Origin of the sequence: Brasilonema octagenarum UFV-OR1 (genome assembly GCF_963888615.1) — a bacterium.
GTDB lineage: Bacteria > Cyanobacteriota > Cyanobacteriia > Cyanobacteriales > Nostocaceae > Brasilonema > Brasilonema sennae.
Genome location: NZ_CAWPKW010000226.1, coordinates 1 through 57,107, shown reverse-complemented (window position 1 = coordinate 57,107; position 57,107 = coordinate 1). Strand labels below are relative to the sequence as shown.

Below are 57,107 nucleotides of genomic sequence, written 5' to 3'. Positions count from 1 at the left end.
CGCCAGATGCCTGCGGAGGGAGACCCTCCCGCAGCACTGGTCTCACCTCCTGCAGGACTGGCTCCGCAAGGCGCTGGCTCCCCTCCTGCAGGACTGGCTCCCCTACAGTACATGTGTATTTCACTCAATTGAGAAGCGCTATAGCAGCTACGCAGTACGAAAACGCGCCAACTCCTCACCTGTCTTGGCATCATGCGCGTGAACAGTACAAACTAAACAAGAATCAAACGATCGCGCCACATGACCGACTTCCACTGGATCGGTCGAGTCAAAAATCGGTGTCCCGACTAAAGCTTCCTCAATCGGTCCGCGTATTCCTTCTGCATCACGTGGTCCGATATTCCAAGTACTCGGTGCCATAATTTGGTAATTCTTAATCTTACCGCCCTCAATCTCCAACCAGTGACACAGGGAACCGCGCGATGCTTCTGTTGCACCCCAACCGCGCCCATCTTTTTCTTTGGGTTTGATATACCAGGTGTCATTCAGGCGGAACTCGCGCAAGCAGCGTTCTGCTTGTCTGTATAGCTTGACAATTTCGTGGACTCGTGCTAGCTGTCGTATATGAATACTGGCACCACCCAACTCTTTGAATGCATCTAGAATAAACCCATCGTAGTGCTGCCAAGACTCGCCATGTTTACCACCAGCCACTAACTGACGTGCGAGTGGTCCTGCTTCCAAGCGTCCTAAGTCTTTGTGACGTACTGCCGTTGACCAAGTGTATTGCCCATTGAAGTCTTTGACATTATTTTTGCTTGGTTTGGTTACGCGGTCAAAGGGGTGAATGTCTGATGTCAGTTCCTCATACCAGGAGTAAGTTGTATTTTCCCGGACAAAAGTCTGATCCATGAGAGTGTGGGTGTCGCTGAAACTGTCGTAGACTCCACTCTTCATAATCACGGCTGCATTTCGCCCTTGTATTGTTGGTTTCTGGTATTTTGCTTCATGAGGTAAATATCCCCAAGTAACATATCGACCTACACCAGCACCATATTTATCTAGACCTATATCTAAACCCATGCGCCAATAAAAACCTAAGTCAGAATTGGCATGACTTGGGCTTTCGTCTAGCCATTCCATGAAGTCTTCATAAGTCTGAATTTGTTCGTAGCGTTCTAAAGAACAACCTAACCACACAGGTTCTAACCAATTGGTGCGGAAGTATTCTAGAATTGACCACGCGCGAGTCACGTCTGTTAAGGTGGGGGCGCACATCACGCCACCAGGAACCATATAACTGCTGTGGGGCCATTGACCGCCAAATAGGGCGTAAATTTCGACAGGTTTAGCAGAAATTGTGATGCCAAGTTCGTAAGACTTGCCTGTGAAAGCGGCAAAGCGTCTGCAAGCTTCTAGATAATAAGGGCTGTATTGGTACTTTTTATTGGTTAAATCTATTGCAAATAGACCATAAAAGTAACGAGGTATGCTTTGGATTGTTTCGACAATTTGACCTAAGTTTCTTGCCAAAATTGCATTACGCGGGACTTCTGTTTCCCAAGCCGTGTCTAATCCCCAAGCTGCACTAGTCAGGTGAGAAGCGCCACAAATACCGCACACGCGAGGTGTGACAATTAATCCTGCTTGGGGGTCTTTTCCGCGTAGGATAACTTCAAATCCTCGAAAGAGTTCGGCATGTGTCCAAGCGTTGACGACTTGCCCGTCTTCTATTTCCACTCGGACATCTAAATCGCCTTCTACTCTCCCGACTGGGGAGATGTCTAATGTTTGATTTCCCATTTGTTTTTTGTCCTGTGTCATTTGTGCTTTGTGCTTTGAATGCTAATGACTAATGACCAAGCCTAAGCGCCCTGGGCGGCTGCGCCAACGGGGTGGGTGTAGGGGTGTAGGGGTGTAGGGGTGTACGGTGTAGGGGAAAAGATTAGAACTATTTTGCTAACAGATTGTTTAACTTTTCATCTCTTACCCCTTACACCCTCATACCCTTATACCCTTACACCCAGTGCGAAGCACTTTGACTAAACTGTAAAAAAGTCATCTTCTGCCCAGTGAGGCATTGTGTCTTTCGCCACAATGGAGAGTAGGGCATAATCTTTCTTATTCACTCCTGTGGGTAAGTCTTTGGGAACTCCCATGACGGTTTGTGTCTTAAATACGGTTCCTGGTTTGAGGTCGTAGAAGGGGAATTCGGGTTCGGTGCAACCTAAACAAGGCATCCCGGCGCGGGTTTTGGAGGAGACGCGGTTCCACAAGATGCGGTTGCAGGAAGAACGAGTCATTGGTCCGCGACAACCTAAGTCGTAGAACAAGCATCCTTTACGTTGACCAAAATCGGTGGTTGATGCTTTGTAGGCAAAGTGGATGTTGCGGGTGCAGCCTGTTTGGGTATAGGTGTTGAAGAAGGTTTGTGGACGATGCAACTCGTCAAGGACAATATCGCCAATTCTATTGGTGGCGATCGCCACTAATATTTGTGTGATCCAGTCGGGATGGGCGGGACATCCAGGAATGTTGATCACGGGTAATCCCGATTTTGTCCGGAATTCTTTTCCTAAAAAGCCCCCTTCTTTGCGTTTGAGAAATTGCAATCCTGTCGATTCACTAGGATTAGGTGCCATTGCGGGAATTCCTCCCCAAGTTGCACAGTCTCCCACTGCGACTATATAGTTAGCAACTTGGGATAGGTCGTTTAACCAGTCTTTCATGGGGCGATCGGCAAAACGGTTCCATTCTCCTGTACCATTAGGTGCGTTAATAACTGTGCCTTCAAAAACCAGGATATCCAAGGGAATCTTGCCCAAAAGACAGTCCCACAGCATTGTCTGCAAGTTTGTACCTAATTCCAGTCCTAAAGATGGATGCCAAAGGACGTTTATGCCAAAGTCAGTAACTAAATCACAAGCTGTGGGTTCTTCAGCGTTAAGAAATGACATGGTGTTGCCTGAACATGCACCACCTTGCAGCCATAGTAAGTTAGTCATCAGCTATCTTTTTTTTCTATTGTTTAGCCTGCATGATTCAGGTGACGTTATTTGTCGCGTCTCAACTGTTTTTCATCCTTTATTTTTTATATCATGTATTTTTTAATTCAATTGTTTATGTTTTACAGAAAGAGTTAGATATTTTGAAACGAAATCTCATCTATTTTTGAGAAAACAGTTAACCAATAACCTTTATTTGGAAAGATGATAGATAAAATAACCGTCAGATTATGTTAATATAAACTAAATCAGAGTATGGAAAAAATCATTTTTGAAAAAAAGTGTCATATAAATAATTTTTCGCTACAAAATGAAAATTTCCAGTATAAAGTAAAATTGAATATAAGTTAAGATATTTTTATCAAAATCCAACAAAAAAATATACTTTTTTCAATTGAAATGTTTTATCTTAAAAGAGCATAGATTTATTCAAACAGTGAACAGTGAGTCCAGTGCGCATGAGGAGCGTTTCCGCTCTCACGGCATCTGGCGTTCGCCTTCTGGCGTGCGCTCTGGGCACACCCGATAGCCGTAAGGCGTGGCGTTAGCCATAGGGTGAACAGTGAGTCCAGCACTGCAGGCGGGTCTCCCGCCGTAGGCGACGGGCGTTCCCGGAGGGTGAACAATTGATAACTGGTAACTGCTAACTCTTAACTGCAACGGGATTTACCAAGACATAACTCATTATCTGCGTAAATAAGCTTGGTTGGTACAACCCAAAAATGCAAGAAATATGCATCTTAAAGGTGTGCGAACTTGAAAGACTCAATTGTCCAACCTGCTATAGGAAGATGGTAATGACCCCCAGCATGACAGATTCTGCGGTGAAGGCGGCAATGGATATGATTGCTTCTTCCCCAGCAACGACACAAGAAAAAATCGAGATGCTGATTGAAATGGCGCAAGGCTTTCAAAAAAAGCCAAAAACTGCCCAAGATTTATGGAATGCAGTTTCGCTATGTCAGCAAGCGTATGATTTATGTGGTGAGGATAATTTACTTTGGCAAGCTAGGGCAAACGTAGGAATGGCACTTGCTTTGAAGGCTATTCCCGATGTTGGGGAACAACTGTTATTAGAAGCGAAACAACGATTAGATGAAGCCCTACCTGTTATACAACAGCTTGCAACACCGGTGGAAGTAGCAGAAACCCAAATGAATTTTGGGTTAGTGTTGCAGTCACTTGTGCCATTCAATTTAGCGCGGGTGACAGATAGCATCCAAGCTTATCAGAAAGCTTTGCAGGTGTTTACCTGGCAGAAATACCCGCAGGAATATGCGATTTTACACAACAACATTGCAATTGCTTACCTCTCGACGCCTTTGACAACACAAACAGAATACCTGCGTCAAGGGTTAGCAGTGCAGACATTTGAGGAGGCGCTGAAGCATATTGAGTTAATCAGCCATCCCAGGGAATATGCGATGTTGCAGAATAATCTGGGCAACGCTTTGCAATATCTACCGAGTTCTCATCCTTTGGAGAATGTTGTGCGGGCGATCGCCGCTTATGAGGAAGCGTTAAAAGTGCGTAACCCCAAAGACACACCCTTAGAATACGCCAACACAATTTCTAACAAAGCCAACGCTTTATTGAACTTACCAGACGACTCAGAAAAACCAGAAGCTGGGAATCTCAAAAATCTCTTGCAAGCGCGTGCCTATTATCAAGAAGCTTGGGAAATTTTTACTCAACATGGACAAATAGAACAAGCGCAAATTGTAGCACAGGTACTGCAAGAACTTGAGACAGAAATCGATAATGGTTAGTAGTTGGTAGTTTGAAAAAAAATAACAACTAACAATTTTCGTGCAGGAGATAAGAATGACAGACTTTTTGACAAATCCTGTTTTAAAAGATTTTTTCACAAGCTTAATGGCTGGCGACTTAAATCTGATGACTGGATTTGTGTGGTTTTTAGTAGCAACAGCCTTATCTATGATTGGCGGTGCAATTGGCGGAATCCTTTTAGCCAAAGAATATTTAGGCTATGAGTTAGCTGCACTACTTGGTGGATTCTTTGGTCCGGCTGGCGTCATTCCTGGAATAATCTTAGGGCTAATAGTCTTGAATGCGTTGAAAAATTTTTAGGAGGAATCATGTTAGAAATAGGATGGTTCAGCGCTAGGCTATTTTTTAAGGGAAAGCTACTGCGCGACCCCATGAACTTTGTCAAGCAAACTGCAATTGGTATTAGTATAAGTGCATCGTTGTTGTTTTTGCTTGCACAAACTCAAGTTAGCCTTTGGATACCAGTTACTGTCTCTAGCTTTTTGACTGGTATCTTAATGCCATTTCTACATAAAGAACTCAAGATGAAGTAAATGTCAGACAGAAAGCTAAAAAATTATAAAGTTTTCCGTCTCTTAAAATTAACTGAGGCTATTATGAGCCCGGAAGTTTAGTTCTAAACGGCTGAACACGCAAACACATTTCAACTCAGTAATTGCTTCTAGTCTCAAATTTTTTTGAGGCTTTTCAAACAGTAAACAGTAAACAACGGGACACGACACTGATAAACCCTAACTGTTAACTGATACCTGTTTGGAACCCAACGGAACACGACACTGGTAACTGATAACTGATAACTGGTAACTGATAAAACCAGCATTTCTTTATTCCAAAATCACCGATGAACACAGCAACTAAAATGACTCTTACACCTAAAGATGCAACAGAATCGGTAAAAGTTTCCCAACTTTCACCTTTTTTGTCTCAAGGTGCAGAAGTTATTTTAGGAACAACTCTTGATGTGGGTGAACTAGCAACACCTGTCTTACCCAGCAGTAGAGAAATGTTTGGTCCTCGTGGTGCTTGTTTGATATCTGAAACTGGACCATTGTGGGTATCAGACACAGGACATCATCGTTTATTAGGATGGCGGAATGTTCCCACTCAAGATAGTCAACCTGCTGATTGGGTGATTGGACAACCAGACTTTAACCATGAAGGACAAAATGCCAAAGGTAGTCCTGGAAGGACAACACTCAGTGTACCAACTGGAATTTGTGCTTGTGGTGAAGGTTTAGCAGTTGCAGATGCTTGGAATCATCGCGTTTTGATTTGGAAAAAATTGCCAGAAGATAGCAATGTTCCAGCAGATTTAGTATTAGGTCAAACTCATTTCACTGACAATGAACCAAACAGAGGAACTCAACAAGCAGCAGCTAATACTCTCAACTGGTGCTATGGAGTTTTCTATCATCAAGAAAAGCTATTTGTTGCTGACACAGGCAATCGCCGAGTTTTAATTTGGCATCAATTACCTGAAGAAAATGGTCAACCTGCTGATGTTGTTTTGGGACAAAAAGATATGATGTCCCGCGACGAAAATGGCGGTGATACTGCTTCAGCATCGAGTATGCGTTGGTGTCATGACATCACAGTTTGGGAAGAAAATTTAGTTGTCACTGATGCCGGTAATAACCGTGTGATGATTTGGCACGGAATTCCAACAGAAAACAATGCCCCTTGTGCAGTAGTGTTAGGACAAAAAACTTTTGATTTAGTTGAAATAAATCAAGGAGTTTATTTTCCTAGTGCTAATAGTTTGAGTATGCCTTATGGTGTCACTGCTGCTGGTGAGTGGTTACTTGTTACTGATACAGCTAATTCAAGGCTATTAGGCTGGAAAAAGCCAGAATCAATTTTGTCTTTGCACGGAAGCGAAAGTCATGCACTGGTTGGACAAAGAGATTTTAAAAGTAAAGGTGAAAATCGTGATTTTGGGTTAGCCAAACGAGATAGCTTGAATTGGTCTTATGGAATTAAAGTGTGTGGAAATACTGCGGTCATAGCAGATTCAGGAAATAACCGAGTTTTACTTTGGAAGATAACTACCAAATAATGGGCTGCGCCCTTGCACTCTACAGTAACTCCTGAAACACACAAGAAGCTTACGTTGTGTTAAGTCAAATACACAGTTTCCAAATAAATTGTACAAAGCCTTTATCTCAAGACAAGAAATCATTCTGTATTCTGAGTTCTGAGTTTTGAATTCTGTATTCTGAGTTCTGAATTCTGTCTTTAGCATCTACGAAATTAGTTCAAATATCATGTTTACTGAAGAAATCATCAGGGTTCGCGGTATCGTTCAAGGAGTGGGATTCCGCCCTACTGTATATAGACTTGCAAAAGCATACGGGTTGCAAGGCGAAGTTTGTAATGACGGTCAAGGTGTCCTCATTAGGGTATCTGGCTGTGAAGAATTTATAGAAGAATTTGTTCAAAATTTACAGAAACAGTGTCCGCCATTAGCGAGAATTGATGAAGTAACGCGCAAGCGTTATGAAGGCAAATCTACCTTTGGTGATTTTGTCATTTCTGACAGTCTCAGCAGTGCAGTGAAAACAGAAATTCCTGCGGATGCTGCGACTTGTCCAAAATGTAAAGCAGAAATTTTTGACCCCCTCAACCGCTGGTATCGTTATCCCTTCACGAACTGTACTCATTGCGGTCCTCGCCTAAGTATCACTCGCGCCATACCTTATGATCGCGACAACACAAGTATGGCTGCTTTTGCTATGTGTGCAGAGTGTGGTCGGGAATACAACGATGTTGAAAACCGTCGCTTTCACGCCCAACCCGTAGCGTGTCAAATTTGCGGTCCTAAAGCCTGGTTAGAACGTTCAGATAATCAACCAATTACATCTTATATGTTTTCTATGCTTGACGATGTTGACGCCGTTTGTACCTTATTACAAAAAGGCGAAATAGTTGCTATTAAAGGGTTAGGTGGATTTCATCTAGCTTGCGACGCCACTCAGGAAAGTGCTGTACAAAAACTACGCAGCCGTAAACAGCGCAATCAAAAGCCTTTTGCTTTAATGGCAAAAGACATATCAGTTATTGAAGAGTACTGCACCCCCAGCGCCAAGGAAAGAGAATTATTAGAAAGTCCCGCCGCGCCTGTTGTGTTGATTCAGGCAAATGCGGGAGACGACGATGAAGAAAGGGGAAGTGGGAGAATACAATTCAAAATTCGTCTTGAAAAGTTTGCTACGGAGGGAAACCAACGCCAGATACCTACGGAGGGAAACCCTCCTGCAGTACTGGCTCCTCCTGGCAACTTTTCGCAAAATTCAAAGTTCAAAATTCAAAACCCAAAATCCAAAATCCAAAATCCAAAATCCAAAATTCAAAATCAAATTGCGCCTTCAGTTGCACCAGGGCAAAACACTTTGGGTTTCATGCTACCTTACACCCCCTTACACCACCTCATTCTGAGGCGGATGAATCGCCCGATTGTTTTGACAAGTGGTAATCTTTCTGATGAACCGCAATGTATTGATAATGTTGAAGCGCGTGACAAGTTAGGAAAAATTGCAGATTATTTTCTTCTGCACAATCGGGAGATTGTAAACCGAGTCGATGATTCGGTGGTGAGGGTTGTTGGTGAAAAAGTGCTAACAATCCGTCGTGCTAGAGGATACGCACCAACATCTATTAATTTACCATCTGGATTTGAAAGCGTTCCTCACATTTTAGCAATGGGCAGCCAGCTAAAGAATACTTTTTGTTTATTGCGAGATGGGAAAGCTATTCTATCTCAACATATAGGAGATTTAGAAACTGCAGCGACTTTCAAATCTTATCAAGATACGCTCAATCTCTACTTGAATTTATTTGAGCATCAACCCGAAGCGATCGCTGTTGATTTACACCCTGAATATTTCTCAACCAAACTTGGAAAACAACTTGCACACAATCAGTACGGACACGGCACAGCCGTGCCCCTACTTCACATCCAACATCATCATGCTCATATTGCTGCTTGCATGGCAGAAAATGATATAAATATTAATTCACCACCTGTTTTAGGTATTGCATTAGATGGCTTGGGTTATGGTGAAGATGGAACACTCTGGGGCGGAGAATTTCTCTTAGCAGATTATCGCCATTTTAAGAGATTGGCGACATTTAAGCCAGTACCAATGATTGGCGGAACACAAGCAATGAGAGAACCTTGGCGTAATACCTATGCCCAGTTAATATCTGCCTTTGATTGGGAAGATTTAAAACAAAAATACAAATACTTAGATATTTTAGAATTTATTGAACAAAAGCCGCTGAAACTTCTCAATCAGCTTGTCCAAAAAGGAATTAACGCTCCTCTAACTTCATCCGTTGGGCGTTTATTTGATGCTGTCGCTGCTGCAATTGGTATTTGCCGAGAACAATGTAGCTATGAAGGACAAGCAGCAATTGAAATGGAAGCTTTGGCTGATACGCATTTATTAAATAAAAAAGAATATTTCAATTATAAATTTAAATTTTATTGGTCAGATAATATTTATTATATAGATTCATATCCAATGTGGCAAGCTTTGCTGAATGACTTACAGCAGGCAACTCCTCAAGCAGTTATCGCTGCCAAATTTCATACAAGCTTAGCTCATACCATTGTAAAAATGGTTAATAACCTGCGTCAAAAAAACGATATTTCTCAAGTTGTCCTCACAGGAGGAGTTTTTCAAAATTGCATTCTGTTAGAGCAAGTTACTCAAGGCTTACAAACATTAGGAATAAATGTACTTACTCATAGCTTAGTTCCAGCTAATGATGGTGGTTTATCACTAGGACAAGCTGTGATTGCAGCTGCTCAACTAATGAGTCAATAGTTACTGATTTTCGAGCGTAATTTGTTATCAAACACTACAAAATTTATTTCAAAAAAATGTGTTTAGGAATTCCAGGTAAAATTATAGAAATCACTGACGTGAAACAAAAACTAGCTGTTGTCAATGTTGGTGGTGTGAAGCGTCAAGTCAATATTGCTTGTATCGTTGATGAACAGCATTCAGTGGAATCATGTGTCGGCGATTGGGTGCTAGTTCATGTTGGCTTTGCGATGAATCGAATTAATGAAAAAGAAGCTATGGAAACACTGCAACTCTTGGAAGAATTAGCAGAAGCAGTAGCAATAGATTCATATAGGAATCCGGTTTGATTTCTGAATTTACTCGTGGAGGTAGGGAACGCTTAACAGGGAACAGAAAGTGTACTGAGTTTTTTAAAAAAATCACATATTATACTATATAGCAGTCCTAAATGATTCGTGAAAAAACAAGAACCACGACAACTTTTACGAAGTCGGGGGTCTGAACGCAATCAAATTTTTCTTCTAATTTTAATATGAAATACGTTGATGAATTTCGAGAACCTAAAAAAGCTGATGCTTTATTCCGCGCCATAGAAAAATTATCTCAACGGCTCAAAAAGCCTATCAAAATAATGGAAGTGTGTGGTGGCCACACTCATTCTATTTTCAAATATGGAATTGAAGAAATTTTACCTGAGACAATTGAATTAATTCATGGTCCAGGTTGTCCTGTATGTGTGATGCCAAGAGGAAGGCTAGATGATGCTATCTCTATCTCCCTAAAACCAAACGTTATCTTCACGACTTTTGGAGATGCCATGCGGGTTCCTGGTTCTAAAACAAACTTGTTGCAAGCGAAAGCACAAGGGGCGGACATTCGTATGGTTTACTCTCCCCTCGATAGTCTACAAATTGCTAAGGACAACCCTCATAAAGAAGTTGTCTTCTTCGCCTTGGGTTTTGAAACAACTGCCCCCAGCACTGCTTTGACTATCTTGCAAGCAGCATCTGAAAAAATTCAGAATTTCAGTATGTTTTCTAATCACGTCCTCGTGATTCCTGCCTTAAAAGCACTTTTAGATAATCCGGATTTACAGCTCGATGGATTTATTGGTCCGGGTCATGTCAGTATGGTGATTGGCAGTGACCCTTATCAATTTATTTCCCAACAATATCAAAAACCTATTGTGGTTTCTGGCTTTGAACCTTTAGATATTATTCAATCCATTTGGATGCTGTTGCAACAGATTGTCGAAAATCGTTGTGAAGTTGAAAATCAATATAACAGGTTGGTAGAGAAGACAGGAAATCAGGTGGCGATCACCACGATGAATAAAGTCTTTGAAAACCGAGAAAGTTTTGAGTGGCGCGGTTTAGGTGAGATTCCCAAGTCTGGATTAAAAATCCGTGCCCAATATGCTCAATTTGATGCAGAATTAAAATTTATCCTTCCCAACCTGCAAGTTGCTGACCATAAAGCGTGTCTTTGTGGAGAAATCCTCAAAGGAGTGTTGAAACCTTGGCAGTGTAAGGTCTTTGGAACAGCTTGCACTCCAGAAACACCGATTGGAACTTGCATGGTTTCTTCTGAAGGTGCTTGTGCAGCTTATTATAAGTATGGTAGCTTTTCTCACATGACTAAAAAAATGATGCTTGACAAAGAAAAACTAAGAGCATAGCAAAATCACAAGTCAAAAACCAAAGCTGAAAAAATCATTAGGGAATGCATATGCCATCTGTTACCGTCAAAATTGCTGAATGTGATTCTATTAGACTTAAGCGGAAACTGGCGCAAGCAGTTACTCACGCACTTGTTTCTACTTTGAACACTAAACCTGAATGGGTGACAGTTCACATAGAGAAATTTGAAAGCGAAAATTAGGCTGTTGAAGGTCTACTACATTCAGATAAGCATAGTGGTAGATACCATCACAAAACCACAAGATAATTCACGCATTCAAAAATGGGATTCTTGATTTTGAATTTTGAGAGAAGTTTGAGCGGAGAGCAGCGCCTTGCGGGGGTTCCCCCCGTTGTGGCGACTGCGGGAGGTTTCCTCCGTTCAAATCTATGCCCTAAGTCCTTACGGACACGCGCAAGGGACGCCCTTGGCGTGCGCTTGCGCTTACGGGTACGCGCTCGTCCCAAGGGGACACGCGCAAGGGACGCTATCGGTGATGAGCGAATTTTGAATTGGAGCGTTTGCGCAGCGCCAAAGTCTGCCGGGGGGATACTCCCCCCGGCGAGCTTTGCCCCTTAGGGGCTAGGGAGGGTCACTATCAGTGGTAGAGTCAAACCTGTAGACTTTAAGCAAGTGATAAAACTCTACAAAAGCATCTCCATGCAAGTCAAAGCGGACATCACACAACAAAACTCACAACCCCTCCGTGTGCTTATTGCAGGTGGTTCAATAAGTGGTTTATGTGCAGGCTTGGCGTTGCACTGTATTGGTTGTGATGTAGAAATTTTTGAGCGCGCCTCGTACCAAGGGGTAGCGCCTACATTTGGTGGTGTCCAAAGTCACGGTGCTGCTTTTGTTGTGCAGATGGAAATCAATCGGTTTCTGGCAGAACACGGTATTAGTACACCAGAAACGGTGGGTATGACTTCGTGCAAAAGACAATATATCAGCGGAGATGACAGCATCATTTGGGAAGAGTCAACACCCCAAGTCATGATTTCTTGGGATATGCTGTATCATCAACTGCGGAAAGTTTTCCCAGATGAACGTTACCATCAACGAAACAGTGTTATTGGTTTTCAACAGAGTGATAACTGCTTGGTGGTGCACTTTGAAGACGGACGCGAACAAAAGTGTGATTTACTCATTGGGGCTGACGGTATTGATTCAACCATACGTCAGCAACTGATATTGGATGCTATACCTCAGTATGCAGGCTATGTTGCATGGCGAGGGTTGGTAGACGAAAATGTATTTTCATTAGAGGTTGCAAAATTCTTTGCCGAGAAATTCACCTTCTTTCACGGACCTAGCATGCAGACACTGTGCTATCTGGTACCTGGACTAAACGGGGAGTTAGACGAAGGAAAACGCCGCCTCAATTGGCTTTGGTATTTTAATGTCCCAGACGGCGAACAGTTGAATGCAGTCATGACTAACCACCAAGGACGAGTACGAAAGTTTTTCATGCCTCAAGGAGAGGTTCGAGAAGAAGTTGTTCAACAGATGAGAGTAGTAGCAAAGAAATATTTACCAGAAATCTTTCAATATTTGTTTGAACTGACAGACAAACCCTTCATTCAACCCATCTACGACTTATCTGTACCACGTATGGTTTTTGGACGGGTGTGTTTAATTGGTGATGCTGCATTTGTCGTCCGTCCTCACACGGCTGCGGGAATTTCTAAAGCTGTGATGAATGCTATTGAACTCGCGCAAGGGTTACAGGAATCTGGCGGTGATGTGCTGGCGGCGTTAAAACAATGGGAACCAATCCAGTTAGCGATGGGGAATTACCTCAAAGTTTTGGGCGTAACTCTAGGAGATCGTTTTAGATTAGGTCATCCCTTTGGGGAATTCAAAATTATCAATTCCACGGATGAATCCGCTAAAATAACTAAGCAGAATTTGAGATGAACTTTTCCAATTCTCACTCAACACAGTATTCCTTATTTCAAAAAATCGAAAAAATCCGCCGTCAGAAAAATAAAGTGCCAGACACTCATATCACCCTCGCACATGGTAGTGGCGGTAAAGCAATGCGCGATTTAATAGATGATATTTTTATTCAGAATTTTGATAATCCAACTCTCTCTCAATTAGAAGACCAAGCCCGTTTTGACTTAGCAAGTTTTATAAAACAGGGAGACAGACTTGCTTTTACAACTGATTCTTATGTTGTAGACCCGTTATTTTTTCCAGGTGGTGATATTGGAACATTAGCCATCAATGGCACGGTTAATGATTTAGCAATGAGTGGTGCCAAACCATTATATCTTAGCTGTAGTGTCATTTTAGAAGAAGGTTTGCCTGTAGAAACTTTGCGGCGTGTTGCGCAAAGTATGCAAGCAGCAGCTCAAAAAGCTGGCGTACAAGTTGTGACAGGTGACACAAAAGTCGTCTCTCGTGGTGCAGCAGATAAATTATTTATCAACACTTCTGGTATTGGTATTATTCCAACAGGAGTAAATATTTCTGCCCACAATATTCAACCAGGAGATGCAATTATTATTAATGGTGAGTTGGGCAATCATGGCACAGCAATTTTAATTGCCCGTGGAGAATTAGCATTAGACACTGATATTGAAAGCGACTGTCAGCCGTTGAATAATTTAGTTGAAACTATTCTAAATGTTTGTCCTGAAGTTCATGCTATGCGGGATGCAACACGCGGTGGTTTAGCCACAGTGTTAAATGAATTTGCTTTCAGTTCTGGTGTGGGAATTCGCCTAGATGAACAGTCTATCCCAGTGCGTGAAGAAGTTAAAGGTGTTTGTGAACTTTTAGGTTTAGATCCATTGTATTTGGCAAATGAAGGTAAGTTCGTCGTCGTGGTAGGACGCGAAAATGCTGACACTGTTGTCTCAGCTATGAAATCTCACCCAGCCGGAAAAGATGCTTGTATTATTGGTGAAGTGATTCCCTCACCTTCTGGTGTTGTCTTTTTAAAAACTGCTTTTGGTGCTGAACGTATTGTTGATATGCTTGTTGGTGAGCAATTACCAAGAATTTGTTAATTCACCGGAATGCACCTCATCCATAGTATGCCTTGAACTCAAGTTCAAGGCTAACAGCTTAAGTCCGTTAAAACGGACTCTTGTTAGTCTTTGAGTCTGTTATAAATATACTAAAAAATATTTCCAGTTTGAGTCCATTTTAATGGACTTCGCCTATTAGCCTGGGACTTACAGTCCTAGGCGGACGAGAACCAAGTGAAATAAAATGTAATTATTTTGACATTTATGACCAGGTGCAAGTTTTAACGGACTTGAACTTTAAGCCAAGAAATTTATTTCTTGGCGGACTAACATTATGGTGCAAAATCCGAGTTAATTCAATAATTTGTTAATTATGGTACGTTACACTCCAAAAATTGCCTCTACCATTGAAGACTGATGAGGCATTCACTCAACACTTCAATGCATGAATTAGGAATTACTCAAAATGTTGTGGCTATTGTAGCTGAATATGCCAATGGCACAAAAATCAAAAGAGTATTACTAGAAATTGGTAAGCTTTCAGCTATTATGCCAGAAGCTGTACAATTTTGTTTTGATATTTGTACTCAAGGAACTGTTTTAGAAGGGGCAAAGTTAGATATTTTAGAAACCCCAGGATTAGCAAAGTGCCGTCAATGTGGTGCAGAAATTCCTTTAGAAAAGCCTTTTGGAAGTTGTCCGTGTGGGAGTGTGCATTTGGATTTAATAGCTGGAGAAGAACTGAAAATTAAGGAAATAGAAATAGAGGAACTATGTGTGTAACTTGTGGTTGTTCTGATGATGCTGAAGTGAAAATGACTAATCCCGAAACAGGCGAAGTCGCAACAATGGACTCTTCAAATAATACCGACCATCACCATCAGCATCACCATACTCATACTTTACCAGATGGTACTGTCATCACGCATTCCCACACTCATGATGATGTCACAGAATCATCTCATATTCATGCCAAAGTACATAACACAACTTTGGCTTTAGAGCATGATATTTTAGCAAAAAATAACCTGATAGCTGCCCAAAATCGAGGATGGTTTAAGGGTCGAAATATCCTTCCATTAAATCTGATGAGTTCACCTGGTTCAGGAAAAACGACTCTCTTAACTCGAACTATCAATGATTTAAAGCATCAGTTGCCTATCAACGTTATTGAAGGCGACCAAGAAACAACAAATGATGCCAAAAAAAATTCAAGAAACTGGCTGTAAAGTTGTCCAAATCAACACTGGAACAGGTTGTCATCTAGATGCAGCAATGGTGGATAGAGGGTTACAACAACTCAATCCACCTCTCGATTCAGTGGTGATGATAGAGAATGTTGGTAATCTTGTTTGTCCAGCTTTATTTGATTTAGGAGAACTTTTTAAAGTCGTCATTCTCTCAGTCACGGAAGGAGAAGATAAGCCGATAAAATATCCTCATATCTTCCGCGCAAGTCAGGTGATGATTCTCACGAAAATAGATTTGCTGCCTCATGTACAATTTGATGTTCAGCGTTGCATAGAATACGCCAAGCAAGTGAATCCTCAAATTCAAGTTTTTCAAGTTTCTGCAATGACAGGAACTGGATTAGAGAATTGGTATGAGTGGCTACTGGGTAGGGTTGTTTCTAGCTAGTACACGGGGCGCGGAAATAAAGTTACCTTGATGGGGTAAGTTTATGAATAATTTGAGCCATTCAATCCAGTAGTGCGTTGTAATATCACCGAGGGTGATAGTGATTTCGTTAATGCCGACATGAAGATAGGAAGTAATTTCAAAGCGATCAATAGTATAGTTATCGCTTCGGGGATCGTGGTTAGCAGCTACACACTTGTTATTAACCTCAATCTTTACGGGTGAATATCCTTTCTTACCACCTGTTCCGCAAGAGAGATGGCTTAGGTACAGTACTGCAAAAGTAGCTGGCTCTTGTAACTCAAAAATAGCTCGGATAAAACTGCGATTTGCGTACAGCAAACGGAGTTTACCATCGAAGGCTTCGGAGTCATCATTATTAAACGTTACAACTGATAAACCCTCTGTAGCGCTTCTCGTTCCTCCTGAAAACTCACAACTTAACTGACAATTAGTTGCATCTCGGTCAGCTTGTTCTTGTTGCTGCTCAAGCTGAGCGCGTTGGCGATCGCCTTCTGCTGCTTCATCCGCATCTTTTTGCTCCTGAATTAGTTTTTGCTCCATCTCTTGACGGTTGACTCGTACAAGAGCGTTGATATCTTGCTTTCGTACAATTGCAGACAGATCAAAAGCAGGTTTGCCAGCTATAAGTGACAAAGTGTTCACATAGCTGGAGGCTCTTCCACAAATACCTATTGCCACGTATTCATCAGGTACATACACTTCTACCCATTCAGGAGAACCAAATGTCTTAACATAAGATGGCAGTTGAGGTATCAATGGTTCGCTGATAAGTTCTTCATTAGTAACTTGCCCATTAAACCACCTGCGCCAAATCAGACTAAGGGCATTGATAGCTCCATGTCCGTAGTAATTCACAGTTTGAAAGCGTAAACCTACAAGCACATACCCAACTTGTAGGAAAATATCTCCACCGCCTCCATTGTCTCCCTGCTGGGTCCCAATATAAAGTTCGGATCTAATAGAGCGATCTGCCTCAAGAGGTTGGAAAATTGGCATGACTGCATTAATAATGTCGCCCTTGCGGATTTGCATTCCAGTCATGACACAAGTATGAGAAATTTGTTCAAAATAGTTTCCTGAAGCACCTTGGGGGTTTGGAATTTCCAAGGGTATTAAATTTTTATCAAGCGATTCGTAGTGCATTTTCAATCTTTAAAGATATAGCTTTTATTTAAAAGATAAATTATGCTTGATGTGAATTAGGAGTGACGGGGCGACAAAAGTAAGAAGATAAAAATTACCACTAATATCAAGTCCGCTTGATTACTTATTGTTGTCAAAACCCAAATCTCTTCCTCTGTCCTAATGATAAGTCTTTAGCCGGACACGATATAATTTTACTGCAACTTCCTCATAGTTATGAGCTAGCATTAGTGACCTAGTGCACGCAATCGCGCACTAGATCACCGCAACTCTTGTTTTAAACCGATAAGTTTGTTACCCAACGCTTGACTGCTTCCCGTCCTTGGGCAATTTGGAAATACTCGAAGTGATTGCAGTCTAATACTTGAATTGTCAGCTTAGGGTAGGCTTTGCCCCTGACACCGCGCATACTAGATAACCCGACAGCGATATCGTTTTGCTCCCCAAATAAGTTGTCAAGAGTTCGATCTAGCACCTTCTGGGCGAGTCGGTTGAGACGCTTGCTTTCTGCCTCGCTCAACTGATTCTCTCCTGCGAGCACCAAGTATGGAACATTTGACGGCTCTTTGAGGGCGTTGAGCTTATTCAGGATAGCAGAGTTAACTGTCAGGTCGATAGAGCCAACACCTTCCTGGTAAAGCTGCTCTGGCAACCAATTGAATGCCCCCAACGGTGGAATAACCGAAGCCCGATTGGCAAAAACTGTGAGCAGGTAGACTATTCCCCGACCAAGGGTGGCAAGTGTCGAGCCATTGTTGGGAGGACCTGCCATTACCAACTTATCAACAAATTCGTGACCGCCTGAAAGCTCGATCATGCAGCGAGAAACCAAACAGCCCATACTGTGGGCGTAGACGTGAACGGTAATCTGGTCATCAGGACTGAAGCCACATTGCTGCTGTAAGGCTAGAGCTAGCTTAGCACCATTCTCTTCGACGCTCGTACCAAACGTCTCGTAGTCCCAAGTTAGTAGATGCTTGTAAGGCAAAACCTCATCCTGTAGGAAAGGAGCAAAGGTTTCGACCATCTGTCTAGTGTCTGCGGTGAATCCGTGGACAAAAAGAGCTACCGTATCACCTGATTGGAACTGATTTCGCTGAATATCGTGGTACTGAACCTTGCCATCAACCAGTTCTGCACGCCGCAGACCTATCTGTGGGGTGTAACGACCCATCTTTTTATAAACAAAGAGCTGGATGGTGTGCCCGATGCCGCGCTTAGTGGGAGTAACAGAAGGTGGTAGTTTTTCTACGTTCACAGTATTTGCACTGACTGCATAGCCGACTGGCAGGTAGTCTTCACCATCAAAAGCTATGGCCAAAAGGTCTGCCGCTTCCTCGTTGGCAACGGTTGGCAATTTCAAGGGTAGCGGGTTGTTTAGCGTAATACTCTGGCGCGATGTCTCGTCCACATCAAAGGAGATGACAAACGCTGAAGAGCCAAAACTGCTATCAATACTACGTGTTCCCGAACGTCCAATAGGTTGAAAAAGGTCTGGGAATTGATCAAGACCTGGTGGTAACTTTAAACTGGGGTTCCCTTCGAGACTTCGAGTCGCTTGGCTCAATGTAGTTACAGTAACTTTACCCTGAAAACCTTCAGGCTTCATTAGCGTGAGTTCATTGTTTAAGCTAATAGTTTCGGCTGGGGTATTCAGCGTTGTGGTTTGGAAGCCACGCACGACATTAACAAAAAGAGAAGTTGTTGCCCAGTCTTCTAGATTTTCTGTTTCATCAGAGCCAGCGAAGCGCTTGCCAGAAAGAACACAATCTAAGAGTCGTTCTAAAGGTGAAGAAGAAGCAGCTCTGGTTTTTTGCGGAGGTTGAACGTTTAGCCCTTTCTGCTCCAACCACTTGAAATCAGTGGGGTTAGTTGTAACAATAACTTTTAAATAATCCCGGCAGGAATCCCATCCGACAGGCAAGCGGAACTTTAGCCGCTCGTTCTTATTGTCGAGACCTATGGTAAGCTTGCCACCCTTCGGGTTAATAGCATCTTTTTGACCCGACTGCGGATACTGAAGTTTGATACTGTAGTCAGGATTGAGAAGCAAAAGGTGAGCATAAATGGGTTTCGACGATTCGTTAATTACCTCTAGAACGTACCGATTGGAGTCTTTGTCTTCCGGATCTAAGGTAAGGGTGATTTCCCCACCTGTGCCAACAGTGCCCGCCGGAAGTTCTTGCATATGAGAATCATCAGCACCCGTTACATCATAACGAAGTAGGTGGAGTTTTACCTTGCCTACTAGCTCCGATTCCGACTCTTTATTATCAAGGCTCTGGAGAGTGCGGTAGCGAACAATACTCTCTAGGGAATGAAGTACGGCTATCTCATCACCGCCCCCATCTTTGATGTCTTCTGGAACAACTAGCTGTTCACCCGTGGTGTTGTAGATGTTCAACTTCCCATCAGCAGCCTTAACTCGGAAATCAGCTACTTCACTATTTTCTTGCACCTTCAAGTAAGGTGAACCGCTACCGGAATTTGTATCAAGGATTGCTCGCAAATCTGCGATCGCCTTCTGGTTTTCTTCACCAGAATCTGCTTCTAGAGCTACTGTTTGGCGCAGCCCAGCATAAACTTGTTTGGTGATTAGACCACGGGCGAAAATGGGAATAGAAACAATAGGCGCACCCTCCTTGATGCTTGCTTTGGCTGTAGTCGCTGACACTGAGGTCACTTCAACTGTTGTCAGAACTGCTGGTAAATCCTTCTTAGTTTGCACTTGGGGTGGATAAAGAGTTAGTTCAGTTCCTTCATGCAACCCATGTATCAAACCAGCTTCTAGAGTAACTTCATTCTCGTCTACCTTCTGCACGGTAATGAAGGGATCTCGCTCGATCCGCACTCCTCCAAATATCATTCGGTAGCGATCGCCCTCACACTGGGGCATCTGTGAAGGATATTTTGTATTTACCTTAACTGCTACCTGCTCGTAAAGTTCAGCATAGGTCGTCTTTGGGGTGATGTTGCGAAGGGCTTGTAAAGTAAAGTAGGTCAGCGCACCATGCCATACATTATTTTTATCATTATCACTGCTGAGATACTCGTTCGATAGTTCGTTGTCCCGACAACCTGCTAGGAGGACGTGGGTGATACCTTCGGTTTGCCAGCCACTCGCACCCGTTCCTCGACGGGGTGCGCCTTCTAGGATGCCAGTATCCAAGTCAGGTGGTGGGATGCGATTGTCGGGTTCAACATTGCGGGTTTGAGCCAGATTTGGATCGCGAGTCCCCGAACCGGAATGGCAACAGTCGAGAATTACAGTAATATTATTACCCTTGCGCTCTGCAAGTTTATCCAGCAAACCAGCAAGAGTCTTGTCAGGAATATCAAAAACCTCTGGACTTCTACTGTCATGGGGAACGAGAGTTTCGTTTTGTCCGTCAGGCTCTTTCGGATTTGGCATCTGAGAACCATGACCACTGTAATGAAAGAAAATTTGGCTTCCTGGTTGAATGTCTGAATTGTCGATGAAAAATTCCTGAAAGTTTTGAAGGATATTAGCGCGAGTCGCCTCTTGGTTGGTCAAGACACGGATCTGATTTTCGGGAACACCCAGTTGATTTCTGAGGTAAATCCGCATTGCCTCAACATCATTGACGCAGCCATTAAGGTTATTAATATGCAAGTATTCATCAATGCCAATTAGTAGCGCCCATAAGGAAGAATCATTGGTTAGATTCGGTTGTTGTGCAGTCATAATTTCTCTCCTGAAATTTGCAAGTATTTTCCGCTGATTTAAGTTCTTGAGTTTGACCGATTTATTTCTCAAAGGAAATGAATGAACGCATCTGCAATTTATACAGCTTCTTGAAAGATAGATTGCTTTGCTTCGCCAATTAATGTAAAAGCAGCCCACTGCAACGGAGAGGCATATTTTTGCTTAGTAGCCAGCATCGCGTTTCTTAATGCAGTCGCTTTGTCAAGCTTTTGTTGTAAATTTTGATAAAATTGGGTCATCAGGAACGCCGTGGAATCATCTGAAATCGCCCACAATGAGACAATCACACTCGGAACGCCTTTAGAAATAAAGGAGCGAGATAAGCCGATCACGCCATCCCCGGTTAATCGTCCCTGTCCAGTGTTACAGGCACTCAGAACAACTAACTCAGCTTTTGGCATGTTTAAATTCATGATTTCTGTAGCCGTAAGCCAACCATCATCTGTTCCTAACGGCGCTAAAGCGATCGCTCCTGGTATCTTTGATTCGTCAACGTCATTGAATAACCCGTGAGTTGCTAGATGAATAATCCCTGCTGTTGGCATCCGCTCGATAATAGCAACCTTAGTGGCTTTATCGCCTATAAATGCTTTGGTATTCAACAAGGGAGCGATTTGTTTGGCTTCTTGTTCTGCACCCGGAAGAGGACTCAACTGATGAGATTTAAAAAGCGGCATTGTAGGATTGCCTACCACCAATACATCCTGAAGCTCCATCTTTTGGACTTGTTGCTGGTGTTGGCGAGTTAGTTCTAGAACTTGGATGGAAGGAGCGGTAAGGATGGTGTGCTGCTCAATGAGATATTTACCAGAAGCATCTTGGAGGGCTGGGAAAGGAACAAGAAATAGACTGTTTTGGGGGATAAAAATGACCCGCTCATCTGGATCTTTTGGGAGAAGGTTAGCGATAGGTTCAATGAGAATTTTATAAAGTTGCTGTAATTGTTTGTTGTTTCCTTGAACATCCTTATCACTATCGTTTCCATCCGAGTCAACAAAGCGCGTTCCCCTAACACCAATGGATTCACGGGCGATCTCAACCAGCTTTTCTAGAGATGTATTAAATTCCTGTAATAGGGGTTGGAGGTCAACTTGGCGAAAAGCAATTTTATCTTCATCGGATGGTTTGACTACCCAAATCAATAAAGTACTTGACCACAAAATTGAGTATTCAACCAGTGTGGCATTGTGCTGATGGGCGATTTGTATAATCTGCTTAACAGAGGGGAGAGTGTCTATCTTTTGCTCAGCTGATTGTCCACTTAAACCCTTGTTCAATAATTCTACAAGCGCCCTAGCTCGACCCCGTTCGGCAATTTCCAAAGCAGCTAAGGGTTTCTTCTGGTCAATGAGGGCAGCTTGCAGTAGCTGGTAAGTTCTGGCTTGCTGCTCAAAGATTGATACTTTAAAGTCATCACGGTCTTCCAATTTCCCCCGTACAGACTCCCAGAGCTCAATTCCCTCGCTCAGCTTGCGTTCTGCTTCCTCAATTTGACCTAAGTAGAGGAGAGCAACTGCTATATCAGTTAGAGTACTCGCTTCCCCAGAATAGTTTTTGAGTTCCCTCATGATTTCCAAACTCTGGTTGAACTCATTGAGAGCTTCAGTATATCTGCCCTGTGCAAGATAAATGCTTCCCCGAAAGCCAATAGAATTCCCTGTACCAATCTGATCCTGAAGTTGCTGCTTGAGTGTCAAGCTTTGTTCGTTGAAATCCGACGCCTGATCTAATTTCCCTTGGTTATAGTAAATTCCTGCTAGGGGTTGTAGAGCATTAGCCTTTTTCTGCAGAGCCATGTTCCGAAGCGGCTCATTATTTTTGTTACTAGCAATGTCCAATATCTCCTCAGCAATATACAAACTCTCTTGGTAATATTTTTCCGCCTCGGCTAATTCCCTCTTCCTTGTGTAATAGCTTCCCAGACCTTGCAAACTGTTTACCTTGAGTTCGCCTCCAACCTCAATATCTAACTTACTAGTGATGTCCAAACTTTGCTGGTAGTGTTTTTTTGCATCTGCTAATTGGTTTAAGGCTTGGTAATCAGTAGCTAGACAAAACAGAGCGCTAGCCTGTAAAAGGTCATTCTTCAAGTCCTGAGCGATCGCCAAAAGCTCGTTGTTTGACTTTATTGCCTCACCATAATTGCTTGTGTAATAATAAGAATCCTGTAAATGATACAGAGCATCCACCTCTTTTTCGAGGTCGCCTGTTTCTTGGAAGATGTCTTTAGCTTGCTTGTAACACTTAATTGCCTCAGGGAAATTCCTCCACTGTCCCGGAGCCCAATAATGAGCTTTTCCTATACAGGTTAGAGCAACTGCTTCTCCGTGACGATCGCCTATCTGCTGAGCAATTCTTAAACTTTTTGTACAGGTCTCTATAGCTTTGCCTAAGTCCCAGCTATAGGGAGGATTATAAGAGTGTCCTAAAGTATTGAGAATATCTACTTGTAGTTTCTTACTTGCTTCGCTATTTATCTGTTCGGCAATCGCCAAACCCCGCTCGTAATTATTTCTTGCACTGTCTAAATCTCTCAAGCCTTGATAATCAATTCCTAAATGGAACAGAGTTTCAGCCTGTAAAAAGGAATTTTTAAAGCTTTGGGCGATTACCAAAAGCCGCTTGCTTAACTCTATCGCTTTGGCATAGTCATTTGTGTAACGGTAAAAGAAACGTATATAGTACAGAAGTATGATTTCTATTTGCTGATAGCTTTTTTGTTGGCAGATGGTCAAAAGCTGATCGTAGTACTTTATCGCCTTGGAAAACTCCTGATTTTCAAAGTTAGCATTTCTCAGAGTAACTAACAGATTAACGACAATCTTTATTAAGCGCTCAAAGGTCTGTATGTCGTTTCTTGTTGCCAAATTGGTTGCATAATCTAGCATGATTTGTACCAACCTAGCATCTATCAAATTTTGGTTGGCGCTGATTATTTTTGGTTCTTCACCAGTAAAACAATTTAGCACCGCTTCAATCAGATTGAGATAGGGTTGGCGGCTTTGTTCATTCATGTTAAGTATTAACGAGTTATTCATGATCCTTTGAATATGATTAGAACTTAGACATTGACAAAATATGGCTTGTATGAAAAAAGCCACATTAGATATAAATCACCTGAATTGACTAGGGATTTGAACTTAGAGGACATAAGTCCCTCCTTCTATTTCTTATATAGGTGTAAGTGAAATCAGGTTATACACTTAATTAGAAGGAGGACTTCTATTTCTTATATAGGTGTAAGTGAAATCAACTTATGCACTTAATTAGGATGAAACGTGGATTGTAAATAGCTAAAACATTTTACATACCAGTCCTTTTCAGCCCCAGATACAGACAATGCTTCCCTGACGAGCACGCACAATCATAATCCGGTCTTTTTGTACAGTGCGTAATTTATAGAGGCTTATTTATAATAGAAGTATTAATAAGTACAAAATGTACGCAGAGACAAATCTGCGTACATCTGGAGGACACTTACCTCAACGAGAGAGAACCCCTGAGGTGAGTGTCCATTGTTTATCAGTGGTTTCACATTTATCTAACCTGATAAGTGATCACTGTTGAGTGTTATAACCAGTCCCGATAAGCCGATATTTCATTCACGCTAATTTCAAACGGCGTTCCCTTACCAAATGGAGGATAAACGCGGATTCTAGCGCTACTGGCAAACCGTTCTAGCCTATTTCCAATGGGTGCAATATTGCTGACTATATGCCAGTAACTGACGATGTCAGGACAATCAATGACTAGCATGAGGTAGCCACCATCTGTCGTAATATACCACTGACAGTTAGACAATAATGCTCGTGTAATCTGATCACAAGCTTCAAAAAAGCATCTGCCAGTGGAATGTTCGAGTTGCGATCGCAATATTTTGTCAAGGTGCGTCGCTTCTGTTGAAGGTAAATCCTCTGGAGGAAGGAAGGATTTATTTTTCATAGGAACCCCTTCAGGTTGCAAGGTGGGTTTGGAGGAAGTTGGGTTTACGATTACTGCTATGTTGTCAGCCAATGCAAATCCAACCACAAACGTGGATGTATTCGCTTGACATTCGACATAGGATCGCGCAATAGTCGCGTTGCGTTGAGGAAAACTACCTGAACGAGTCCCATATTTTCTGCTAGTTCTCGCAAAATTTCTTTGTGAGTTTGCACATGGGGCATCATTTTTTCAGAGCAATAAATTCCTATGTATCGCAAGCGTTTAGGAGGTCGTCCCCAGTAAGAGGAGATAACTTTCACATAACAGCCGTCTAGTGATTCTCCGACTTTTGGGTAATAGTGAGTGACGACCCTCATGAATTCTTGTGCTAGGATGTCTTCACTAATCATGAAATACTATCATTATGTAAGGATTGTCACATTATTTAATATAACATAATTTGACTATATTTATGCGAATAAATATCCGAAAATATTATAAAATTAAGGGTTGATTTTTATAACAAAAGTTATGAATTATCCTTTAATATCATTAAAGAAAAACTAATAAAAAAAGCGTAGAGTATACATCATATACTCTACGCTTTTAATTATAAAACCAGATAAAATGAGTAGTTTTTTACCTCATAATAATCATGTATTGTTTCCATAGCTCTCTGTGTCTTAACACAACTTTAGATTGAAGAGCTTAGTTTGTAATCCTCATTGTTATCGAGCATTACGTTCCGAATACAATACCTCTTCTACCATAAATGGTAAATTATTCGTGTCAATCTCTCTGTGTGAACCATGAATTGGTGAAATAAAAGTGTAATTCGGGTCACACGCTCCAGTATCATAAACTTGGACATACCACCTATCAGGAAATCCTCCGATAGCAAGTTCTACAATGTACCAATTGTCACCAGTTAGGCGAGAGTTAACAATGACAAACCATTGTCTGTCTTCTTCTGAAATATTCCACTCGGCCATCAGGAATTCTAACGCTATGTGTCCCGCGTCCGTTGCAGTCAATAACATTATTTACTCCTTTTCTGAAGTATCAGGGTACAGTCCCAGTTCCTTAGATAACTCACGTGCAACATGGATAAGAAACTGAGCTCCATCTGGATTATTGTTGTGTGCAAATCCACTTGCAACTTGTAACATTGTCTGTATCAAACCAGCATCAAGCAATTCTGGCTTAGCTTCTAAAACTTCTGGTTCTTGACCATTCGGACAACGAAGTAGCTGGTCAATGAGGCTGAAATATAAGTTTTCTCTTTGTTCTGTCATAGTTGGTTTATTGTTCAATTCCTTGTTGCCAAAGTCTTTCTAACATTTCTACTTGTTGCTGAAAAACACCTGCACGATAAATGAGATATCTGTCATATAAAAAAACAAGTAGTCCAAGAATTATAGGAAATAATAAAAGGAACCATTGTAAGAATTTGACAGTTTTGTCTGTTTTTTTATGATTTAGAGATTGCTTGACAAAGTTTGTGACAGAAAATTCTACAGAAGAGCTATCTTGATAGGATTTTTTACCTTCTTGCAGAGCTAATCCAACTTGACTCGTACTATTATGATTCGCTTCACAGGTTGAATTATTTGTTTGTGCTAGCTCCATATGGCGCTCCCAAACCATACTAAATACTAATATCTCTGGAGAAAGCACCACTAAAGTGACTGTACAAACTGTGAGTAATTGAACGAGTCTAAATTTCATTCAGCTATCATGAGTAACTGTTAAGTACTAACTGTTTGAGGACTAAGCTACCGCGCATGTAAGAATGTACACTCTTTGAAGTTATAGACCAATTGCTAGCACCCAACTCCGAAAGCAGTTCCTAAGGCATGAGAAACTCTCATTCACCCTATACCTACAGCACGCGCGGAATGAGACATGGGCACGTTGCTTTGAACAACGCTGTCTGACTGCTTTTGTTGCGGATTCAATCAGCGAATGCGTGAATTGTTTAAGAAGCCCCCCCTCATTCCTAGACTCGCGTCTAGAAGTTTGGGGGGTAGAGGGGAATCTCTGCGTAAATCCTATATCTTTTATATCAGTTGTCTTTGCTCAAGAGAGTTTATCCACCCTGGATTAAGATTATTAAATTAATTAAGGTTGTACTCAAAGCCTGTCATTCTTATCTAATCAGTGTTCAAAAAAAATTTTGGGGTAGAGGTGCTAGACTTTTCATGTAGTGGTACTAGTATTTACAGAATGGGGTTCTAGCTTTCGTGTACTCAATATCAAAACTATATATAGAGCTTGCGATAGATAAGTTTTTTTCACTATTTTTAGTAAAATAAAACTTGTACTCAAAAATTGTATTGTTATGCTAAGAGAAAGTTGAGTATTATGAAAATAAATCAAAAATTTGCGATTTGTTGACTTTGTTCAAAGATAACAGAAGATTAAGAATTATCTTAAAATCATCTAAAATGAAGTAGAGTAACTTTTTTAATTTCAAGATAACTATTCATGCACTGATTGGCTACAGCTTAGTTTCTTGTGACCCACCACTAAAAGGTATCTATATTAGGAGTTTAGTATATGCGGATTGCTCGTGACATAACAGAACTGGTTGGAAGAACTCCTTTAGTTCAGCTAAACAAAATCCCTCAAGCTGAGGGGTGTATAGCCAGGATTGTTGTGAAGTTAGAAGGAATGAACCCAGCAGCTTCGGTAAAAGATCGCATTGCTGCAAGCATGATAAAGACGGCTGAGGACGAGGGACTCATTAAGCCAGGAAAAAGCATTCTGGTTGAGCCTACCTCTGGTAATACAGGAATTGGACTGGCGATGGTGGCGGCGGCGCGTGGCTACCGTTTGGTTTTGACAATGCCCGAAACAATGAGTTTGGAACGACGCGCCATGCTACGAGCATATGGTGCTTCTTTGGAATTGACACCCGGACTTGAAGGAATGCGAGGCGCTATTGCCAAAGCTGAACAAATCGTTGCTAGCACTCCCAATGCTTATATGTTGCAACAATTCCGCAACCCAGCTAACCCCAAAATACACAGAGAAACCACAGCAGAGGAGATTTGGGCAGATACCGATGGGGAAGTGGATATTGTGATTGCAGGTGTTGGTACTGGCGGAACAATAACTGGCGTTGCAGAAGTTCTCAAAGAGCGCAAACCCAGTTTTCAGGCGATCGCCGTAGAACCAGCTAACAGTCCCGTCCTTTCTGGAGGTAAACCAGGACCACATAAAATTCAAGGTATTGGTGCCGGATTTATCCCCGAAGTTCTCGACAAGAAGTTAGTCGATGAAGTGATAAGCGTTAGTGATGATCAGGCGATCGCCTATGGACGACGCTTAGCAACAGAAGAAGGTTTGTTATCTGGTATCTCCTCTGGTGCTGCTTTATATGCTGCAATCCAAGTCGCCAAACGCCCAGGAAACGCAGGTCGTTTAATTGTGATGATTCAGCCTTCCTTTGGCGAACGTTACCTCAGCACCCCAATGTTCCAAGATTTGGCGTTGCAGACTGTCCGATAAAGGGAGTTTCAAAAATACGGCAGATCCAATTAACAATTCAAAATTTTGAATTTTGCGGAAAGTGGGCGGTGTCGGTTTCCGTCCCGCCCAACTTTCCAAGACTAATTTTGCGGAAAGTTGCCAGGAGGAGCCAGTACTGCAGGAGGGTCTCCCTCCGTAGGTATCTGGTGAGACAGCGCTGCACACAGAAGTGCCTTGCGCGGGTTAAGCGCGTTGTGGCAACTAGCCCCGATAGGCGTAGCCGTGCCGTTAGGCATAGGGGGCGCTACGCAAACGGAGAGGGTCTCCCGACAGAGGCGACTGCGATCTATGCCTGCGGCACGCCATTCGGCTATCGCAGCGGAACCGGAGGTTCTCCCCGAAGGGCGTTGGTTTCCCGACAGAGCAAACTTTCCAAGACGAATTTTGAATTGTTAATGCTGATAGTTCTCAACAGCCTGGTTGACTAATTTCATAATATCAGGCGAAATTTCCGTCACTAAACGAATCGGAAACGATTTCGTAGAAATATGTTGGGCATACTCTGGTGTGAGAAAGATTTTATATTGGTTAGCTTCTGAAGTTGTTTGTGAAGCAAACGCCAAACTAATAGCTTTCATATATTTACGAATATCAGTAGCTTGCTTACCAACGACTTCAACATCACCAACACTAGAAGGCTGTTTTTTCTCCTCTCGTTGTGCGGTAGAAATAGGGTCTTTAATACTACTGTGGGTAGATCCTACAATACCAATAAGCCATTTCGGTGATGGTATTTTGTTAAAACCAATAACCTGTTCAGTTAAAGCTGGGGTGGTTTTATCTCCAGATGATGCTAGTATTAAAGTCGGAACTTGCACCTTTTCTAACCCAGTTTTAGCAAACATTAAAGAAGTTCTAGGGTTGAGAGCGATCGCCTGTTTAATGCGAGAGTCTCGCAGTTGATAGCGATTTTCCGGTAGACTTTGGGCAAAACACTGTAACCTCACATCTTGCACCTGGAAACATGGATGTCAGAACCGCAACTAAGTGCAAGAGGAATCAATCGCTCAATATGAAGTAAAAGAACAGACACAAGTATTTGCGGGAAGATAAATTCAAGTGCGATTTGTGAGCGATTCCCCCAGTCAGGTAAATCTGTAGTGTTGGTTGATAAATAAGCCCAGTGCGCCAAAATATAAGCAATGAGGGAAAGTAGCAACCAACGATACATACCAAGTAGAGTACCCTGACCCTTCGGGGAGAACCTCCGGTTCCGCTGCGATAGCCGAATGGCGTGCCGCAGGCATAGATCGCAGTCGCCTCTGTCGGGAGACCCTCTCCGTTTGCGTAGCGCCCCCTATGCCTAACGGCACGGCTACGCCTATCGGGGCTAGTTGCCACAACGCGCTTAACCCGCGCAAGGCACTTCTCTGTGCAGCGCTGACTCATCAAAGCGATGTAATCCAAACCGATGTTTTGCTGTTTTAAACCAACCCTCAATCTGCCCTTCGGGGAGAACCTCCGGTTCCGCTGCGCTAACGCCAGTCGCTTTATGCCGGGGAACCCCGAAATTGCCACAACGGGGGGAACCCCCGCAAGGCATTTCTCTCCGTCCACCGCGCTGGCGAACCACCTACGCTTTCCCCACCATTTAATATGGCTCGCGCTTTGAGGGGTCTAGTAGACAAAACGAAGCGTTTTTCGAGCTTGCCTTTATCCCGTTTAAGTTAGTACCAACAAACAGTAACGGTTAGCTTCAAACCAACTAAGCGTACTTGTTGTCCCTGTTTATGTAAAGTCTGCCGGGGGAAGCAACCCAAGCGGCGAGCTTTACGCAGATGCCTTAAAACCCTTCCATCAATTAACTTACGGTTAATGGCTACACCTGTAATTGCATGATATTTAAGCTTGCGTATACCGTGGAGGAATTCCACACTTCCAAAAGCTGTATCTGCTAAAATCATTACCTGAAAGTGTTCAGTTAAAGATTTGGGTAAACGCCTGACTAGCTTTAGCCCTAGCTGCGCGGGTGAGAGAGTACCCTTACCTCTCCAAACACGAAAACTCCAAGGTATGCGCCAGTTTGCAACAACTAAATAAACTACCACCAGATGTAGCCCGCGCTTACCGTTATAAACTGAGATTAAATCCTCAAAGTCTTTAAATTTACCACGTTTTTCCAGAGTCGTTAGGTCAATAATTACCTGTAAAAATGGTTTACGTCCTTTGCCACATTCAGAGAAAACCTTTAAAACCGTTTCCACTACGTGGTTACGAACTGTGCGAATCATGTCCCTTGTTGACCAAGGATTGATATTTAAAAACCGACTTAATGCACTCGGAGATTTAGTTTGACAGTGTTCGGGTTCATGTTGCCCTTGTGCTTCCAAAAATAATCCCAGCATTGCTTCTAGATTATCTTTTTGGTACGAAGTCGGCATCAACTCTTTGAGGGTGTAAACTAGCTTTTGGGCGTGGGCAAGCATTGTTCTTGCTTAAGAAAACGAAGTATATTTTAGGCCCTTTCTCTCATGTTTTGACCTACATTCGCAAACCTAACAATTTCCTAGTTGGCGTTAAGCTAGCTGCGCCTCCGGCAATCGCCCTCCGGGATGAAGCTTTCAGCTTCATCCCAGTATCTTGTTGTTTTTGAAGCTAACTATGTAGTAATGCGATTAATTTTTTTTCAATTAATCACTTTTATACACTTAATATTCACTATTCATCTACTGTGATATTTTGCGCTCTTTATTTGCCTTTTGCGGGTTTACCCGGTTAGGTGCAAGATGTGAGTAGAGCATCTTTATCCAGTTGCAGAACCTTAATTTGGAGGATTAGGCAATAAATAGCGAGGTTTGTGTATTTAAAGCTCTTGCTCTTATTCATAAGATGCATACATCAACCCAAAACACTCAAAGGATCGGGTAATGACTAATCACAGCCCAAAAATTGCACTAGTAAGTGGATCGAGCCGAGGACTGGGCAAAAGTACTGCCTTGAACCTTGCTAAAAAAGAGGTCGATGTTATTGTGACCTACCATAGCAATGCTGAAGAAGTTACAAAAGTCGTGGCCCAAATCGAATTAATCGGGGCAAAAGCCGTAGCATTGCAACTAGATACTGGAAATACCAAAACCTTCGATAAAGTGACCTTTGATGAAAAAAACATGTCGCCAAAGCTGTTAGGACAAGTCGGCGGTAGATGCGATCATTGCGCGTATATTGTATTTAAACCGCATTATTCCTCTCAAAACCCGCGATGCCCTTTGGGCGGGAACTGCGTGCCATCGCAAAGGGAGAGAAATCGAATAATTTCCCGAACAACTACAAGTTAGAGAATTTACACTGTACTATACGTTTTTTAAACAATAATCGGGCTTACAGGTATCCATCACAGAGCGAGCGCAGAACTTTTTGGTCTACTGTCATTACATCTGACATTTTTTTGTCATAAATGTCCAATAAACTATAAAAAAGGTTACCTAGTTTTAAATTTAGTTAAAAAATTCATAGTTAACGGTTTATTGTCCACTGTCAACCGTTAACAATTAACCCTCAACTTCTCAGTAGCTACCATCAACCATTATGGATATTTCTGGAGACCAAGCTTCAATCGTTGAAACCCAGTCAGACAGTTCTGCGCCCTCTGAAGCGCCTACTCGTTCTCGTAAACCCTGGTTCTGGAGTTTGCTGATCCTATTTCTGGCAACTGGTGGCATTATCCTTTGGCGAATACTCGCTCCTGGTGGCGCACCACGTCCCTCTGTTGCCCAACAGCAGAAAGCACCAACTCCAAAAGCGATTGAAACGATCGCCCTGGCAACTGGAAGTGCTACAAAAAGTGTACAGCTTTTAGGACAGGTGGAAGCCAGTCAGCAGTCAACACTCCGCGCTCAAACTAATGGGATTGTTGAGAAAATCTTGGTGCAATCGGGCGATCGCGTCAAGGCAGGAATGCCGATTGCTATCCTAGACGATTCCGATCAGCAATTAGCAATCTCCCAAGCACGGGCACAACTAGCTCAACAGCGTAGCAATTTGGCACGCTTAGAAGTAGGTACTCGTCCAGAAATTATTGCTCAACGTCAAGCAACAGTCACATCTGCCAAGGCGAGAGAATTGGAAGCACAAGATAACCTGAAGCGCACCAGCGATCTTGTTAAACAAGGTGCTCTGTCTCAAAGATTACTCGTGGAAGCTCAAACACAATTGGATAACATCCGGGGAGAACGGTTAGAAGCTGAAGCCCAGTTTGCTGAAGCCAAAGCTGGGCCGATTCGAGAAGAAATCGCCGCTCAACGGGCAAACGTAGAAGCAGCTAGAGCCACCCTAGCTCAAGCAGAACTGGCACAGCAGCGCACTCGCATTGTGGCATCCGAAGCGGGTGTGGTGCAGACTCGGCATATTAGTAACGGTGATTTGGTGCAAAGTTCTGGTCAAATTGTGACTTTAGTAGCAGGCGATCGCTTCGATATTTTTTTGGAGTTACCCGAAGAATTGAGCAGTCAAGTTAATCCCGGCATGACAATTGATCTCACGACTCGTGCCCTACCGCAATGGAAACAACGAGCCACCATCACCGCTGTCGTTCCCTCAGCAGATGCTGCTTCTCGTCGCCAGCGCGTCCGCGTCCAAATCAACAACCCGCCACCAGGTTTGTTACCGGGAATGGCGATCGCAGGTAATCTGAATATGCCCTCGAATCGGTCTAGCTTTGTTATATCACGCGATGCAGTAACAAGACGCCAAAATCAGTGGCTTGTCTTTACGGTTGCTGATGGCAAAGCTAGGCAAATTCAAGTAGAAATGGTTGCTGATATGGGTAAAAATGTTGCAATTTACCATCCCACCTTACGCGGCGGCCAACCCATTGTGCTGCGTGGCGGTGATGGGTTGCAAGATGGTGCGCCTGTGAAGACAGTTAGTGGTATTTGAGTGCTAGTCGCAGACTGGGAACGAGGTAATAGACTTCTTTGCAGAAGATGGGTCAAGGGGAAGGGTCAAAGGCAAAAATCTTCCTTTTTCCTTTCTCCTTTAACCGCTTCTAAAAATCTAGACAAAACTCCCCAAAAATGGATAAATCTGTACAAGACCCAACTCCACGGTATAAGTTCGCTCGATTAGAAGCGCTTTACAGCTTGGTTCCATTGCCCCGTGGCTTTGGTTCCTTGACCACTAATCCCCAGTTAGAGATACTGAAACGAATCTCAGTACGAGACTCAAAAAGTATTCAATTGTTGTTAGCGGCGCACAAGCCCCAGTACGAGCTTTTTAACCTTCACAGTTAATTAGGCGTATCTATCGGATGTGGATAAAGCCACTAATTAAATGATACCACAAACACTTGGACAATTCCGGGAGTAATTTCAGCGTTATTTCCAGATTTTCAGTTACAGTTTCTCACCCTTTCCTAACATTTTGCCAAAGACACTTTTAAGTCCTAACTCACAATTTTAATTATGAACTTTATTGAAACTGCTGTTCGTTGGCGACATGGCACCTTTGTGTTATTTTGCTTGGTAAGCATGTTTGGAGTGATCTCGTTACTGAGGTTGCCCTTGGAATTGCAACCAGGGGGCGATCGCCCGGAAATTACCATCACCACTCCTTATCCTGGAGCAGGACCTACGGAGGTAGAAGACCTGATTACACGCCCAATTGAAGAACAAATGGAAGAAGTGCTGGGCGTCCAGGAAATCAGCAGTACTTCTCGGACGGGACGCAGCAGTATCACGCTGGAATTTGCTCAGGATGCTAACGTCAGAGAGCGGATGGTGGATGTATTGAACCGCTTGCAGCAGGTGGAAAGCTTGCCCCCAGAAGCACAAGAGTCGAGTGTGGAACTCGTGGGTGGCAACAGTTCCCCAATGATGTGGATTCCGTTTGATACTAAGGAAGGATTTCAGCCGAATGCAGACCGCTATCGAGATTTAGCGGACGAAGTGGTGATTCCGCGCTTGCGGCGAATCGAGGGAGCTGGACAATTTCTCTTAGTGGGTGGACAAGAGCGGGAAGTGGAGGTAAAGGTCAATCCGCGAGCATTGTCCGATCGCAACCTTACCATTGGTGATGTGGTGCGGGTACTTCAGGAAAACAACCGCGATATCCGGGGTGGACCATTAATTTTAGGACGCCGAGAATATCGAGTCCGCACAGTCAGCCGATCGCAAGAACTATCGCAAATTGAAGGCTTTGTACTGCGGCGTGACCAATCGGGTACAGTTTACTTGCGAGATGTGGCACAGGTGCAAATGGGACGCAAACCGCAAGATAGTGCGTTGATGTTCAACGGCAAACCTGGGGTAGCAGTCGGTGTGATTCGTGAAATTGGGGCGAATGTGCCAGAGGTTGCTAAAGGCATCCGAGCGGAAATTGCCGCACTCCAAACTGAGTTCGATAGGCAAAACCAGGGGATTCTTTTTGTTTATAACTACGACGAAAGCCAGTACATCAATCAATCTGTAGCGTTTGTACAAGGCAACCTATTTAGTGGGGCGCTGTTAGCCACAATCGTCTTGATTTTGTTCCTCGGCTCCATGCGTACTGTGGCGGTGGTGGCAATTACAATCCCCACAACGCTGATTATGGTGTTCATTGTCATGTCTGCATTTGGACGAACATTGAATATCATCAGTTTGGCAGGACTGGCGTTTGCAGTGGGTATGGTCGTGGATAACGCGATCGTCGTGATTGAAAATGTCTTTACTCACATGCAGCAAGGCAAAAACCCGATCCGGGCAGCAATCGACGGTACACAGGAAGTCTGGGGCGCGATGCTCGGTTCTACCTTGACCAACGTAGTCGTGTTTGTGCCGCTGATAATGGTGACGGGTGAAGCAGGACAACTCTACGCTGATATGGCGATCGCTCTTTCTGCTTCTTCTCTGTTCTCGCTGTTTGCCGCATTGACCCTAGTACCAATGCTATCTGGACTGTTCCTCAAGCAATCAGAAGCAATGCAAATGATGGAGGGCGGTGAATATCGCGGCGGCAATTGGTTTGAGCGCTTAGTAGCAAAAACTTCGGCAATATTCCGTCATTTCCAAGGGAAACTCGAAAACTTTTTGGCATCTACCGTCAGCTGGTCACTCGGACGTAAGCGTGTTGGGCGCAGGTTAATCGTGCTGTCGATTCCCGTTGCTTTACTTGTTATCAGTATTTTTCTACTACCACCTGCGGATTATTTACCTGAAGGAAATCGCAACCAGGTCGTGTTGCGAGCGGAACCATTGCCGGGAACTAGTATACCAGAAGCGATTCGACAATCTGAACAGATTCAGAAATATTTGCGATCGCAACCAGAAGTTGATCGCATCATGTACGTTGATCGTCCTGGGGCATTGCGTGGCATTGCGACAATCCTCAAGTCAGAATTTGCCACCACTACCGGATTAGCTGAGATGGTGGATCGCTTGCGTGCCCAAAGCAGCAACTTTGCCGGATACCGCTTTATAGTACCAACGCGAGTTTCCATCTTCCGCGATCCAGGTAAGGAATTTGAAATAGATATTATAGGCGCAGATTTGAATCAAATCAGCGATTTGGAGCAGCAAATCACGGGCAAATTGCGGGGTATTCCTGAAGTGCAGAATGTGCGATCTAACTTTGTGATGGGAGCTGGCGAGTTACAAGTTATTCCCAACCGGGAACGCATCTCCGAAGTGGGTCTCTCGGAAGCAGAAGTTGGTTCAATGGTGGAAGCAGCATTAGGCGGTCGGGTTGCCTCCGATTACATTGATGGTAAAGAAGAACTAGATGTCTCAGTGGAACTGCAAAATACCGCTGTCGAAACGCCAGAACAATTGCGCCAATTGTCACTGTATGCGCGGGGACGACAAGTACAACTGGGTGATATTGCCGAAGTCAGTGAAACAACTGGAGCCGATACTATTAACCACGTCGATTTGGAGCGATCAATTAGCCTCACTGTTTCCCTTGCACCTACTGCCCCTCTGAGTACACTAGTAGAACGTACCGAAGAGGAAATTTTGGCTCCTCTGCGTGCCAATCTCCCAACAGGCTTTCGGCTGGAACTGTCGGGTTCAGCAGATCAGTTGGCAACAACCGTTGCTCAATTAGCTACTGCATTTACAATTTCGATTTTGATTACTTACTTGTTACTCGTAGCGTTGTATCGCTCATTCCTCTACCCAGTGGTGATTATGGCAACAGTGCCAATGGGTATGAGTGGCGCACTATTAAGTCTGGTAATTGCTAACCGAATTCCGGGAATGAATGTAGCACTAGATATGATTACAGCCTTAGGATTTGTGATTCTTACAGGTGTAGTCGTCAATAACGCCATTCTGCTGGTTGATCGCGCCTTGCAACTTCAAGAAGCAGGTGAAGATTATGATGCATCGTTATATAATGCGACAAGCGATCGCCTGCGTGCTATTTTCATGTCTGCTGGAACTAGTGTGTTGGGGATGTTACCGCTAGCAGTTTTACCAGGTCAAGGTTCAGAGTTATATCAAGGATTAGGCATTGTTCTGACTGGCGGTCTGGCATTTTCTACGATATTGACTCCCACTGTTGTCCCCGCACTTATGGGCTTGCTGCATGATCTGTCTGGACGTAAAAAACCGCGATCGTCAGTCCAAAAAGATAGGGACAAACTGGTTGACGTTAATACCTAAAAAACAAATGGCACGCTTGTAAAGCCGCCGCTCAGACTTTTCGCTGTATCCTAAGGTAGGTTAAAACCCCACCCGCAAGTGGTGTGGCTTGTTTCCCCTACACCCTACACCCCTTTATTTACCCCCTCTTCTGTCACTTTCCGGTTATTCTGAATAAAAGAATAAAAAAAGAAAACCCGCAAAGGTAAGTAGGGCAATGGATGTAGAATTACAAATCTTGAAACATTTGCCAATCTTATGCTCACCCAACAGTTGCCACCATAGATGAATATTGTGCAGAGCTTACTATTTTGGTTGATTTATCCCTGGATACATATTTTCCCTAATTCTAATTTATTGCTGGGATTCAATCAATTAATTAGTGCAATGAATCAATTTAAACCCTGTTATGCTTCTGGATAATTTCACGCACGTTACTACTTGCTAACTCCGGAAAGTGACAGAAGAGGGGTAAAAACCATAAGAAAGTGTTCTACAATGCCCAAAAGAAAATGATTGAATGAGGAAAATGACCAATTAATAAATAGCCAATACCCATTAGCCCAAAAACTAAAGACAGAAAAGTGATGAACTCTATTCGCTGCTTCATTTTGCCATAGATGACTGAGGCGATGGTGCAGAGCGCCCGCTTCGCGATCGCACTAAACAATGTACAAAAAGCGATCGCCATCCCACTTTAAGAAGGTACAAACTGCACCAAATTCTCTAGGAAAAAAGGCAGCTGAACTGGAATTAGATAAAAGGCAATTTGACTGAGTAATGAGCGAACCGGGAGTGATAATTTGAGAATTGTCAAGTTGCTTCTCTACGAGACGCGCAAGGGACGCTCCAATTCGTAATTACTAATGACGCTCCTCCGTCGTTAACGTAATTCGTCACATTGCTCAAGCGATGCGTAAACGTTCAATATCTGTGATCGGTGGCGCACCAAACAGACGGGAATATTCACGGCTGAACTGTGAGGCACTTTCATACCCCACCCGATAAGCAGCACTGGACGCATCGGAATCTTCAGTAAGCATCAGGCGACGCGCTTCTAATAGTCTTAACTGCTTTTGATATTGCAACGGACTCATTGAGGTCACTGCTTTGAAGTGGTAATGGAAAGAGGAAGCAGACATACTGGCGTGCCGAGCGAGATCCTCAACCCGCATCAGTTTTGTAAAATTAGCGTTAATGAGTTTGATGGCTTTAGCGATGCGCTGCATCGTACTGCCCGATGTGGCAATCTGTCGAACTGCTTCGCCTTGTTCACCCATGAGAAGGCGGTAATAGATTTCGCGGATAATCATCGGTGACAGGATCGGGATATCCTGTGGCGTATCCAAGAGCCGGGTTAGTCTGAGCGCGCAATCGAGCAACGGTGCATCAGCATTGCTGACGAATAAGCCTTTGACAGAGTTTTCTTTGTTACTAGCTATCGCCTTAGTCTCTGCGAGAATATCACACAGTTGGCGTAAGTCTAATTTCAGTTTGAAGGCTAAATAGGGCTTTTCTGGAGTCGCCTCGACAACAAACGCGCTCAGTGGCAGATCGACTGAGATCACCAGATATTGAGCCACACCATAAGGATAGGTTTCTTCCCCTAACAATACTGTTTTTTCGCCTTGAACGATAATGACCAAGAGAGGTTCGCAGACTTGATGTAGTGGTGTGGAGACAAAAGATTCTCGTCTAAGTGGTGTGGAGACAAAAGATTCTCGTCTAAATTCCAGCTTGTCGATCGCGGTTGGATGAGAACCATTCCCCTGACCATTGGTGTGCCGAGTGATTAATGCTGCTAATTTTTCACACTCATTGTCTAGTGCGCGGTGGTTAACGATCTCAATCGCCATGCTAGTTCTTCAACTCATTTGAGGATTGTCTCAATCAGCATAGCGCAACTTCATCAATTCATAAAATCTTGTTTGGAGGATTAGGCAATTCAAGGCGAGGTTTAGGCATTGAAAACCCTATGTATGGCTCATAGTATGAGCATAACTAGCTACAAAAGTTAAAGCTAATGGGGTAATGACTAACGGCTTGCCGCAAGGTAATACAATGCACAATAATAATTCTCGTCCAGCAATTAAGCGAATTGTTTCCCGTCGGTCTGCACTTGGGTTGTTAGGATTTGGTGCTGCTGCTGCCTTGACACCTACTCTTTCCAAGATGGCACAGGCACAGAATCAAACCCAAAATCAACCATCGTCACCTGCTCAAAACCAACCATCGCAGATCATCACCAAAGAGATCCCGCGCACAAAGGAGAAATTGCCTGCGATCGGTCTAGGAACATTTATGACCTTTGATGCTTTGTCTAATCAGCCCCGCGCGAGTCTTGGGCAAGTGATGCGCCGCTTTTGGGATGCAGGCGGACGGGTGGTTGATACCTCACCACTCTACGGCATGTCGGAGGTGAACGTGAGTGAATTTGCCAGAACCCTCGGCTTGACCAATGATCTGTTTGTTACTAACAAAACCTGGGCAACTGGCGAGTATCTGGGCGATCCCAGTCAGGCACAGCGCCAGTTTGAACAATCACTGAAGCGATTGTCGCGCGATCGCATTGATGTTATGCAGGTTCATAGTTTGGTGAATGTAGATGCGATTTTGCCCCTGCTAAAGGCATGGAAAAAAGAAGGTAAAATTCGCTTCGTGGGCGTTACCCACCACGATCCGTTGTATTTTGCTGCGCTTGAAAAGTGGATCGAGAACGGCGATCTGGACTTTGTTCAACTTCGCTACTCAATTCGTCAGCGTGAAGTCGAAGAAAGAATTCTCCCGGCGGCGGCGGCGCGAGGAACAGCAGTCTTAGCCAATATGCCCTTTGAGAAAGCCCGTCTTTTTGAATTGGTGAAGGGGCAATCACTACCCGATTTTGCCAGCGAGATTGGCTGTCAGAACTGGGCGCAGTTTTTTCTCAAGTATGTGATTTCTCACCCTGCTCTTACCTGTGCGATTCCCGCGACTACGAACCCAAATCATGTTGTTGAGAATATGGGGGCATTAAGAGGATCGCTACCAGATAAGTCAATGCGTACCCGGATGGTGAAACATATGGAAAGCCTTCCTGGTTTTGAGAAACTTCTCCAAACGCCCTGGTATCCTGGCAAGACGTTCAACGGGTTGGTTCGCCTGCCAAATCCACGTCCAATCGGTTGAGTCTGGTGCATTCAACTTAGCTTAAAAATATTCGAGTAATGGAGTCTGTATTATGCCATTTAGATATCTGCTTTCCCTGTCGATCCCGATCTTTGCGGTCATTACGCTATGGTCGCCCGTACTAAGTCAAGCGCAAAGCCAGCTACCGTATTGGACCGAAGCTGCACCGCCAACAATAGCTCGGCAAGAGCTTTATCCAGAAGTTTTGAACGGAAAAATTTACGTAGTCGGCGGTTTACTCAGCCCAAACACTGAGTTTTCAGATCATTTCGAGTCTTATGATCCTGTCAATGATGCGTGGACAGTATTGAGACCGCTACCTGAAGCACGCCATCACATTACGCTGTCGGCAGTCAATGGTTTGCTCTACGGTGTTGGCGGTTTCACAGGAGGATTTCCGGACTGGCGCGCACAGCCTACGATGTTTATATACAATCCTTCCTCTAATACTTGGACCAAAGGCACTGACCTGCCAGCGGCTCGCGCAGAGGGCGTATCCGCAGTAGTTGACGATAAAATATACCTGATTGGCGGACGCGTTCGAGCCACTGAGGACGCTCGGCTTTTCAATGACCACATCGACAGCGTGCGAAACGAAGTATTTGATCCGACGACGAGGCGTTGGTCAACCCGCGCCAATGCACCGACACCGCGAAATAGTGCAGCGTCAGCTGTAATTGATGAAAAAATCTACGTAGTTGGTGGTCGCAAGTTTATCAAGAATGCGGATGGCACTACGCGGTTTGTCAATGTGCCAAATCTTGAGGTTTACGATCCGAAGCTTGATCGTTGGGAGACGCTTGAGCCTATGCCTCAAGCTCAAGGTGGTCTTGCTGCAACCTCGCTGAACGGCAAGCTTTACGTTTTTGGCGGTGAACAGTGGGTTCCAGAGCAGAAAGTTTTCGCCGAAAGTTGGGTATACGACCCCAAAACCGATGTCTGGAAAGCATTGCCGCCCTTGCCCACCCCACGACATGGATTGGGAGCATCGGCTGTTGGTGATCGAATTTTTGTTTTTGGCGGGGGAACCCAAACAGGCGGAAATGCAGCTACTGCGATCCACGAAGTGCTAGTATTGCCCACCGAAAGTATAACTATAACGAAGAAACACAAGCCCAAGCGGCAACTAAAGAGTTTCAATCCCGACCGTATTTACACTTAACGCTAAACGGCGATCGCAGAAAGTCAAACCAAGGCACACAACCCCTAGTGGATGATATGCAGCAAGCACAGTTATGGCAGGTGTTACAAGAAAAAGCACCGGATAGAGGATTATGGAACGGAAGGAAGGTGGCAGATTGGTTAAGTGAGGTGACGGGTACTAATTACTGTACGTTCGCTCCTGCATTGAAGGGTGAGAGGAATTAATGCCTTGAAGGGAAAGGAATAAGGCGATCGCTGATGGTGCACCAAATTCCTCTAATCTGTAAGACATGTTGTGGAGAGGGGTGTGCGTATGGTGGTAAGCGAATAGGTAAAAATTAATTCTCTTACGAATCGATGTCCAAGGAAACAACCTGATTGTGCATGTACCGTGTAATACTTGGCGAAAACTTTTAAATTAACGGTGTATTGCACGCTACAAGGGAAAAAAGGTTTTTCCGTGTGTTACATGCAAGGAAATTGAATTCACTCAGAGGCGGTTACATGATCTCAGGCTCAGCCGTGTCATACATGGTAAAAAAGCGATATTCAGGTTAAACCTACGGTGTAATACACGGAAATGATGTTGAAACGGGACATTCAATCAGATGATTATGGTCAAAGAGGGCTTATTTTACAGCAATGAGAGGTAATTATGTCAAGCAATGCACCGAATCTAGCTGATAAAGGGACTCAGGCATTTTCATTAATGAAAGAATCTGTTTTTGAAGCTAACTATGTAGTAATGCGATTAATTTTTTTTCAATTAATCACTTTTATACACTTAATATTCACTATTCATCTACTGTGATATTTTGCGCTCTTTATTTGCCTTTTGCGGGTTTACCCGGTTAGGTGCAAGATGTGAGTAAATAAAATCCAGCAAAACCAACTTATGCACTTAGAGTTGATTTATAAAGTAAATCTTAAGTAGGGGAGGCAGATGCGCGCTTGTGGATGTTCCTCCCCACCGAACTTCAGATTGGCCCAAGCCGCCGCTCTGAGTTCTGGCTTTATTGCCGTTGCGTTACGGTTAGTGCCTAACGCACCATGTTATATAGCAATGCGTTAGGCGCTTTGAACATGTTTTTCGCTACAAATCTTACATAACAAAAGGGCTTTGGTGCCTTGGCGATCGTCGCAAAGGACACTGGAGAGTTCATAAAATGTTGCGGAATTATCTATGATCCGGAGCGAAGCGAGCCGGAGATCATCTATGGCTTCGGGCAACGTTGGTGGGGGGCAAGGCTACGCCAAGTTGTGCCAGCCATGCTTGCTTACGGTCTCAAGCAATGTGGGCTGAGGCGAGTACTCGCAACTATCGCGCCGGAGAACCTGGCATCTGTGCGTGTCGTGCAGGAAGCGGGGATGGTGTTTGACTGGGAGGAAATCGAAACGGATGGATATCCTAGCTTCGTGTACTTCATCGAGCCAAAAACCCCGGCTCCTGCCGTTCAGACATCTAGTCTGTGCACCTCAGTAATTACACCAAATATCTAGTATTAGGTACAATTGGGAAAAATGCATACTCATACCATGTTGTCCAAATAAAACTGCGAATCCATCGCTGACGCTTTTCAGTATTTAATTGATAGTCAAACGCTCCGAGTGACATATCAATAGAAGATAAGTGGGATTCACAACCACAACCGTGCTGATATGTCAAACCGTATTTAGAAGCAATACTTTGTATCTTCATCTGCACAGCGAATACTTTTCCAGCATGAAGGACAGCATCCCAACCGCGCTTATGTTCTGTATCACGGGGATCAAATCGTAAAGCCCGTTCTTCAAAAACAGTCTCTCGGTAAATAGGAGCAAGATGTACCAGGTAAAAGCTGGCGGGAAGTTCATAATCGAACTCATTAAACAGTTCCAGACAAATACGAGCAACCTTAACTTCGTTAGAGTACTCTACTCCCTTTGACTCAAATTCACGTAAAATTGCTTCAAAATTTGGATATCTCTCAACTTTAAAATCTTGCCCGTAGAACTCAAGTGTCTCCCGCGCCAATAATCCAAACAGCTCTTTAAAGCATGGCTTGAGGTGAGCAAGTTCCGGGCGTTCGTTGAATAAGTCAACATCTCCCTGCTGCAACTTGTATTGAAACAACTGCGCCATCTCAACATAAGTCTGTGGATTTGCCAGTCCGACACCAGCCTTTCCTAGTGCAATATCTTGCCATACTTTCGGCAGTTGAGAAATATGAACCGCATTTTCTCCAACGATGACTTCAACTTGAGGAGCATCGAGAATAAGCATACGCAGACTCCAGATTAATATCCGCAGTTGAGTTTACCGTAAGTGAGTAAGTTACTGTATGGTGGGTGACACCCATCAGTGACTTAGAGTCTATCAGTTGACTCTATGGCTGCTTGCTTATTCGGGAAACAGCAGGCGCAAAGGAACCATATCAGAAAGCGTGAAACCATGTCGCTGGTAGAAACGAATCGCTGAGGAGTTGAGGCGATCGCTTAGCAAAGTGATACGTGAACAACCAGATGCTTGTGCAAGCGCGATCGCCTCCTTCAAGAGAGTAGATCCAGCACCACCGCCACGCCAGTCTGGATGAACGATCATATCCTCCAGGATAGCAACACGTTTTCCAAGAGCCGTACTGATAGTGAACAGAAGGTTAACCATACCGATGACAGTCGAACCATCGTGGAGAACAAGGATACGTCCGACTTCTGGGTGTTCGATGATTTGGCGTAATCCCTGTGATTGCTTGGCGCTGTCTGGTTGAAAGTCTGCTTCCTGAGTAAACAAAATAGTCAGCAAATCACAAAGCTGCGGGATGTCATCTAATGTTGCTTCTCTAACGTGGGGCATTGTCATTATTTCAAATATAGCAGGGAACACTTCGACTACGCTCAGTGCAGTGCAGGGAACAGTCTTGAAAGTTTTGTGGTGTCAGTATTTTCTCATTAGTTCATGTCCTAATCTACCTGGCAATTGCTATATTTGCATAATTCAAAGGTACTAAGTAAAAGCTGGCGGGAAGTTCATTATAGTGGGCGTCACTTATCAGTGGCTTAGAGCTTACCCGATTCTACAGTGCATAAGTTCTATCAGCGGACAACTATATAAAAATAAAGCAGAAAGTGCCAGAATTTTCATGCGTAACTTGATTTTCAATTCAATCCGCCTGTTGGTAAAGTCAAAAAACACCGTTATCTGAGCTGTTAATTGAGACGTTATAGTTTTAGGAGACAAAAAGAATCATGATTCGTCATTTCTATGCTTTATTAGTTGGTATCGACAATTATCCCAATCCAAATCACTGTTTACAAGGCTGCATTAATGACATTACAGCAATAGAAGAGTATATAAAAGAACGCTTTGATAAGCAAGAATACCAACTCCATTTACAAACGCTCAAAGATGAACAAGCAACCCGTAAGGGAATTATTGATGGCTTCCGTTCGCATTTGAATCAAGCTGGGCAAGATGATATAGTTCTCTTTTATTACAGTGGTCATGGTTCCCAGGAGTTAGCACCAAAAGAATTTTGGCAACTAGAACCAGACCATCTTGATGAGACTTTAGTCTGTTATGACAGTCGTACTGAAGGCGGTTGGGATTTGGCAGATAAAGAATTGGCAGCATTGATTGCAGAAGTAGCACAAAAGAACCCCCATCTGACCATTATTATGGACTGCTGCCACTCTGGTTCTGGCACAAGAGACCCAATGCAACAGACGAAGGAACGTCGTTTGCCTGCAGACAAGCGAGAACGCCCACTTGATAGTTTTATTTTTACGCTGGATGATTTGAATCGACTTTTAGGGACTCGTAAGGTAAAACCTGAAGATAACCCTACAGGCTGGAATATACCCAAAGGTCGTCATGTTCTTTTAGCAGCTTGTCGAGACTACGAAACAGCAAAAGAGTATAAAGGAAATGGTCAACACCGGGGTCGTTTCTCTTATTTTTTAATGGATACATTGTCCAAAGCGAACGGAAAGCTGACTTATCGAGATTTGTTTGGACGCACAAATGCCTTAGTACGCAGTGTGAATGGGGATCAGTCTCCTCAGTTGGAAGTGAATTATCCAGAGGATGACAACAAATTTTTCCTAGATGGAGCGATCGCCGAACTTGAACCTTACTTTATTGTTAAGAATGACAAAAGCTATGGTTGGGTGATTGAAGGCGGTGCTGTCCACGGAGTTCAACCACCACGAGACGGCGAAGCGACGTTACTTGCACTATTTCCCTTTGACGCCAATATCGACAATTTGCGTGATCCGTCAAAGTCTGTTGGTACAGCAAAAGTCACTCAGGTATTACCAACCAAGAGTAAGATAGATATCGAAGATGTGCAAACCCTGACTGCTGATCGCACTTTTAAGGCAGTTGTTACCAGTTTACCGCTACCCCCTTTAGGAGTATATTTTGAGGGAGATGAAGCGGGAGTCACTCAAGCTCGTGACGCACTCAAAATAGCTGGACCTAATAATAACCAACCCTCACCCTATATCCGCGAAGAGCAAGAACTTACCAAAGCCCAGTTTCGCCTGTTGTGTCGCAATGAGCAATATTTGATAGCCAGACCGACAGATGACCGACCTCTTGTAGAGCAAATTGATGGTTATACCCCAGAAAATGCAGAAAAGGCAATTAAACGCCTAGAACATATTGCCCGTTGGACAACAATTGCTCAACTCTCAAATACTGCAGCGACTCAGATTAAAGCTGGTGACGTGAAGATGGAACTCATCTTTAAGGATGATGTATCTCTATCAAAACAGATGCGTTTGCAGTACAAGTATAACGACGCTTATTGGCAACCACCTGAATTTAAACTCAAACTCACCAATAATAGTCAAAATCCACTTTACTTTGCCCTGGTCAATCTTTCAGACGATTTCGCTATTAGTGCCCCATTTTTTGAAGAAGTAGGTAGCGTCAGGCTGAAACCAGGAGAACAAGCTCTGGCTCTAGATGGACAAGACTTGATATTAGAAGTCCCAGACGAGTTATGGAAACAAGGAATTACCGAGTACAAAGACATTATAAAATTGATAGTTAGCAACGAAGAATTTGACGCCAAATTGCTAACTCAGGAGAAACTTGATGCTCCTCGACCACCTGCATCAAGAGATATCGATTCCTCAAATCAAAGTAGCCTTGATCGTTTGATGAATCGCACTCAAAATCGTAATATTCGCAAAAGTGCCGCAGTTAGGTTTGACGATTGGTACGCTGAGGAAATTACAATCACCACAGACCGCCCCTTAGAATCTACCCCAGTTTCTCAGAAACAAGAACAACAATTAGACGCAGGCGTCAAATTACAGCCGCATAAGAGTTTAGTAGCGAATGCTCGCCTCACAACCACACCGCAAGTCAGCCGAGATTTGGGAAATAAAATTGTCCCTCCGATCCTGCGGGAAAACCCAGAAGTGACTCGACCTTTCCAATTTACGAAAAGCCGGGGTACTGACCCTGGATTAAGTGTACTGGAACTGACTGATGTTGCAGACCACAAAGTTGTCACCCCAGATGAACCTTTGAAATTATTAGTTGATGTTCCTCTAGCAGACAATGAATACCTTCTTCCTATCGGCTATGACGGTGAGTTTTATTTGCCCTTAGGTAACGGTACAACGAAAGACGGCAAAACAGAAATTACCCTAGAACAATTACCAGCACCAGTTAGTCAGGGAGAACGCAGCCTGAAAGGAGCTATTCGCATCTTCTTTGAAAAAGTTATCAGCCAGAATTTCGGGCGGAAATTTCAGTATCCCATTTTAGCTGTGGCTCTTGTGGGAGACGACAAAAAAGTAACTTATAAACGGGATGCGGCTGATGTTCAGCAGCGAGTGGCGCAAGCAAAACGGATTGCCCTGTTCATCCACGGCATTATTGGCGATACTGAGAGTTTAGTGAACAACATTAAACAACCGGTATCGCAAGCGGATGGACAAAAGCATTCTATCAGTGAACTTTACGACGTAGTTCTCACCTTTGACTACGAAAACTTGAATACTTCAATTGAGCAAAATGCTCAATTTTTGAAACAGCGACTCATAGATGTGGGTTTGGGAGAAAATCACGGTAAAGAACTGCACATCATCGCTCACTCAATGGGTGGTTTGGTATCTCGTTGGTTTATTGAGCAAAAAGGAGGAAATAAAGTTGTCCAACACCTGTTTATGTTGGGTACACCAAATGCAGGTTCTCCTTGGTCAGTTGTGGAAGATTGGGTAAAACTCACTTTGGGTATCGCGCTTAACGGTCTTTCTACAGTTGCTTGGCCTGCAAAAGTCGTGGCTATGCTGATGGGCGCTTTAGAAAAAAATATTAGGATCGCTTTAGCCGAGATGAACCCTGCTTCTGATGTTATCAAATCTCTCGCCGCAAGTGACGATCCTGGCATTTCCTACTCAATTATCGCTGGCAATACCTCTATCATTCCGGCAGCATTAGAGCAACAATCAGCAAAAAAATCGAATGTACTAGAACGGCTACAAAAAAGTTTATTTAAGAAAGTTGTAGCTTTGCCTTTCTTTGGTGTACCAAATGATGTTGCAGTGACTGTGGATAGTATTACGAGTATTCCATTTGGAGGCAAGGGAAGCCTGCGGCGGGCTTCGCCAACGCCCTTTATTCAAGAAGTCGCTTGCGACCACATGAGTTACTTCGGTACTGAATTCACAGAAGTTGGTTTAGAGGCTTTGGTTGCAGCTCTTAGACAACACAAGTAAACAGCAAAAAGGCAAAAGTAGACATTCTATTGTTTTACTTTTGCCTTTCTCACCTTTGCATTCATAGGCTTAAAAGGTATACTTATGTCAAAAAATAATTTCAACCGTAGTTTCGCTATTATTCTCGGTATTAATAATTATGAAAATGACATCCCAAAGCTGGAAACAGCAGCTCCAGATGCTTTAAAACTAGCTCAAATTATCCAAGATCAACATACACATCTCAAACAGCAATATCAAGCGCAAAATAAGTATCAAGTCCAGTTGCTATTAAATCAACGCGTTACCCTCAAAAAGCTTAGGGAATTAATTGAAAATTTTAAAAAAGGACAGATATTTCTGGACAACAAAAAAGTGACGGTAACTAAAGACGATCGCGTCCTCTTTTACTTTGCTGGACATGGAATAGCTGACAATGCTATGGATAATGAAGATGGACCAGTAGGTTACCTCATCCCTCAAGATGCCACTGATGATAAAAGCACCTACTTGCCGATGCAAGATTTACATGATGCTTTGAACGCACTTCCGTGTCGGCATATGTTAGCAATTCTAGATTGCTGCTTTGCTGGAGCTTTTCGTTGGGGAAGCCTCAAGCGAAACATTGTGCCCAAAGTCACAGTTTATAAAGAACGCTACGATCGCTTTATTAGTGATGCAGCTTGGCAAGTCATTACTTCAGCGGCTGACGATCAAAAAGCTTTGGATTCTTTGGGACAGCGCGGGACAGTTATCGACGGGGATGAGATTCACTCTCCCTTTGCCAAAGCTCTTTTTGATGCTTTACGTGGGGGACCTGATGAAGGTCCCGACTTTAATAAAGATGGTATCATCACCGCAACTGAGCTTTACTCATATTTGCGGGATCAGGTTGAAATTCTTACAGAAAAACACTACAAGCGACAAACCCCTGGTTTTTGTCCGCTCAAAAAACATGATAAAGGCGAATTCATCTTTTTGTTGCCTAATTTTGAGCGAGATAAATTGGCTGATGCACCACCACTTAACGTAGAAAATAATCCCTACCGAGGATTGCAATCTTACGACGAAAAAGATAGTAGCTTATTTTTTGGAAGAGAAAATCTGATCAAACAGCTTTATCAGCATGTGGTTTCTGAACAGCACGCTTTGACAGTGGTATTGGGTGCTTCTGGAACAGGAAAATCTAGTTTAATGAAAGCTGGTTTTTTACCGCGCTTGCGTCATTGTCAGGAGTATCAGTTTCAGATTTTACAACCGATGCGACCAGGGGAAAATCCCTTGCAAGCACTAGCACAAGTGTGTTCACCAATTGCAACTGCAATCACTGCTGAGGAACTGGCAAAAGATGAATACGCTTTAGCAACTATTGTTGAAAACAGGTGTAAGGCTGACCCCAAAACTCAATTATTACTGCCAATTGACCAGTTTGAAGAGTTGATAACTCTGTGTAATAATGACCAAGAACGAGAACAGTTTCAGAAATTAATTAAAAATGCAATTGCCAAATTTTCAAAACATATCGATGTAGTTGTTACCCTGCGACTCGACTTTGAAGCGCAGTTTCAAAATTCTGTTCTCAAAGACTTTTGGAATGATGCTCGGTTTGTTGTACCACCCATGACTCAGGATGAGTTACGAGAAGCAATTGAGAAACCCCCATCAGAAAAAGTGGTGTACTTTGATCCTCCCAGCTTGGTAGATGAACTTATCAATGAAGTCGTACAAATGCCAGGTGCTTTACCTTTGCTTTCTTTCACCCTTAGTGAATTGTACTTGAAGTATTTGGAACAACGAAGAGATAATCGTGCCTTAACAAAGGAAGATTACAAAGAATTGGGAAGAGTCGTTGGTTCTTTGACTAAGCGTGCTAATCAAGAATATGATCGCTTAGTTGCAGAAGATGTTGCTTATCAAAATACAGTGCGTTGGATCATGCTGCGGATGATTTCATTGCAGGGTAGGGAGTTAGCACGGCGACAGGTTCCCAAGTCGGAACTGGTGTATCCTGATAAGGATGAAACTGAGCGAGTAAATACGGTCATCCAACGTTTGTCTGAAACTCGCTTAATCGTTGAAGGTTCTAATTCTCAAGGTGAACCTTATGTAGAACCAGCCCATGATGCTTTGGTGCAGGGTTGGGATAAGATGCTGAAGTGGAAAAAAGATGAGGAAGAAAATTTAATTTTGCAACAGCGGCTAACGCCTGCGGCTAATGATTGGCACAATGAGGAACGACCTGAAAGTTATCTGTGGAATACTAATCCTCGTCTCGATTTGCTACAAGAGGTGATTAAGAATTCACAGGAGAACTGGCTTAATCAACTAGAGATGGAATTTGTCAAAAGCAGTATTGTCAAAAGAGACGAAGAAGATATTAAGGATAAAAAACAGATTATAAGAATACTCTATAGAGCCGCTGAAGCTCTTTTGGCTGCAAATCAAAAGTTGGAAGCACTAGTTGAAGCTGTCAAGGCGGGAAAAGAACTCAAGAAGTTACAACTTAAGTATTCATTTTGGAAAGATGCTGAACTATGCGCTCAAGTGAGACGAACACTACAAAAGACGATGTATGGAGTCAAAGAACGAAATCGTCTCAACATTCCGAATGATTCAGATAAAGTAGTTTTTAGTCCCAATGGTCAGCTGTTAGCTATAGCTCAAGTTGATGGTACAGTTAGTTTATGGGATCGAACCGGTAAACAATTGTCTGGATTTAAACCATTTAATGTAGGAGGGCAGGTTTGGAGTTTCAGCTTTAGCCCTGATAGTCAGCAGCTTATTACTGTTAGTACTGATGAAGTAGTTAAATGGTGGAATTTGAACGGACAACAAGTAGGAAAGGACTTAAAGCAACCTGGAATCATTAACCAGGTGATGCTCGGCTCAAATGGGAGGTTGATGATATTCAGTGATAATAAATTGAGAGATTTAGAAAGTGGAACTCAGTTAGCTGAATTCCCTGACGAAGGAATAGGTTATGACACGTTTAGCCCCGATGGTAAGCTCATAGCAACTGGTACTGCTGGTGATACTATCAGCATATGGAACGTCGATTCCAAAAAGAAAATAGTTGAGATCAAAGATTTTCCCTTCTTCAACTCAAATATTCCTGTCAGCATAAGTTTTAGTCCAGATAGCAAATTTCTCGCTGCTGCTGGATATCAAGACGATACTGTTTATTTATGGGATTTAAAGGGTAATCAGTTAGCTAAATTCAACGCTAACCAAAATGGAATTAAAGATATCAGTTTTAGTCCTGATGGAAAGCAGTTGGCTACTATCGGTATTGATGCTACTCTCAGAATCTGGCAAAACCTAGAAGGAAAACAGTTAGCAGAACTTAGCCTAGATGATGTTAGCGAGATCAGCGTTAGTTCAGATGGTCAGCTACTAGCAGTTAGCGATAGTCAAAGAATTATTCTATGGAACTTGAGAAAGCGACAACAAGTATCACAATTTCCACAACAGTTTACTGATATATCAGAACTTCATTTTAGTGCTGATAACCATTTACTAGCTGTTAGTGAATACAAGGGCACTATTCATTTGCTGGATTTAGAGAATCAGCAACAGTTAGATACATTTAAAGGAAATGACATCGGATACAGTCAGGGTACGTTCACTCAACAAAACTACGGTCTTTTTTTCCAAGGACTCAGTTTAAGTAAAGATGGTAATTTGCTAGCTATTGGTGGCGATAACACTATTACTGTTCGCAGTCGTAATGGAGAGCAATTAGTGACATTTCCTGAAGGTCCTGCCCCGGAAGAAGGGAACATAGTTCCCAATTGGGTGCAAGCTACTGCTTTTGACCCCAGTGGTAATCTACTTGCTAGTTCTACTGTGGGTGGAACGGTTCGCCTATGGAATTGGAAACAACGTAAAGAAATTTTGCCAAATCCAATTGAGGCTAATACAACTCAGACTTTCAGTGTGGTTTTCAGTCCTAAAGGAAATCTAATCGCTACTGCTGGTTTAGATGGCTCAACTAATGGAGTCCGTTTGTGGAATCTCTCAGGCGAGAAATTAGCAGAGTTTAAAGGTCATCTAGGAAAAGTCAATCAAGTTATTTTCAGCCCAGATGGAAGTCTTCTTGCTACTGCTGGTAACGATGGTACTGCTCGTATATGGGATTTATCCGGTCAGCAGCTAGCAGAATTTAAGGGGTTTGATTGGGTTGAAAGCATGGCGTTTAGCCCAGATAGCAAACAATTGGTAACTGTGGGATTTACTTATGGAACCAATGATTCTCCAGGATTGTGGCGGGCAGCACTGTGGCAAATTGAAGACCTGGATGAATTATTGGTGCGAGGGTGCGAATGGGTAGGCGACTATCTGAAGAATCACCCCAACGTTGATGAAAGCGATCGCCATCTGTGTGACGATGTACCATCAACCGCCGCAAATCCCGACAAGTAAGTTGCAGTAAAAGCGATCGCATGAAAATCTTGATAGTCACGGAACTGTATTAAAGTACATTTATGTCAAAACATGATTTTAACCGTAGTTTCGCTATCATTCTCGGTATTAATAATTATGAAAATGGCATCCCAAAGCTAGAAACGGCAGCTCCAGATGCTTTCAAACTAGCTCAAATTATCCAAGATCAACATACACATCTCAAACAGCAATATCAAGCGCAAAATAAGTATCAAGTCCAGTTGCTATTAAATCAACGCGTTACCCTCAAAAAGCTTAGGGAATTAATTGAAAATTTTAAAAAAGGACAGATATTTCTGGACAACAAAAAAGTGACGGTAACTAAAGACGATCGCGTCCTCTTTTACTTTGCTGGACATGGAATCGCTTTGGAAGCTTTAGACAATCAAGAGGGACCCGTGGGTTATCTCGTTCCTCAAAAAGTATTACAAAGAAATCGATGCGAAGAATGTGCGATTACAAGCCTCAGTTTTAACCAAGATGGCAGTCAACTTGTGAGCGTTGCCCAAAACGGTATTACCCATTTATGGAATTTATCTAACAACCAATCTCGGCAATTTCAGATACCTCAAAACAAAATCATCAAAGCAGGTTTCCAACGCAATGGTCAGTTATTGTTCTTTACTACAACTCCAGATGGTAAAACTGTGAGTGTATTTGACTCCTTGTCGCGAAAGTTAGGTCAAACCAAAAAACTGGAAGCAGAGGTTGATGGAGTAGTCCTGAGTCCCAATCTTGAGCAAGCCGTAATTGTCTACGGTTCATCTACAACCACCGTGGCTAGTGAAAGTTCTTTGTGGAATTGGCAAAAAAACGAGTTGCAAAAGTTGCCAGGTCAGAACTTCGAGACTCACTTTAGCCGAGATAGTAACAAGCTTGCTGCTACAGGATTCAATGACGGTACTATACGCTTATGGGACTTGAACACTAAGAATATGAGGGAAATCAAAGCACATAATGGTAATATCAACAGTCTCAATTTTCGCTCAGATGGTAAAGTTTTTGCTACTGCGAGTGCTGATGGTACTCTTCGTCTTTGGACTTTGCAAGAACAACAGCCAGATCAATTGCAAGAACTTGCACAACTTCTACCCAAAGTTAACAGTCTCACATTTAACCGAAATGGCACACTCATAGCAACTCAAGCAGTAGATAGAACTATCCACTTGTTAAATGTGTCTAACAAGCAAGAAAAGCAGTCATCCCGATCTTTGTAAGAATCTATCAGATTTAGCACCAACCGCCGCAAATCCTAACAAGTAAGTTGCACTAAAAGCGATCGCCCTCTGAAACTCCTGATTTTACAAGATCGCAATTGTCAACAATCAATAGGATTTGATTTGACACGCACTTGTATGATCACGAGCTAGTCCTAAGCCGCCAATAACCTCGACAAGACTAGCCATTCATTGGCAGCTATCTCCCACATCATCTATTAATTCATCAACAAGTTTTCTTAGCCGTTCTTGCCAGTCAGGGATGGCTTTGAGCTTTTCCTTGACACCTTTACGCACACAGAATGACACTGGTGACTTGTCAAAAGGTTCCTCATTAAAAGATTTTGCACCAAGTTTATTATTTTTCTGGAATGGCATACTTCAATGTTTTATATGTTACTATCTTCACGCATAACACAAGTATTGAGGTGACGCATCGGGACAAAGAAATGAGCTTTTTATCCAGCAGCATCACTACCTAAGAAATACCAAACCACCCTCCCGTATCACCTCCCGCCCAACACTCTCCCTCACAAACGGAGAAATTTTCGTCTGCCAGTCGCTTAAACTCCTCTACAGCAGTGATATCTTGTTCCTCATAGCCAGCAGGGTGAAAAATTCTGCCAATGTATTTTCCTCGTAAACGAATTTGTCCAATGACATAAATGCCGTCTCCAACGCTGTAAACGCCCTGACTAGGATTGCGGGAGTAAATTGCAATATAACCTCCATCATTGCGTTGATAGCGATTGACCGTTGGTAAAATGCGCTCTTGGTAGCCCGGTACGGGATGATTGATCACACTCCCCTCACCTACATATACTCTGAAATCTTCACAAAGGATCCAGTTTTCCATACAGTTTTCACAATCAATGTTGTTTTTTATCCTAGTCTAGTAAAGCACCGCAAACCTAGTAGACGGAAGCGATCGCCTCCAACGCTGCACTCTTTTGTTATCACCAGCCTTTTAAAAATTGCCGATCGTTTCTAGGGCTTTCAACTTGAACGCAACACAAAGCGATTGTTTAGGGGTTGCACAGGTCTGGCATCAATGGATATTAAGTCAGCAAATCGTTGGACTTGATTTTGTGAGATTTCAATAGGCTGCTGCATCACAATCCAGTTCACTCCTTGGGAGCAGGGTGGCGTCGTCAGAGAGCCAAAGTAGCGGTAAACCTTTCGGTCTTTTGGTAAAAATTGCTCTGCATTTACCTTCACTGTCTTCACTAGTTGCTCCGGTTCGTTGCGATTTGGGAATGCGTCCCAGATCGGTTGCAAGGCAGCATTGTGTTGTCCCTGCTTCAATAACACTCCAATCACAGCTAATGCACCAGCCTCATTGCGATGCACTAGATGCAGTTCCATGTCAAATGGTTTTTTATCAATGGTGTGTTCACTGGGGTCATGGAAGTGAAATTGCACCAGATTATAGGTCTGATCGTCCAGCTTAATTGAGCTTCCTGGTTCATAGTTCACTTGGATGGTATGACCGTTATTGACGATTCGTAGAGGAGTTTGCTTATAATCAATTTCAATCGGTGACAGTCCCGCTGCGACCGCTCCCTGCAAATCAATTGGCGATTGCTGGATTCCCGTTTTGCACAGTTGAAATTCGGGAGACAGGTTGCCCCAATTCTGGGAACCGCTTTCTCCGATATAGCCCCAGTTAACTTCCTTTCCAACAGCCGCAGACGCCAACGATGGGAAACTGGCACCGAACGAAATTTCCAACGCCCCAAATCCAAAGAGTTTAAGTAAGGTTCGTCTATCCATTATTGTTAACCTAAAGTTCTAAACAGCATTTTTTAACTAATAAGCGTGAATGAGTGCAACACAACCGTTTTGACTGCTCGGACTGTTCACCAAACACAACCGTTAATTCAAATCTTACTTTATTTAACTGCAACTACTGAATCAACTTCACTGTCCCTCTAATTAGCGATACGCCGACTTCCAGAGGCGAGCTAGCGCTGCTGCTTTGCTACAGATTGCCAGCCTTCAAAGAAAATATCGCGCTGATGCACAAATCAATGACACCTTGTCAAACATTAAAATTTTCTCAAAAAACGCACTGTAAAGGATTGTTGCAATACCATTACATTGGAATCTATCTATAGATTTTGGCTGATTATAGGGGGTAGCTTGTGGAATTTTTGTTGGATTCAGTTGTGCTATCACGTATGCAGTTTGCCCTAACTGCATTATTCCATATGCTCTGGCCTGTCCTAACCACAGGTATGGGAATTTATCTGGTTATTGTTGAGGGGGTGTGGCTGAAAACTCGTAATCCTGACTACTACTACCATGCCCGTTTTTGGTCTAAGTTTTACGTCCTGAATTTTGGGATTGGTGTCGCAACGGGCATCCCAATGGAGTTTCAATTTGGCACCAATTGGTCACGGTTTTCGGAAGCAGCTGGTAACTTTTTTGGCAGTGTGATTGGGTTTGAAGCTTCTTGGGCATTTATGCTAGAAGCTGCTTTCTTGGGTATTATGCTGTTTGGTTGGGAACGCGTCAATCCTATCATTCACTACGTTTCTACCATCCTGGTTGCAGTTGGCGCAAACTTATCAACTCTGTGGATTTTAACTGCAAACTCTTGGATGCAAACCCCAGCTGGTGGGGAACTTGTTAATGGTAAGTTTATTGTTCATGATTATTTTGCGGCGATCGCCAACCCGTTCATGAAAAACAGTGTCCTCCATATGTTCTTTGCCACATTGGAGACTTCTTTGTTTGTCATTGGTGGAATTAGCGCTTGGTATATTCTCAATCGTCGTCACGAAGCTTTCTTTTCCAAGTCTTTGAAGATAGCATTGGCTGCGGCGATCGCCGTTGCACCATTGCAGATTTACATCGGGCATTTGAGTGGTGAACAAGTCTATCACTACCAACCTTCAAAACTTGCTGCAATGGAAGCGCAGTGGGAAACGACACCTGCTGGACAATCTGCAGATTGGAGTTTGCTCGCTATACCCAACGACAAAGCACAGAAAAATGACTGGGAAATTACCGTTCCCAATGCCCTTGGATATATTCTGGAATTTAAGCAAAAACTCACATACCCAGTACGCGGATTGAGTGAGTGGAAACCAGAAGACCGTCCTCACATGATTGGTCTAATTTACTACGCTTTCCGCATCATGATTGGGATTGGGTTTTTCTTCGCCGGATTAATGCTATTGAGTGTCTTACAGTGGTTACGTGGTAAACTCTCTGCTGAGAATATTACTCAACAGCGTTGGCTGATGCGTGCGTGGGTTTTTGCGGCTCCTTTAGGATACATAGCCGTAGACTCCGGCTGGATTGTGCGTTGTGTGGGACGACAGCCGTGGATTGTTTACGGGCAGATTCGCACGGTTGATGGGGCATCCAATATACCTGCTAGCAATGTCTTAGCCTCACTCACTGGCTTTACTGTTGTCTACAGCATTTTGTTTGTTGCGGTTTTGTACTTTGGTAGCCGCATTATTCGCAGAGGTCCAAATTTAGAACTTCCTCTGCCAGGTCTAGAACCCGATGAACCCGCTGTGGACACCACTCCAGCAGAGTTTGTGCCAGATGATCGTCCTGTTGAAGCAGAACAGTAAAAAAATTCAAAATTCGTCTTGGAAAGTTTGCTACGGAGGGAAACCAACGCCCTTCGGGTATCTCCTGCGGAGACGCTACGCGTAAGTCCCAAAGGGACACGCT

General features: G+C 43.2%; 40 protein-coding genes and 4 pseudogenes. 24 read left to right on the top strand and 20 right to left on the bottom strand.

All coding sequences use genetic code 11. From position 1 onward, the window contains the following. Positions 1–147 precede the first annotated feature (147 nt). Both AC5590_RS18415 and AC5590_RS18410 read right to left on the bottom strand, forming a co-directional pair. The gene (locus tag AC5590_RS18415; RefSeq protein ID WP_169264961.1) at positions 148–1,743 is read right to left on the bottom strand and encodes a nickel-dependent hydrogenase large subunit; all 1,596 of its coding nucleotides are present in this window, start codon (positions 1,741–1,743) and stop codon (positions 148–150) included. A 239-nt stretch (positions 1,744–1,982) separates the two neighbouring features. Then, a complete protein-coding gene (locus AC5590_RS18410) occupies positions 1,983–2,945 on the bottom strand; it encodes a hydrogenase small subunit (protein ID WP_169264960.1) in 963 nt (320 codons plus the stop codon). A gap of 797 nt (positions 2,946–3,742) precedes the next feature. On the opposite strand from AC5590_RS18410, the gene AC5590_RS18405 reads away from it, so the two are divergent. From AC5590_RS18405 to hypB, 12 genes and pseudogenes are all read left to right on the top strand, one after another. After that, positions 3,743–4,714 carry a tetratricopeptide repeat protein gene (locus tag AC5590_RS18405; protein WP_169264959.1) on the top strand — a complete coding sequence of 324 codons (972 nt, stop codon included), beginning with the start codon at positions 3,743–3,745 and terminating at the stop codon, positions 4,712–4,714. A 55-nt stretch (positions 4,715–4,769) separates the two neighbouring features. Then, complete coding sequence (locus AC5590_RS18400; RefSeq protein WP_169264958.1) at positions 4,770–5,036, top strand: asr0689 family protein; 267 nt, start codon at positions 4,770–4,772, stop codon at positions 5,034–5,036. Between the two features lie 8 nt (positions 5,037–5,044). After that, entirely contained in the window at positions 5,045–5,269 is a 225-nt protein-coding gene (locus AC5590_RS18395) for a hypothetical protein (protein WP_169264957.1), read from the top strand. Positions 5,270–5,595: 326 nt separating this feature from the next. Beyond that, positions 5,596–6,792, top strand: a complete 1,197-nt coding sequence (locus AC5590_RS18390) for an NHL repeat-containing protein (protein WP_370460719.1) — start codon at positions 5,596–5,598, stop codon at positions 6,790–6,792. A gap of 208 nt (positions 6,793–7,000) precedes the next feature. Beyond that, complete coding sequence (gene hypF / locus AC5590_RS18385; protein WP_169264955.1) at positions 7,001–9,565, top strand: carbamoyltransferase HypF; 2,565 nt, start codon at positions 7,001–7,003, stop codon at positions 9,563–9,565. A 56-nt stretch (positions 9,566–9,621) separates the two neighbouring features. Next, positions 9,622–9,894, top strand: coding sequence for a HypC/HybG/HupF family hydrogenase formation chaperone (locus AC5590_RS18380; protein ID WP_169264954.1), 273 nt, complete (start codon positions 9,622–9,624; stop codon positions 9,892–9,894). A gap of 185 nt (positions 9,895–10,079) precedes the next feature. Then, positions 10,080–11,225 carry a hydrogenase formation protein HypD gene (hypD, locus tag AC5590_RS18375; protein ID WP_169264953.1) on the top strand — a complete coding sequence of 382 codons (1,146 nt, stop codon included), beginning with the start codon at positions 10,080–10,082 and terminating at the stop codon, positions 11,223–11,225. A 50-nt stretch (positions 11,226–11,275) separates the two neighbouring features. Next, positions 11,276–11,428: a tautomerase family protein gene (locus AC5590_RS18370; protein WP_169264952.1), complete on the top strand. Its 153-nt coding sequence runs from the start codon at positions 11,276–11,278 to the stop codon at positions 11,426–11,428. A 459-nt stretch (positions 11,429–11,887) separates the two neighbouring features. Next, positions 11,888–13,144: an FAD binding domain-containing protein gene (locus tag AC5590_RS18365; protein ID WP_169264951.1), complete on the top strand. Its 1,257-nt coding sequence runs from the start codon at positions 11,888–11,890 to the stop codon at positions 13,142–13,144. Further along, complete coding sequence (gene hypE, locus AC5590_RS18360) at positions 13,141–14,244, top strand: hydrogenase expression/formation protein HypE (protein WP_169264950.1); 1,104 nt, start codon at positions 13,141–13,143, stop codon at positions 14,242–14,244. The genes AC5590_RS18365 and hypE overlap by 4 nt, the downstream gene beginning before the upstream one ends. A gap of 402 nt (positions 14,245–14,646) precedes the next feature. Beyond that, positions 14,647–14,988, top strand: a complete 342-nt coding sequence (hypA, locus tag AC5590_RS18355; protein WP_169264962.1) for a hydrogenase maturation nickel metallochaperone HypA — start codon at positions 14,647–14,649, stop codon at positions 14,986–14,988. Beyond that, a pseudogene (gene hypB, locus AC5590_RS18350) lies at positions 14,979–15,843 on the top strand (hydrogenase nickel incorporation protein HypB). The gene hypA and the pseudogene hypB overlap by 10 nt, the downstream one beginning before the upstream one ends. On the opposite strand, the gene AC5590_RS18345 reads toward hypB, so the two are convergent. From AC5590_RS18345 to AC5590_RS18310, 8 genes are all read right to left on the bottom strand, one after another. Then, entirely contained in the window at positions 15,817–17,010 is a 1,194-nt protein-coding gene (locus AC5590_RS18345; protein WP_169264949.1) for a hypothetical protein, read from the bottom strand. The pseudogene hypB and the gene AC5590_RS18345 overlap by 27 nt on opposite strands. Positions 17,011–17,287: 277 nt before the next feature. Next, a complete protein-coding gene (locus tag AC5590_RS18340) occupies positions 17,288–20,716 on the bottom strand; it encodes a DUF7379 domain-containing protein (protein ID WP_169264948.1) in 3,429 nt (1,142 codons plus the stop codon). A 98-nt stretch (positions 20,717–20,814) separates the two neighbouring features. Further along, entirely contained in the window at positions 20,815–23,775 is a 2,961-nt protein-coding gene (locus AC5590_RS18335) for a CHAT domain-containing tetratricopeptide repeat protein (RefSeq protein WP_169264947.1), read from the bottom strand. Positions 23,776–24,307: 532 nt separating this feature from the next. Continuing rightward, a complete protein-coding gene (locus AC5590_RS18330; protein ID WP_169264946.1) occupies positions 24,308–24,679 on the bottom strand; it encodes a hypothetical protein in 372 nt (123 codons plus the stop codon). Positions 24,680–24,735: 56 nt separating this feature from the next. Continuing rightward, positions 24,736–25,071: a hypothetical protein gene (locus AC5590_RS18325; protein ID WP_169264945.1), complete on the bottom strand. Its 336-nt coding sequence runs from the start codon at positions 25,069–25,071 to the stop codon at positions 24,736–24,738. 318 nt (positions 25,072–25,389) lie between these two features. After that, the gene (locus tag AC5590_RS18320; RefSeq protein WP_169264944.1) at positions 25,390–25,701 is read right to left on the bottom strand and encodes a hypothetical protein; all 312 of its coding nucleotides are present in this window, start codon (positions 25,699–25,701) and stop codon (positions 25,390–25,392) included. Between the two features lie 3 nt (positions 25,702–25,704). Beyond that, positions 25,705–25,956, bottom strand: coding sequence for a hypothetical protein (locus AC5590_RS18315; RefSeq protein WP_169264943.1), 252 nt, complete (start codon positions 25,954–25,956; stop codon positions 25,705–25,707). 7 nt (positions 25,957–25,963) lie between these two features. Beyond that, positions 25,964–26,290: a hypothetical protein gene (locus AC5590_RS18310; protein WP_248277219.1), complete on the bottom strand. Its 327-nt coding sequence runs from the start codon at positions 26,288–26,290 to the stop codon at positions 25,964–25,966. Between the two features lie 930 nt (positions 26,291–27,220). On the opposite strand from AC5590_RS18310, the gene cysK reads away from it, so the two are divergent. Further along, positions 27,221–28,174: a cysteine synthase A gene (gene cysK / locus AC5590_RS18305; protein WP_169264941.1), complete on the top strand. Its 954-nt coding sequence runs from the start codon at positions 27,221–27,223 to the stop codon at positions 28,172–28,174. A gap of 413 nt (positions 28,175–28,587) precedes the next feature. Here the strand turns inward: cysK and AC5590_RS18300 are convergent, their stop codons facing one another. The 3 genes and pseudogenes from AC5590_RS18300 to AC5590_RS18290 all read right to left on the bottom strand — a co-directional run. After that, positions 28,588–29,142 carry an alpha/beta hydrolase family protein gene (locus AC5590_RS18300; RefSeq protein WP_169264940.1) on the bottom strand — a complete coding sequence of 185 codons (555 nt, stop codon included), beginning with the start codon at positions 29,140–29,142 and terminating at the stop codon, positions 28,588–28,590. A 401-nt stretch (positions 29,143–29,543) separates the two neighbouring features. Next, positions 29,544–29,768, bottom strand: coding sequence for a hypothetical protein (locus AC5590_RS18295; protein WP_169264939.1), 225 nt, complete (start codon positions 29,766–29,768; stop codon positions 29,544–29,546). Then, positions 29,765–30,621 (bottom strand): annotated as a pseudogene (locus AC5590_RS18290) (IS701 family transposase); the annotation flags it as partial. The gene AC5590_RS18295 and the pseudogene AC5590_RS18290, both read right to left, overlap by 4 nt. A gap of 441 nt (positions 30,622–31,062) precedes the next feature. Between AC5590_RS18290 and AC5590_RS18285 the strand changes: the two are divergent. From AC5590_RS18285 to AC5590_RS18275, 3 genes are all read left to right on the top strand, one after another. Continuing rightward, positions 31,063–31,470: an SDR family NAD(P)-dependent oxidoreductase gene (locus tag AC5590_RS18285; protein WP_169264937.1), complete on the top strand. Its 408-nt coding sequence runs from the start codon at positions 31,063–31,065 to the stop codon at positions 31,468–31,470. 250 nt (positions 31,471–31,720) lie between these two features. Beyond that, positions 31,721–33,070 (top strand): efflux RND transporter periplasmic adaptor subunit, encoded by a 1,350-nt coding sequence (locus AC5590_RS18280; RefSeq protein WP_169264936.1) that lies wholly within the window; start codon positions 31,721–31,723, stop codon positions 33,068–33,070. 524 nt (positions 33,071–33,594) lie between these two features. Continuing rightward, positions 33,595–36,774 (top strand): efflux RND transporter permease subunit, encoded by a 3,180-nt coding sequence (locus tag AC5590_RS18275; RefSeq protein WP_169264935.1) that lies wholly within the window; start codon positions 33,595–33,597, stop codon positions 36,772–36,774. Between the two features lie 472 nt (positions 36,775–37,246). Here the strand turns inward: AC5590_RS18275 and AC5590_RS18270 are convergent, their stop codons facing one another. Together AC5590_RS18270 and AC5590_RS18265 are read right to left on the bottom strand one after the other, a co-directional pair. Then, entirely contained in the window at positions 37,247–37,444 is a 198-nt protein-coding gene (locus AC5590_RS18270) for a hypothetical protein (protein WP_211178422.1), read from the bottom strand. A 214-nt stretch (positions 37,445–37,658) separates the two neighbouring features. Further along, positions 37,659–38,609, bottom strand: coding sequence for an AraC family transcriptional regulator (locus tag AC5590_RS18265; RefSeq protein WP_169264934.1), 951 nt, complete (start codon positions 38,607–38,609; stop codon positions 37,659–37,661). 175 nt (positions 38,610–38,784) lie between these two features. Between AC5590_RS18265 and AC5590_RS18260 the strand changes: the two genes are divergently transcribed. The 4 genes and pseudogenes from AC5590_RS18260 to AC5590_RS18245 all read left to right on the top strand — a co-directional run. Next, positions 38,785–39,918, top strand: coding sequence for an aldo/keto reductase (locus tag AC5590_RS18260; RefSeq protein WP_169264933.1), 1,134 nt, complete (start codon positions 38,785–38,787; stop codon positions 39,916–39,918). A 52-nt stretch (positions 39,919–39,970) separates the two neighbouring features. Continuing rightward, positions 39,971–41,080 (top strand): Kelch repeat-containing protein, encoded by a 1,110-nt coding sequence (locus AC5590_RS18255; RefSeq protein ID WP_169264932.1) that lies wholly within the window; start codon positions 39,971–39,973, stop codon positions 41,078–41,080. Between the two features lie 8 nt (positions 41,081–41,088). Beyond that, positions 41,089–41,238, top strand: a pseudogene (locus AC5590_RS18250) (IS630 family transposase); the annotation flags it as partial. A 948-nt stretch (positions 41,239–42,186) separates the two neighbouring features. After that, positions 42,187–42,561, top strand: a pseudogene (locus AC5590_RS18245) (GNAT family N-acetyltransferase); the annotation flags it as partial. Here AC5590_RS18245 and AC5590_RS18240 read toward each other — a convergent pair. Next, positions 42,545–43,324, bottom strand: coding sequence for a hypothetical protein (locus tag AC5590_RS18240; RefSeq protein ID WP_169264930.1), 780 nt, complete (start codon positions 43,322–43,324; stop codon positions 42,545–42,547). The pseudogene AC5590_RS18245 and the gene AC5590_RS18240 sit on opposite strands and share 17 nt — an antisense overlap. 117 nt (positions 43,325–43,441) lie before the next feature. Beyond that, positions 43,442–43,894 carry a GNAT family N-acetyltransferase gene (locus tag AC5590_RS18235; RefSeq protein ID WP_169264929.1) on the bottom strand — a complete coding sequence of 151 codons (453 nt, stop codon included), beginning with the start codon at positions 43,892–43,894 and terminating at the stop codon, positions 43,442–43,444. A 392-nt stretch (positions 43,895–44,286) separates the two neighbouring features. Here AC5590_RS18235 and AC5590_RS18230 point away from each other — a divergent pair, with 392 nt between their 5' ends. The 3 genes from AC5590_RS18230 (at position 44,287) to AC5590_RS18220 (ending at position 53,414) form a co-directional block, all read left to right on the top strand. Then, positions 44,287–47,775, top strand: a complete 3,489-nt coding sequence (locus tag AC5590_RS18230) for a DUF7379 domain-containing protein (RefSeq protein WP_169264928.1) — start codon at positions 44,287–44,289, stop codon at positions 47,773–47,775. An 84-nt stretch (positions 47,776–47,859) separates the two neighbouring features. Beyond that, complete coding sequence (locus AC5590_RS18225) at positions 47,860–52,176, top strand: nSTAND1 domain-containing NTPase (protein WP_169264927.1); 4,317 nt, start codon at positions 47,860–47,862, stop codon at positions 52,174–52,176. A gap of 62 nt (positions 52,177–52,238) precedes the next feature. Beyond that, positions 52,239–53,414 (top strand): WD40 domain-containing protein, encoded by a 1,176-nt coding sequence (locus AC5590_RS18220; RefSeq protein WP_169264926.1) that lies wholly within the window; start codon positions 52,239–52,241, stop codon positions 53,412–53,414. A gap of 189 nt (positions 53,415–53,603) precedes the next feature. Here the strand turns inward: AC5590_RS18220 and AC5590_RS18215 are convergent, their stop codons facing one another. The 3 genes from AC5590_RS18215 to AC5590_RS18205 all read right to left on the bottom strand — a co-directional run bounded on the left by AC5590_RS18215 (position 53,604) and on the right by AC5590_RS18205 (position 55,187). After that, positions 53,604–53,792: a hypothetical protein gene (locus tag AC5590_RS18215; RefSeq protein ID WP_169264925.1), complete on the bottom strand. Its 189-nt coding sequence runs from the start codon at positions 53,790–53,792 to the stop codon at positions 53,604–53,606. A gap of 100 nt (positions 53,793–53,892) precedes the next feature. After that, positions 53,893–54,270, bottom strand: a complete 378-nt coding sequence (locus tag AC5590_RS18210) for a hypothetical protein (RefSeq protein ID WP_169264924.1) — start codon at positions 54,268–54,270, stop codon at positions 53,893–53,895. Between the two features lie 140 nt (positions 54,271–54,410). Then, entirely contained in the window at positions 54,411–55,187 is a 777-nt protein-coding gene (locus AC5590_RS18205; RefSeq protein WP_169264923.1) for a carbonic anhydrase, read from the bottom strand. A gap of 371 nt (positions 55,188–55,558) precedes the next feature. Between AC5590_RS18205 and AC5590_RS18200 the strand changes: the two genes are divergently transcribed. Further along, complete coding sequence (locus AC5590_RS18200) at positions 55,559–57,004, top strand: cytochrome ubiquinol oxidase subunit I (RefSeq protein WP_169264922.1); 1,446 nt, start codon at positions 55,559–55,561, stop codon at positions 57,002–57,004. The last annotated feature ends 103 nt before the right edge of the window (positions 57,005–57,107 follow it).

Excerpts from the sequence above, each read along its gene's own strand:
- hypD (WP_169264953.1), top strand. The coding sequence starts at position 10,080 with ATGAAATACGTTGATGAATTTCGAGAACCTAAAAAAGCTGATGCTTTA.
- AC5590_RS18415 (WP_169264961.1), bottom strand. The coding sequence starts at position 1,743 with ATGGGAAATCAAACATTAGACATCTCCCCAGTCGGGAGAGTAGAAGGC.
- AC5590_RS18205 (WP_169264923.1), bottom strand. The coding sequence starts at position 55,187 with ATGGATAGACGAACCTTACTTAAACTCTTTGGATTTGGGGCGTTGGAA.
- AC5590_RS18210 (WP_169264924.1), bottom strand. The coding sequence starts at position 54,270 with ATGGAAAACTGGATCCTTTGTGAAGATTTCAGAGTATATGTAGGTGAG.
- hypE (WP_169264950.1), top strand. The coding sequence starts at position 13,141 with ATGAACTTTTCCAATTCTCACTCAACACAGTATTCCTTATTTCAAAAA.
- AC5590_RS18345 (WP_169264949.1), bottom strand. The coding sequence starts at position 17,010 with ATGCACTACGAATCGCTTGATAAAAATTTAATACCCTTGGAAATTCCA.
- AC5590_RS18330 (WP_169264946.1), bottom strand. The coding sequence starts at position 24,679 with ATGAAAAATAAATCCTTCCTTCCTCCAGAGGATTTACCTTCAACAGAA.
- AC5590_RS18335 (WP_169264947.1), bottom strand. The coding sequence starts at position 23,775 with ATGAATAACTCGTTAATACTTAACATGAATGAACAAAGCCGCCAACCC.
- AC5590_RS18400 (WP_169264958.1), top strand. The coding sequence starts at position 4,770 with ATGACAGACTTTTTGACAAATCCTGTTTTAAAAGATTTTTTCACAAGC.
- AC5590_RS18405 (WP_169264959.1), top strand. The coding sequence starts at position 3,743 with ATGACCCCCAGCATGACAGATTCTGCGGTGAAGGCGGCAATGGATATG.
- AC5590_RS18230 (WP_169264928.1), top strand. The coding sequence starts at position 44,287 with ATGATTCGTCATTTCTATGCTTTATTAGTTGGTATCGACAATTATCCC.
- AC5590_RS18390 (WP_370460719.1), top strand. The coding sequence starts at position 5,596 with ATGACTCTTACACCTAAAGATGCAACAGAATCGGTAAAAGTTTCCCAA.
- AC5590_RS18380 (WP_169264954.1), top strand. The coding sequence starts at position 9,622 with ATGTGTTTAGGAATTCCAGGTAAAATTATAGAAATCACTGACGTGAAA.
- cysK (WP_169264941.1), top strand. The coding sequence starts at position 27,221 with ATGCGGATTGCTCGTGACATAACAGAACTGGTTGGAAGAACTCCTTTA.
- AC5590_RS18365 (WP_169264951.1), top strand. The coding sequence starts at position 11,888 with ATGCAAGTCAAAGCGGACATCACACAACAAAACTCACAACCCCTCCGT.
- AC5590_RS18285 (WP_169264937.1), top strand. The coding sequence starts at position 31,063 with ATGACTAATCACAGCCCAAAAATTGCACTAGTAAGTGGATCGAGCCGA.
- hypF (WP_169264955.1), top strand. The coding sequence starts at position 7,001 with ATGTTTACTGAAGAAATCATCAGGGTTCGCGGTATCGTTCAAGGAGTG.
- AC5590_RS18340 (WP_169264948.1), bottom strand. The coding sequence starts at position 20,716 with ATGACTGCACAACAACCGAATCTAACCAATGATTCTTCCTTATGGGCG.
- AC5590_RS18220 (WP_169264926.1), top strand. The coding sequence starts at position 52,239 with ATGTCAAAACATGATTTTAACCGTAGTTTCGCTATCATTCTCGGTATT.
- AC5590_RS18320 (WP_169264944.1), bottom strand. The coding sequence starts at position 25,701 with ATGTTATTGACTGCAACGGACGCGGGACACATAGCGTTAGAATTCCTG.
- AC5590_RS18310 (WP_248277219.1), bottom strand. The coding sequence starts at position 26,290 with ATGGAGCTAGCACAAACAAATAATTCAACCTGTGAAGCGAATCATAAT.
- AC5590_RS18315 (WP_169264943.1), bottom strand. The coding sequence starts at position 25,956 with ATGACAGAACAAAGAGAAAACTTATATTTCAGCCTCATTGACCAGCTA.
- AC5590_RS18325 (WP_169264945.1), bottom strand. The coding sequence starts at position 25,071 with ATGATTAGTGAAGACATCCTAGCACAAGAATTCATGAGGGTCGTCACT.
- AC5590_RS18265 (WP_169264934.1), bottom strand. The coding sequence starts at position 38,609 with ATGGCGATTGAGATCGTTAACCACCGCGCACTAGACAATGAGTGTGAA.
- AC5590_RS18240 (WP_169264930.1), bottom strand. The coding sequence starts at position 43,324 with ATGCTTATTCTCGATGCTCCTCAAGTTGAAGTCATCGTTGGAGAAAAT.
- hypA (WP_169264962.1), top strand. The coding sequence starts at position 14,647 with ATGCATGAATTAGGAATTACTCAAAATGTTGTGGCTATTGTAGCTGAA.
- AC5590_RS18280 (WP_169264936.1), top strand. The coding sequence starts at position 31,721 with ATGGATATTTCTGGAGACCAAGCTTCAATCGTTGAAACCCAGTCAGAC.
- AC5590_RS18255 (WP_169264932.1), top strand. The coding sequence starts at position 39,971 with ATGCCATTTAGATATCTGCTTTCCCTGTCGATCCCGATCTTTGCGGTC.
- AC5590_RS18395 (WP_169264957.1), top strand. The coding sequence starts at position 5,045 with ATGTTAGAAATAGGATGGTTCAGCGCTAGGCTATTTTTTAAGGGAAAG.
- AC5590_RS18260 (WP_169264933.1), top strand. The coding sequence starts at position 38,785 with ATGACTAACGGCTTGCCGCAAGGTAATACAATGCACAATAATAATTCT.
- AC5590_RS18410 (WP_169264960.1), bottom strand. The coding sequence starts at position 2,945 with ATGACTAACTTACTATGGCTGCAAGGTGGTGCATGTTCAGGCAACACC.
- AC5590_RS18235 (WP_169264929.1), bottom strand. The coding sequence starts at position 43,894 with ATGCCCCACGTTAGAGAAGCAACATTAGATGACATCCCGCAGCTTTGT.
- AC5590_RS18370 (WP_169264952.1), top strand. The coding sequence starts at position 11,276 with ATGCCATCTGTTACCGTCAAAATTGCTGAATGTGATTCTATTAGACTT.
- AC5590_RS18215 (WP_169264925.1), bottom strand. The coding sequence starts at position 53,792 with ATGCCATTCCAGAAAAATAATAAACTTGGTGCAAAATCTTTTAATGAG.
- AC5590_RS18225 (WP_169264927.1), top strand. The coding sequence starts at position 47,860 with ATGTCAAAAAATAATTTCAACCGTAGTTTCGCTATTATTCTCGGTATT.
- AC5590_RS18270 (WP_211178422.1), bottom strand. The coding sequence starts at position 37,444 with ATGGCGATCGCTTTTTGTACATTGTTTAGTGCGATCGCGAAGCGGGCG.
- AC5590_RS18275 (WP_169264935.1), top strand. The coding sequence starts at position 33,595 with ATGAACTTTATTGAAACTGCTGTTCGTTGGCGACATGGCACCTTTGTG.